This is a genomic window from Sphaerisporangium sp. NPDC049457, assembly GCF_055586705.1.
Genome location: NZ_JBVJHR010000003.1, coordinates 333194 through 387172 on the forward strand (window position 1 = coordinate 333194; position 53979 = coordinate 387172).

50 protein-coding genes are annotated in these 53979 nt (G+C 72.4%); 12 read left to right on the plus strand and 38 right to left on the minus strand.

The genetic code is table 11. The features are described from left to right. Window positions 1–121 precede the first annotated feature (121 nt). From ACZ6QO_RS07450 to ACZ6QO_RS07460, 3 genes are read left to right on the plus strand one after another with little or no spacing between them, the layout of a single operon-like run. Entirely contained in the window at window positions 122–1102 is a 981-nt protein-coding gene (locus tag ACZ6QO_RS07450) for an ABC transporter permease (RefSeq protein ID WP_465848574.1), read from the plus strand. 37 nt (window positions 1103–1139) lie between these two features. Further along, window positions 1140–2198 carry an ABC transporter ATP-binding protein gene (locus tag ACZ6QO_RS07455; RefSeq protein WP_465848575.1) on the plus strand — a complete coding sequence of 353 codons (1059 nt, stop codon included), beginning with the start codon at window positions 1140–1142 and terminating at the stop codon, window positions 2196–2198. Window positions 2199–2245: 47 nt separating this feature from the next. Then, entirely contained in the window at window positions 2246–3235 is a 990-nt protein-coding gene (locus ACZ6QO_RS07460; RefSeq protein ID WP_465848674.1) for an ABC transporter ATP-binding protein, read from the plus strand. A 28-nt stretch (window positions 3236–3263) separates the two neighbouring features. On the opposite strand, the gene rpe is transcribed toward ACZ6QO_RS07460, so the two are convergent. The 24 genes from rpe to ACZ6QO_RS07580 form a co-directional block, all read right to left on the minus strand. Beyond that, window positions 3264–3929: a ribulose-phosphate 3-epimerase gene (gene rpe / locus ACZ6QO_RS07465; protein ID WP_465848577.1), complete on the minus strand. Its 666-nt coding sequence runs from the start codon at window positions 3927–3929 to the stop codon at window positions 3264–3266. An 11-nt stretch (window positions 3930–3940) separates the two neighbouring features. After that, complete coding sequence (locus tag ACZ6QO_RS07470; protein ID WP_465848579.1) at window positions 3941–6088, minus strand: NACHT domain-containing protein; 2148 nt, start codon at window positions 6086–6088, stop codon at window positions 3941–3943. A 376-nt stretch (window positions 6089–6464) separates the two neighbouring features. Beyond that, window positions 6465–6611, minus strand: a complete 147-nt coding sequence (locus tag ACZ6QO_RS07475; protein ID WP_465848581.1) for a hypothetical protein — start codon at window positions 6609–6611, stop codon at window positions 6465–6467. A gap of 52 nt (window positions 6612–6663) precedes the next feature. Further along, window positions 6664–6870, minus strand: a complete 207-nt coding sequence (locus ACZ6QO_RS07480; RefSeq protein ID WP_465848582.1) for a VapC50 family PIN domain-containing toxin — start codon at window positions 6868–6870, stop codon at window positions 6664–6666. A 2-nt stretch (window positions 6871–6872) separates the two neighbouring features. Beyond that, window positions 6873–7034, minus strand: a complete 162-nt coding sequence (locus tag ACZ6QO_RS07485; protein ID WP_465848584.1) for a hypothetical protein — start codon at window positions 7032–7034, stop codon at window positions 6873–6875. A 28-nt stretch (window positions 7035–7062) separates the two neighbouring features. Further along, window positions 7063–7686 carry a response regulator gene (locus tag ACZ6QO_RS07490; RefSeq protein ID WP_465848586.1) on the minus strand — a complete coding sequence of 208 codons (624 nt, stop codon included), beginning with the start codon at window positions 7684–7686 and terminating at the stop codon, window positions 7063–7065. Next, complete coding sequence (locus ACZ6QO_RS07495) at window positions 7683–8810, minus strand: sensor histidine kinase (RefSeq protein ID WP_465848587.1); 1128 nt, start codon at window positions 8808–8810, stop codon at window positions 7683–7685. The genes ACZ6QO_RS07490 and ACZ6QO_RS07495 overlap by 4 nt, the downstream gene beginning before the upstream one ends. Before the next feature lie 69 nt (window positions 8811–8879). Then, window positions 8880–9518, minus strand: coding sequence for a response regulator (locus tag ACZ6QO_RS07500; RefSeq protein WP_465848589.1), 639 nt, complete (start codon window positions 9516–9518; stop codon window positions 8880–8882). Continuing rightward, on the minus strand, window positions 9515–10777 hold the full coding sequence (locus ACZ6QO_RS07505) for a sensor histidine kinase (protein WP_465848590.1): 1263 nt from the start codon (window positions 10775–10777) through the stop codon (window positions 9515–9517). Before ACZ6QO_RS07505 ends, ACZ6QO_RS07500 begins: the two co-directional genes overlap by 4 nt. Further along, entirely contained in the window at window positions 10756–11559 is an 804-nt protein-coding gene (locus tag ACZ6QO_RS07510; protein WP_465848592.1) for an ABC transporter permease, read from the minus strand. Before ACZ6QO_RS07510 ends, ACZ6QO_RS07505 begins: the two co-directional genes overlap by 22 nt. After that, window positions 11556–12470, minus strand: coding sequence for an ABC transporter ATP-binding protein (locus ACZ6QO_RS07515; RefSeq protein ID WP_465848594.1), 915 nt, complete (start codon window positions 12468–12470; stop codon window positions 11556–11558). Before ACZ6QO_RS07515 ends, ACZ6QO_RS07510 begins: the two co-directional genes overlap by 4 nt. Then, a complete protein-coding gene (locus tag ACZ6QO_RS07520; protein ID WP_465848596.1) occupies window positions 12467–12784 on the minus strand; it encodes a hypothetical protein in 318 nt (105 codons plus the stop codon). The genes ACZ6QO_RS07515 and ACZ6QO_RS07520 overlap by 4 nt, the downstream gene beginning before the upstream one ends. 106 nt (window positions 12785–12890) lie before the next feature. Next, complete coding sequence (locus ACZ6QO_RS07525) at window positions 12891–14273, minus strand: SagB/ThcOx family dehydrogenase (RefSeq protein WP_465848597.1); 1383 nt, start codon at window positions 14271–14273, stop codon at window positions 12891–12893. Then, window positions 14270–16522, minus strand: coding sequence for a TOMM precursor leader peptide-binding protein (locus tag ACZ6QO_RS07530; RefSeq protein ID WP_465848599.1), 2253 nt, complete (start codon window positions 16520–16522; stop codon window positions 14270–14272). Before ACZ6QO_RS07530 ends, ACZ6QO_RS07525 begins: the two co-directional genes overlap by 4 nt. 15 nt (window positions 16523–16537) lie before the next feature. Continuing rightward, window positions 16538–19720 carry a type 2 lanthipeptide synthetase LanM gene (gene lanM / locus ACZ6QO_RS07535; RefSeq protein ID WP_465848600.1) on the minus strand — a complete coding sequence of 1061 codons (3183 nt, stop codon included), beginning with the start codon at window positions 19718–19720 and terminating at the stop codon, window positions 16538–16540. 1 nt (window position 19721) lies between these two features. Further along, window positions 19722–22397 (minus strand): ATP-binding cassette domain-containing protein, encoded by a 2676-nt coding sequence (locus ACZ6QO_RS07540; protein ID WP_465848601.1) that lies wholly within the window; start codon window positions 22395–22397, stop codon window positions 19722–19724. Beyond that, window positions 22394–24565 (minus strand): cysteine peptidase family C39 domain-containing protein, encoded by a 2172-nt coding sequence (locus tag ACZ6QO_RS07545; protein WP_465848602.1) that lies wholly within the window; start codon window positions 24563–24565, stop codon window positions 22394–22396. The genes ACZ6QO_RS07540 and ACZ6QO_RS07545 overlap by 4 nt, the downstream gene beginning before the upstream one ends. Further along, window positions 24558–25277 (minus strand): hypothetical protein, encoded by a 720-nt coding sequence (locus tag ACZ6QO_RS07550; RefSeq protein WP_465848604.1) that lies wholly within the window; start codon window positions 25275–25277, stop codon window positions 24558–24560. Before ACZ6QO_RS07550 ends, ACZ6QO_RS07545 begins: the two co-directional genes overlap by 8 nt. Next, entirely contained in the window at window positions 25274–25570 is a 297-nt protein-coding gene (locus ACZ6QO_RS07555) for a hypothetical protein (protein WP_465848606.1), read from the minus strand. The genes ACZ6QO_RS07550 and ACZ6QO_RS07555 overlap by 4 nt, the downstream gene beginning before the upstream one ends. Before the next feature lie 95 nt (window positions 25571–25665). Then, a complete protein-coding gene (locus ACZ6QO_RS07560) occupies window positions 25666–25953 on the minus strand; it encodes a hypothetical protein (RefSeq protein ID WP_465848607.1) in 288 nt (95 codons plus the stop codon). Window positions 25954–26131: 178 nt separating this feature from the next. Then, complete coding sequence (locus ACZ6QO_RS07565; RefSeq protein WP_465848608.1) at window positions 26132–26881, minus strand: sensor histidine kinase; 750 nt, start codon at window positions 26879–26881, stop codon at window positions 26132–26134. Window positions 26882–27160: 279 nt separating this feature from the next. Beyond that, the gene (locus tag ACZ6QO_RS07570; protein WP_465848609.1) at window positions 27161–27496 is read right to left on the minus strand and encodes a hypothetical protein; all 336 of its coding nucleotides are present in this window, start codon (window positions 27494–27496) and stop codon (window positions 27161–27163) included. Between the two features lie 180 nt (window positions 27497–27676). Continuing rightward, on the minus strand, window positions 27677–28234 hold the full coding sequence (locus ACZ6QO_RS07575; protein WP_465848610.1) for a DUF397 domain-containing protein: 558 nt from the start codon (window positions 28232–28234) through the stop codon (window positions 27677–27679). Further along, entirely contained in the window at window positions 28125–28973 is an 849-nt protein-coding gene (locus ACZ6QO_RS07580) for a helix-turn-helix domain-containing protein (RefSeq protein ID WP_465848612.1), read from the minus strand. Before ACZ6QO_RS07580 ends, ACZ6QO_RS07575 begins: the two co-directional genes overlap by 110 nt. 450 nt (window positions 28974–29423) lie before the next feature. Between ACZ6QO_RS07580 and ACZ6QO_RS07585 the strand changes: the two genes are divergently transcribed. Next, a complete protein-coding gene (locus tag ACZ6QO_RS07585; protein WP_465848613.1) occupies window positions 29424–29816 on the plus strand; it encodes an ATP-binding protein in 393 nt (130 codons plus the stop codon). Between the two features lie 157 nt (window positions 29817–29973). After that, the gene (locus tag ACZ6QO_RS07590; RefSeq protein ID WP_465848615.1) at window positions 29974–31041 is read left to right on the plus strand and encodes a helix-turn-helix transcriptional regulator; all 1068 of its coding nucleotides are present in this window, start codon (window positions 29974–29976) and stop codon (window positions 31039–31041) included. 42 nt (window positions 31042–31083) lie between these two features. Here ACZ6QO_RS07590 and ACZ6QO_RS07595 read toward each other — a convergent pair whose 3' ends face one another. After that, window positions 31084–31809 carry an SDR family oxidoreductase gene (locus tag ACZ6QO_RS07595; RefSeq protein ID WP_465848617.1) on the minus strand — a complete coding sequence of 242 codons (726 nt, stop codon included), beginning with the start codon at window positions 31807–31809 and terminating at the stop codon, window positions 31084–31086. 95 nt (window positions 31810–31904) lie between these two features. Here ACZ6QO_RS07595 and ACZ6QO_RS07600 point away from each other — a divergent pair, with 95 nt between their 5' ends. Beyond that, window positions 31905–32510, plus strand: coding sequence for a TetR family transcriptional regulator (locus tag ACZ6QO_RS07600; protein ID WP_465848619.1), 606 nt, complete (start codon window positions 31905–31907; stop codon window positions 32508–32510). Window positions 32511–32777: 267 nt separating this feature from the next. On the opposite strand, the gene ACZ6QO_RS07605 is transcribed toward ACZ6QO_RS07600, so the two are convergent. Together ACZ6QO_RS07605 and ACZ6QO_RS07610 are read right to left on the minus strand one after the other, a co-directional pair. Then, window positions 32778–34064, minus strand: a complete 1287-nt coding sequence (locus ACZ6QO_RS07605; RefSeq protein WP_465848621.1) for a cation:proton antiporter — start codon at window positions 34062–34064, stop codon at window positions 32778–32780. A 133-nt stretch (window positions 34065–34197) separates the two neighbouring features. Continuing rightward, on the minus strand, window positions 34198–34473 hold the full coding sequence (locus tag ACZ6QO_RS07610) for a hypothetical protein (RefSeq protein WP_465848623.1): 276 nt from the start codon (window positions 34471–34473) through the stop codon (window positions 34198–34200). Between the two features lie 284 nt (window positions 34474–34757). On the opposite strand from ACZ6QO_RS07610, the gene ACZ6QO_RS07615 reads away from it, so the two are divergent. Beyond that, on the plus strand, window positions 34758–35705 hold the full coding sequence (locus tag ACZ6QO_RS07615) for a HAMP domain-containing sensor histidine kinase (protein ID WP_465848624.1): 948 nt from the start codon (window positions 34758–34760) through the stop codon (window positions 35703–35705). Between the two features lie 2 nt (window positions 35706–35707). Continuing rightward, window positions 35708–36367 carry a response regulator gene (locus tag ACZ6QO_RS07620; protein ID WP_465848626.1) on the plus strand — a complete coding sequence of 220 codons (660 nt, stop codon included), beginning with the start codon at window positions 35708–35710 and terminating at the stop codon, window positions 36365–36367. A 53-nt stretch (window positions 36368–36420) separates the two neighbouring features. Here the strand turns inward: ACZ6QO_RS07620 and cpt are convergent, their stop codons facing one another. Beyond that, window positions 36421–36969 (minus strand): chloramphenicol phosphotransferase CPT, encoded by a 549-nt coding sequence (gene cpt, locus ACZ6QO_RS07625; protein WP_465848627.1) that lies wholly within the window; start codon window positions 36967–36969, stop codon window positions 36421–36423. A gap of 85 nt (window positions 36970–37054) precedes the next feature. Further along, entirely contained in the window at window positions 37055–37675 is a 621-nt protein-coding gene (locus tag ACZ6QO_RS07630) for a TIGR03086 family metal-binding protein (protein ID WP_465848629.1), read from the minus strand. 98 nt (window positions 37676–37773) lie between these two features. Here ACZ6QO_RS07630 and ACZ6QO_RS07635 point away from each other — a divergent pair, with 98 nt between their 5' ends. Together ACZ6QO_RS07635 and ACZ6QO_RS07640 are read left to right on the plus strand one after the other, a co-directional pair. Beyond that, window positions 37774–38793, plus strand: a complete 1020-nt coding sequence (locus ACZ6QO_RS07635) for a helix-turn-helix transcriptional regulator (protein WP_465848631.1) — start codon at window positions 37774–37776, stop codon at window positions 38791–38793. Between the two features lie 111 nt (window positions 38794–38904). Then, window positions 38905–39726, plus strand: coding sequence for an MOSC domain-containing protein (locus tag ACZ6QO_RS07640; RefSeq protein ID WP_465848633.1), 822 nt, complete (start codon window positions 38905–38907; stop codon window positions 39724–39726). 18 nt (window positions 39727–39744) lie between these two features. Here ACZ6QO_RS07640 and ACZ6QO_RS07645 read toward each other — a convergent pair whose 3' ends face one another. Continuing rightward, window positions 39745–40719 carry a helix-turn-helix transcriptional regulator gene (locus ACZ6QO_RS07645; protein ID WP_465848634.1) on the minus strand — a complete coding sequence of 325 codons (975 nt, stop codon included), beginning with the start codon at window positions 40717–40719 and terminating at the stop codon, window positions 39745–39747. 63 nt (window positions 40720–40782) lie between these two features. Between ACZ6QO_RS07645 and ACZ6QO_RS07650 the strand changes: the two genes are divergently transcribed. Further along, a complete protein-coding gene (locus ACZ6QO_RS07650; protein WP_465848635.1) occupies window positions 40783–41898 on the plus strand; it encodes an epoxide hydrolase family protein in 1116 nt (371 codons plus the stop codon). A 61-nt stretch (window positions 41899–41959) separates the two neighbouring features. On the opposite strand, the gene ACZ6QO_RS07655 is transcribed toward ACZ6QO_RS07650, so the two are convergent. Then, window positions 41960–42601 carry a TetR/AcrR family transcriptional regulator gene (locus tag ACZ6QO_RS07655; RefSeq protein ID WP_465848636.1) on the minus strand — a complete coding sequence of 214 codons (642 nt, stop codon included), beginning with the start codon at window positions 42599–42601 and terminating at the stop codon, window positions 41960–41962. A gap of 113 nt (window positions 42602–42714) precedes the next feature. Here ACZ6QO_RS07655 and ACZ6QO_RS07660 point away from each other — a divergent pair, with 113 nt between their 5' ends. Beyond that, window positions 42715–43737: a hypothetical protein gene (locus ACZ6QO_RS07660; protein WP_465848638.1), complete on the plus strand. Its 1023-nt coding sequence runs from the start codon at window positions 42715–42717 to the stop codon at window positions 43735–43737. A gap of 25 nt (window positions 43738–43762) precedes the next feature. Here ACZ6QO_RS07660 and ACZ6QO_RS07665 read toward each other — a convergent pair whose 3' ends face one another. The 7 genes from ACZ6QO_RS07665 to metK all read right to left on the minus strand — a co-directional run. Then, the gene (locus tag ACZ6QO_RS07665; RefSeq protein WP_465848640.1) at window positions 43763–45187 is read right to left on the minus strand and encodes an RsmB/NOP family class I SAM-dependent RNA methyltransferase; all 1425 of its coding nucleotides are present in this window, start codon (window positions 45185–45187) and stop codon (window positions 43763–43765) included. Further along, the gene (gene fmt / locus ACZ6QO_RS07670; RefSeq protein WP_465848641.1) at window positions 45187–46137 is read right to left on the minus strand and encodes a methionyl-tRNA formyltransferase; all 951 of its coding nucleotides are present in this window, start codon (window positions 46135–46137) and stop codon (window positions 45187–45189) included. Before fmt ends, ACZ6QO_RS07665 begins: the two co-directional genes overlap by 1 nt. Before the next feature lie 4 nt (window positions 46138–46141). Next, window positions 46142–46690: a peptide deformylase gene (gene def / locus ACZ6QO_RS07675; RefSeq protein ID WP_465848642.1), complete on the minus strand. Its 549-nt coding sequence runs from the start codon at window positions 46688–46690 to the stop codon at window positions 46142–46144. Between the two features lie 170 nt (window positions 46691–46860). Next, window positions 46861–48222 carry a hypothetical protein gene (locus tag ACZ6QO_RS07680; protein WP_465848644.1) on the minus strand — a complete coding sequence of 454 codons (1362 nt, stop codon included), beginning with the start codon at window positions 48220–48222 and terminating at the stop codon, window positions 46861–46863. A gap of 63 nt (window positions 48223–48285) precedes the next feature. After that, window positions 48286–50010: a hypothetical protein gene (locus ACZ6QO_RS07685; protein WP_465848645.1), complete on the minus strand. Its 1725-nt coding sequence runs from the start codon at window positions 50008–50010 to the stop codon at window positions 48286–48288. Window positions 50011–50060: 50 nt separating this feature from the next. Beyond that, entirely contained in the window at window positions 50061–52754 is a 2694-nt protein-coding gene (locus tag ACZ6QO_RS07690; protein ID WP_465848676.1) for a primosomal protein N', read from the minus strand. 416 nt (window positions 52755–53170) lie between these two features. Continuing rightward, a partial coding sequence (gene metK, locus ACZ6QO_RS07695) for a methionine adenosyltransferase (RefSeq protein WP_465848647.1) occupies window positions 53171–53979 on the minus strand: 809 nt, incomplete at its 5' end.

Genomic DNA, 53979 nt, shown 5'->3' on the forward strand with positions numbered 1-53979 from the left:
CCAGGTCCGTGGGTTTTGCTCGCCAAACACCGTTTTTGGGAGTCCCTCGGACCCCCCCCCCCCCCCCCCCTCGGGCCCCCCCCCCCCCCCCCCGGAGCGCCTCTCCTGAGATCGACAGGCCATGCTCAGATTCCTGACCCGCCGGACCCTCGGCGCGGCGGTCATCCTCGTGATCATCGCCGCCGTGACGTTCTTCCTGTTCTTCGCCGTTCCCACCGACCCGGCGCGACTCGCCTGCGGCAAGGTGTGCCCGCCCGAGACGCTCGCGCAGGCGCGGCACAATCTGGGCTTCGACCAGCCGATCTTCGTCCAGTTCATCACCTGGCTGGCCGGTGTCTTCGTGGGCCGGGACTACGAGGGGCTCGGGCACTGCCCCGCGCCGTGCCTCGGCTACTCCTTCGTCAACCACGCCCCGGTCTTCGAGACCATCATCGACCGGATGCCGGTGACGGTCTCGCTGACGCTGGGCTCCGCCGTCATCTTCCTGATCTTCGGCGTGGGCGCCGGCATCATCGCCGCGCTCAACCAGGGCCGCCCGCTGGACAAGATCGCCAGTGTCTCGTCGCTGATCGGCGCCTCGGTGCAGATCTACTTCGTGGGCACGCTGGCCATGTACTTCCTGGTCTACCAGTGGCACATCATCGAACGCCCGCGGTACGTGCCCATCACCGACAACCCGCTGCAGTGGGCCTACGGGCTGCTGCTGCCGTGGGTGGTGCTCGCGATCATCTTCACCGCCAACTACACCCGCATGGCCCGCTCCACGATGGTCGAGCAGCTGTCGGAGGACTACGTCCGCACCGCCCGCGCGAAGGGCATGTCGGGCCGCACGGTGATCTTCCGCTTCGCGCTCAGGGGCACCCTCACCCCCATCGCCACGATCTTCGGCATCGACGTCGCCACGCTCATCGGCGGCGCGATCATCACCGAGACGACGTTCAGCCTGCAGGGCATCGGCCGGCTGTCCATCCAGGCCGTCCTCAACTCCGACCTGCCGATGCTGATGGCGACGGTCCTGCTCGCCGCCGCCGCGATCGTCGTCTTCAACGTCATCGTGGACGCGATGTACGCGGTCATCGACCCGCGCGTCCGTCTCAGCTAGGTGTCACCCGCTCGACCGCTCAGCTAGGAGCAACCGCTTGACCGCCGTCACACTCTCCGACGCAGGCCCCGGCCGCCGGGGCGACTCCTTCCTGTCCGTACAGGACCTCAGCGTCTCCTTCAGCACGGAGGACGGCGTGGTGCGGGCCGTCAACGGGCTTTCCTTCGAGGTGGAGAAGGGCACGACGCTCGGCATCGTGGGCGAGTCGGGCTCGGGCAAGTCGGTGACCAACCTGGCCATCCTCGGACTGCACGACACCGCCCGCACCGAGATGCGCGGCGAGATCTGGTTCGAGGACCAGGAGCTGATCGGCGCCGGCCGCGCGACCATGGAGCGCCTGCGCGGCAACCGCATCGCCATGATCTTCCAGGACCCGCTGACGTCGCTGTCGCCGTACCACACCGTGGGCCGCCAGATCGGCGAGGTGTACCGCAAGCACAAGGGGGCGAGCAAGAAGGAGTCCCGCGACCGGGCGATCGAGATGCTGGAACGGGTCGGCATCCCGCACGCCAGGACCCGCGTGGACGACTACCCCCACCACTTCTCCGGCGGCATGCGGCAGCGCGTCATGATCGCCATGGCGCTGGTCTGCGACCCCGACCTGCTGATCGCCGACGAGCCGACCACCGCGCTGGACGTCACCGTCCAGGCCCAGGTGCTCGACCTGCTCAAGGACCTGCAGCAGCAGATGGGCACCGCGATCATCCTGATCACCCACGACCTCGGCGTCATCGCCAGGACCGCGCACCAGGTGCTGGTCATGTACGCGGGCCGCGCCGCCGAACGCGGCACCGTCCGCGAGGTGCTCACCGAGCCCCGCCACCCGTACACCTGGGGCCTGCTGTCGTCCATCCCCCGGCTCGGCGGGCCGGTCGACCTGCCGCTCACACCGATCAGGGGCACTCCGCCGAGCATGCTCGCCCCGCCGCCCGGCTGCCCGTTCCACCCGCGGTGCGACTACGTCAGGTTCGCGGGCCCGGAGCTGTGCACCGGCGAGCGGCCCGACCTGTCGCCGGCGACCGGGCACGGCGACGCGTGCTACCTCACCTCGGCACAGAAGCAGGAATTCCGCGCACAGATCAAGGGACGACCGTGACGACGCCGCTGCTGGAACTCGAAGGGCTGACCAAGTACTTCCCGGTCATGGGCGGCTTCATCCTGAAGCACCAGGTCGGCAAGGTGCACGCCGTGGACGGCGTCGACCTCGCCGTGGGCTCCGGCGAGACGGTGGGGCTGGTCGGGGAGTCCGGGTGCGGCAAGTCCACCCTGGGCAGGCTGGTCGCCCGGCTGCACGAGCCGACCGACGGCAAGGTCCTCTACCAGGGGAACGACATCGCGCACAGCTCGCGCCGCGAGCTCAAGCCGATCCGCCGCGACATCCAGATGATCTTCCAGGACCCCTACAGCTCGCTCAACCCGCGCCAGACCGTGGGCGCGATCGTCGGCGGCCCCATGGAGATCAACGGCATCCGCCCCGAAGGCGGGGTGCAGAAGCGCGTCCAGGAACTGCTGGAGATCGTCGGCCTCAACCCCGAGCACTACAACAGGTTCCCGCACGAGTTCTCCGGCGGCCAGCGGCAGCGCATCGGCATCGCCCGCGCGCTCGCCCTGTCCCCCAAGCTGATCGTCGCCGACGAGCCGGTGTCCGCGCTGGACGTGTCCATCCAGGCCCAGGTGGTCAACCTGCTGCAGCAGTTGCAGCGGGACCTCGGCATCGCGTTCCTGTTCATCGCCCACGACCTCGCGGTGGTGCGCCACGTCTCCCAGCGGGTGGCCGTGATGTACCTCGGCAAGATCGTCGAGGTGGGCGACCGGGAGTCGATCTACCAGCGGCCGCGCCACCCGTACACCCACGCGCTGCTGTCGGCCGTCCCCGAGGTGGAGCTGCCCGAGGAGGGCGCGGAGCCGGCCGAGCGGATCAGGCTGGCCGGCGACGTCCCCTCCCCCATCGACCCGCCGTCCGGCTGCCGGTTCCGCACCCGCTGCTGGAAGGCCAAGGACAAGTGCGCCGCCGAGGCGCCCCCGCTGCTGCAGATCAGCGGCAACCGCGAAGGCCACCTCACCGCCTGCCACTTCCCCGAGGACCCCACCACCCACGGCCAGGACGTCGTCCTCGACCCCGCCCTCGCCTGACCGATCGCGGCCGCCAGGCCGTTCGTCGTCAGGATGCGGCGCGTTCGGCCTGGGCGCGCAGGTCGCGGACGGTCTGGGCCGGGTCGCCGGAGCTGAAGACCGCGTTGCCGGCGACGAAGACGTCGGCTCCGGCCTCGGCGCAGCGCTCGATGGTCTTGGCGGAGACCCCGCCGTCGACCTGGAGCCAGACTTCGCCGCCGTGCTTGCGGATCATCTCGCGGGCCTTACGGATCTTGGGCAGCATGATGTCCAGGAACGACTGCCCGCCGAAGCCGGGCTCCACGGTCATCACGAGCAGCATGTCGATCTCGCCGAGCAGGTCTTCGTAGTCCTGCACGGTGGTGGCCGGGTTGAGCGCGAACCCCGCGCGGGCCCCGGCCTTGCGGATCTCGCGCAGGGTGCGCACCGGCGCCTTGGCGGCCTCGGCGTGGATGGTGACGCTGCCCGCCCCGGCCTCGGCGTAGCCGGGCGCCCAGCGGTCGGGGTTCTCGATCATCAGGTGGCAGTCGAGCGGCAGGTCGGTCGCCTTGACCAGGGACTCCACCACCGGCAGCCCGATGGTGAGGTTCGGCACGAAGTGGTTGTCCATGACGTCGACGTGCAGCCAGTCGGCGGCGCCGGCGACCGTCGCGGCCACGTCCGCCAGCCGCGCGAAGTCGGCGGTCAGAATGCTGGGTGAGATCTGTACGGCCATGATGCCGCAGTCTAGAACCCCGGTGCCCCGACCCCCCAGTCCGGCACACCCCCGGCGGCGCGACCGGGAACGGCCGCCCGGGTGATGATGGCGTCAAGGTGGTCAGGGTGGACGCGGCCGTCCCGGTCGGTGAGCGAGGCGAAGAACTCCATCAGGGACCGGTGGACGAAGATGTACCCCTCTCCGACCGAACGCAGGAACAGGCACTGCACGGCGTGGTCGAGGAACGGCCTGCTCGGCAGAGGGAACAGGCCCTTCTTGCGGAGTGTCCGGCGGACCGCGGCCTGTTCGAGCGCGGCCCAGCCGCCGAGCAGGCCGAGCCCGTACAGCGTGACGCCGAAGACGACCAGCCCCGCGAACGCCACACCGCGACCGGCGCCCGCCGTCATCGCCACGACCAGCCCCGCGAACGCCCCGCAGGCGGCGCCGAGGGCGAGGGCTGCCCGTGAGCCGGCCGCCAGAGCCGCCCACACCTGCGGGCTCGGCACCTCGCTCCATCGCGCCCGGGGCTCGACGCGCCGCACCGGATCGGTGAACTGCCGCACCGCGGCCACGGTCACCACCATGACGACGGCGGTGGCCGCCGCGTATCCCGCCATCGCCGCCCGGCCCTCCCCCCAGCCGAACAGCGGGCCGATCATCGCTCCCACCCCGAAGATGACGAGATGTCGCCGGCCCCGCCGGTGGTCGCGCCCATAGATGCCGGTCCGGAACTCCTTCTCTATCCCGATGTACCACCCGAAATCATGCCTGAGCTCCGTGAAGGCATGCTTCCAAGCTGAACGGACGGTCAAGCGTGGTGACCGGTCGGGCCGCCGCGCCATGTCCTGTTCGACGGAGAGACCGAGCAGGTCCAGCGGGCGCGTATCGACCATGCGCCGGCGGCCCGTCCGGCCGAACAGCGCTCCGAGGAAGGCGGCGGCGAGCACACCGGGCCAGCCGGACACGCCGTAGGCCGGGATCACCAGGACCACGCTCCCGGCGAGGCCGAGGATCCTCTGTCTCATGGAGCGGATTGCCCCGGCCGCGTTCCACAGAGCGGCGACCCGGTCGGGGGTGAAGAGCACCTGCGCGTCGATGTTCATCCAGTGCGCCAAGTACGCCAGCCAGGTGACCGTCTGCGCGAGGCTGAAACGGGTGCTGCGCCGATGACGCAGCATGGTGACCGTGTAGGCCGAGAAGAGTGTGGCCAGACGCCGCGTCGCGTCGAGAGGGCCGGCGGCCGTCTCGGGCGCGCCGTCTCGGTAGGCCAGCGCCATGACGCTCAGCAGCAGCGGCGAGTCCAGCAGCCGCCACAGCGTGGGGTCGGCGTCCAGCGCCGCCCGCATCCCGGCCAGCCCTACCCCCGCGCGGACCAGGAAGTCCTCCACCGCGGCACGTTCCAAAGGCAGGAGCGTGAGCGTGCCGTACACCTGCAGGGTCGCGTTGAGCTTCCCGTGGTCGGCGGTGCGGCAGCACACGACGAGCGGCGTGAACCCGTGCTCGCGCCGGAACCCGTTGATCTCCCGGACGCACTCGTCGCGGTGCTCGGCCGCCACCTCGTCCAGGCCGTCCAGCAGCACCGCCAGCCGGTCTTCGGCGACCCACGCCTCGGCGTAGCGGGGCGGGATGTCGTAGCGAGAGCTGATCTCCCTGGCCACCCACGCGGCGAAGGGCTCGCGCGTCACGGCCCAGCCGGGCAGCTGCAGGACCACCGGCGTCGGCTCACGGTCGTCCGCGGCGGCCCGGCCGAGCAGCTCGCGCAGCAGCTCCAGGAGCAGGGTGGTCTTGCCGGCTCCGGGCTCGCCGAGGATCAGCATGACCTTCCCGAGTTCGTCGTACACCTTCGGGACGGAATCGGCCGGCCACGGCCGGCGATCCCGCCCGGAGCGGAAGGCGGTCGTCCGCCAAGGATGCGGCAGGTCGACGGACACGTTCAGCCCCAGCTCGACCCGCGCCTCCTGGTAGAGGGAGTGGTCGAGCACGCCGTCGATCCAGCTGCGGCGCACGCGCTCCAGCAACGCGGCCCTGCCCTGCGTGTGGTCGCCGGCGTGCCCGGTCGCGGGCGCCCCGGTGAGGCCGAGGACGATGAGGCCGGCCAGCAGCAGGAACCACGCGGGCCACACCACCCATCCGGACAGGCCGAGGGAGTCCAGCAGGCTCGACGCGAGGTTCGTCACCAGACCGAAGATCCCGCTGACCAGAAGGGCCGCGACGGCCAGCAGGACCGCTCTGGAACCCGTCCGCGTCCGGACGCGGCGCCGGATCACTTCGGATAATCGGGGCCGGACCACCGGGGCAGCCTCCAGGGACGAAAACGCGCCGACACGTGAACCGCCCGATGCTACCGCGCGCCCATCTCACGGACCCCCCGAACAATGACGCCCGTATCACCGCCGGCCCCCTGTACCGCGAGATCAGATCTCCGCGCGTCCCTCTTCCACACGATGTCCTATCCCCGATGTTCTCTGTGATCAGCAGATATACTTCACCGAGACGAACATTGTTCGTGAGGGGCGGCGGGTATGACGTATTGGTGTCGCCGTTCTCCCGATATCAGTTGGCACCCGAATACGAATAGCCGTTGAAATCGGCTTCGTGCTGCCAGATGTATCCGTCGGGCCCGGTCACGGCGACGAACACGTGCCCATTCTGGCCGTCCGAGCGAAGCGAGGGTCGTTTTCTGACCACGGCGACGCCCACCCGTACCATCCCCGCACGCCCGGCGCCGGGATGAATGCCGGGCAGAGGTGGATCAACCCGCTCTGAGGGCGGCGACCGATTCGACGAGGCCCGCTCTCTCCAGAGCGTCGAGCACATCGTCCACGGTCTCCGGTGGATCGATGCGTGAGTCGGCGATTTGCTGAACACAAGCCCAGACGACTATGGCGAGGCGGATCAGCAGGTCACGAAGCGTGTTGCCATAGAGGACGTTCGCGTCATAGATGACCACGAAGCTCATGCTCAGGCGCCCAACTCCTGGCCCAGCGCCGCGAGTTGATCGGCGGCCGTCCGCCTCATGGCGTCATCGCGGCGTTTGTACTCCTTAAGATCTTCACAGGTCACACGCCGATGCTTGCCGATCAGGCGATAGGAGATCCCCCCTGCTTCCAGGAGTATGCGCAACAGACGAAATAATCGCAAGCTGTGGCGGTCAGCCGTGGCGGGGGCCTTCTATCCAGCCGGATTCGACGGCGATGCGGACCGCGTCGGTTCTGTTCCTGGCGCCGGTCTTGGTGATGACGCTGGAGATGTAGTTGCGGACCGTCGCCGCCGACAGGTGCAGTTCGGCGGCGATCTCGCCGGTCGTGGCGCCCGACCCGACCAGATCGAGCACGGCGGCCTCCCTGTCGGTGAGCGGGGTGGCCGTGGCGCTCATCGCGGCCAGGGCCATGGAGGCGTCGATCACGCGTTCGCCCTGGTCGATCCTGCGGATGCTCTCGGCCAGCCGCTCGGTGGGGGCGTCCTTGAGCAGGAAGCCGCTGGCGCCCGCCTCCATCGCCCGCTTGAGCAGTCCCGAGTGGGCGAGCCCCGTGAGGATGAGCACGCGGCAGGACGGCATGGCCCGCTTCAGGCGGCAGGTCGCCTCGATGCCGTCGATGCCCGGCATCTCGATGTCGATGACGGCCACGTCGGGGGCGGCGACCAGGGCGTGCGGGACGACCTTGTCACCTCTGTCGATCTCGGCCACGACCTCGATGTCGCCCGTCAGGTTCAGCAGGGCCGTCAGGGCGCCTCTGACGACGCCGTGGTCCTCGGCCAGCAGGACGCGAATCAACGGTGACCCTCCCGATCGTGTACGGCGGGCAGCCACACCCGCAGTTCGAACCCGCCCTCCCCCGTGGGGCCGGCCTCCAGTGACCCGCCCATTCTGTCCACCCGCTGGCGCAGCCCGGCAAGGCCCGATCCGCGTCGCGGGCCGGTCTCCCGGCGGGCGCCGTCGTTGCGCATCAGCAGGTGGATGCGCCCGTCCACCTCGTCGAGCTCGATCCGGCAGTTGCGGGCGTCGCTGTGCTTGACGATGTTGGTGGCCGCCTCGCGGACCATCCAGCCGAGCGCGTCGCCCGTCTCCTCGTCGATCTCCTTGATCCCCAGGCGCAGGTCGCAGCTCGCGCCGGTCAGCTCGATCAGCGCGACGGCCGCCGACAGCTCGGCGCCGACGTCGAGCGAACGCCTGGCCGCCACGACGTCCCCGACCTCCTCGCGCGCCTCGGTGGCGATGGCGATGGTGGCCTCGACCTCGCCGGCGGCCCGTTTCCTGTCCACGTCGACCAGGGCCAGGGCCAGCTCCGTCTTGAGGGTGATCGACGCCAGCGTCTGGCCGAGCAGGTCGTGCAGCTCCCCGGCCATGCGGATCCGGTCCTGGTCCACGGCCATCTCGGCCAGGGCGACCCGCAGCTCGCGCAGCTCGCGCACGAACCTGGCGTAGTGCACGATCCCGGCGGCGACCACCGCGGCGACGAGCACTCCGGCGCTCCTCTGCAGGGCGGGGACGGGCACCGGTTCCCATTCGGCCATCGTCAGCGGGTACTCGGCGGCGGCCACGGCGAGCAGCACGCCGACGCCGTACCGGAACCGCAGCAGGAGCAGCCCCGCGGTGGCGACGATGAGCGGCGTGTAGATCCACACCGATCCCAGGAACGGGATCGCGCCGTAGACGACGACCGCGAACAGCAGGAAGATCCTCGCCCGGTGCGGCCCTTGGCTCGTTCCCGCGATGTGGCGGGCGACGATCCGCGCGTAGACCACCAGCAGCCCGCCGAGGAGCGCGACCGCCAGCAGTGCCCGGCCCGGGTCGCCGACGAGCAGGAAGGCGAGCGGGGTGAGCGCCCACAGCGCTCCCGTGGCCGCGACGACGCCCGTGGTCAGCCACCTGACCTGCGCTTCACTCTCCTGAGCCACAGGCGGTTCTCCAAATGTCCGAAAAGCATCGTGAATGCTACTGATCGTGACGCCTTTCGGGGCCGTGAATCAACCGCCGGGCGTCATCGTTCTGTCCTCCAGCCACCCGTTGGCCCGCGCGACGCGCACCGCCTCCTCGTCGGTGCGGGCTCCGGTCTTCAGGCGCGCCGCGGCGAGGTAGTTCCTGATCGTGTGGACCGACAGCCCCAGGGTGCTCCGCAGGTCGCTGCCCCGCTCCCCGGCGGCGACCGCCGCCAGCACGGCCACCTCCCGGGCGGTCAGGGGGTTGGTGTCGACCTCCTGGCCGCCGCCGTCGGCGGCCACGTCGAGGTCGATGTAACGTTCCCCTCTGGCGACCACGCGGATGGCGTCGGTGAGCCGGTGGGCGGGCGCGTCCTTGACCAGGAAGCCGCGCACCCCCGCCGCCATGGCCCGCTCGAAGTTGCCCGGCGATCCGACACTGGTGAGGATGAGCACCGGCGGCGGCTGCTCCAACTGCTTGATGAGACCCGCCGCCTCCAGGCCGTCGATGCCCGGCAGCCCGATGTCGAGCAGGGCCACGTCCGGCCGGCAGCCGACGACGGCGGGCACGATCTCGTCACCCCTGGACACCTCCTCCACGACGCGGATGTCGCGCTCCTCGGACAGCAGGGCGATCAGCGCTCCCCGGATGAGGTCGTGGTCCTCCGCGATCAGAACTTTGATCATTTCCCGTCTCCCGTGGCAGAGGTCAGTGCGGCCGCCATGGGGCGGCCGGGAACGTCCAGCGACAGCGTGAACCAGCCGTCTTCTGTGTGCCGCCCGCTGCTCCCGCCGACCTGCGCGAGCCGCTCGTCCAGGCCCGCCAGGCCGCTGCCGCCCACGGCCCGCTCCGCCGAGGCGAGGCCGGACGCGACAGAGCCGGACGCGACAGAGCCGGACGCGACAGGGCCGGCCGAGCCGGACGAGGCGGTCTCGAAGGCGGTGAAGCCGTCGCCGGGACGCACGCCGTCGTTGGCGACGGTGACCGTGACCCGGTCACCGTGGTCCTCGACGCCGAGCAGGCAGACGGTGGCGTCGCTGTGCCGCAGCAGGTTGGTCGCCGCCTCGCGCACCGCCCAGGCCAGCGCCACGCGGACCTCCGGCGGCAGCGACGGCGGCAGTTCGGCGAAGTCGCACCGGACGCCGGCGGTCTCCAGCACCCGCCGCACCCCGGTCAGCTCCCTCTCCAGCGACATCTCGCGGTAGCCCTTGACCACCGCCCGCACGTCGTGCAGCGAGCGCCTGGCGATGTCGTGGATCTCCGTCAGCTCGCGGCGCAGCCGCGCGATCTCCTCGGCGGGGATCCGCGTGGACAGCTCGGTGCGCATCGCGATGACCGACAGGTTGTGGCCGAGCACGTCGTGCAGTTCCCGGGCGAACCTGAGCCGCTCTTCGGTGATGGCCAGCTTGGCGGCCTCCTCGCGGGTGCGCTGAAGCTCGCCGAGCAGCGTCGCGAAGATGGTCAGCCCCGCGAGCGCGCCGGCCGTGAGCAGGTTCTGCAGCGTCCCGAAGAGCACCCAGCTCAACCGCGGGGAGGACGGCAGGGCGACGCCCGCGGCGAGCGCGGCGAAGAACCCCGCCGCCGCCCACCGGCCGCGCAGCGTGACCGCGAACGCGAGCGGCAGCATGAAGCCCACGCTCAGCCAGGTGGGACCGGCGGCGAACGGCACGGCCACCGCCAGCGCCGACATCGCGCCCAGCACCGCGAGGTCCCGCCTTCCGCCCCGGTCGAGCACGGCCCGCACGGCGAGCCACAGGTAGCAGCCGGTGAGGCCGGCGAGGAGGACCACCGCGGTCGCCGCCCTGACGGCGGAGTACGCGCCGAGCGCCTCCGCCACGGGCACGGCGGCGAAGGCGGCCATGCCGGCGAGGAAGGTCCCGGCCCCCGCGCGCGCCAGCCGTACCGTGCCGGGCCCGACGCCTCTCAGCCTCTGCGAGGCTGCCACCGAAACCACCTCTTCGCGGCCGACAGGGACAGGACGAGCCAGGCCGCCAGCACGAGCCACGCCGGCCACATGACCAGGAAGCCGGACAGGACGCCGACCTCGGGCGGCACCGCGGACCCCACGTGCCCCACGTAGTCCCGCCCGAGATAGGCGGTGCTGACGCCTTCGGCCACCCGGCCGAACGGCAGGAAGGAGGACACGGTGCGCAGCCAGCCGGGGAACGCCGAGACCGGGTAGGCGAACCCGGACAGGCCGATGGCGAGCAGCAGGAACGGCAGGCTGACCACGACCGTGTTGCCCTGCGCGGGGATCTGGCCGCTCACCGCGATGGCCATCGCGGCGAACACCGCGAGGCCCGACAGCACCGTGACGACCAGCAGCGCGGGATTGGCCGGCAGGCCGACGCCGTGCACGGCCCTGGCCAGGCCGACGATCAGCGCGAGCTGGAGCAGCCCCACCGACATCACGGTGAGGATCTCCCCGCCGAAGATCGCCAGGTCGGGCAGCTCCGTCCCGCGCAGCCGCTTGAGCACCAGCAGCTGCCGCCGCATGACGAAGGACTCCACCAGCGTCATGAACCCCAAGGTGGACATGCCCATCACGATGACGCCGGTCATGATGGCGACGTCGACCGGCGCTCCCCCTCTGAGCCCGCCGGGCACCATCAGCGGCATCAGCCCGCCGAACAGGACGGGGAAGCACAGGGCGACGCCGACCGACACCGGCGTGCGCCAGAAGAGCGTCTGGGTCAGCCTGAAGTGCGAGAGCGTGTAGGCGGTCACGTCCCGGCCTCCCCGCGCGCGCCGGCGATGTCGAGGAAGACCTCTTCGAGCGTGGCCTGGCGCACGTCCAGGCCGCTCAGCCGCACCCCCCGGTCGTGCGCCCATCCGAGGACGGAGTGGGCGACCGTCTCGGGTTCGGCGGTGACGATCACGCACCGCCGTCCGGTGACGGTCAGCGCGTCCCGTTCGCCCACCGGCAGCCCTTCGGGCGTCGCGCCGTCGGGCAGCTCGAAGGCGACGCGGCCCGAGCCCCGGCCGAGCACCTCCGACATCGTGCCCTGGGTGACGATCTCGCCCTTGTCCATGATGGCCACCCGGCCGGCCAGCTCCTGGGCCTCCTCCAGGTAGTGGGTGGTGAGCAGCACCGTCATCCCCTGGCCCGCCAGGCCGGCGACCAGGTCGCGGACCCTGCGCCTGGCCTCGGCGTCCAGGCCGGTCGTCGGCTCGTCGAGGAACAGCAGCTCCGGGCGGCCGAGCGTGGCGAGCGCGATGTCGAGCTTGCGCCGTTCGCCGCCGGACATCCGCTTGACCCGGGTTCCGGCCTGTCCGGACAGCCCGACCAGTTCCAGCGCCTCGGCCACCGGCCTGGCGCCGGAGGTGAACCTGCGCCAGGCGGTCACCGTCTCGGCCGCCGACAGGTCGCCGAACAGGCCGGACTCCTGCAGCACCAGGCCGATCTTGGACCGCGGGGCGCCGCGGCCGGCCGGGTCCCGGCCGAAGACCCGCGCCGTGCCCTCCGACGGCCGCAGGTACCCCTCCAGGATCTCGATGGTGGTGGTCTTGCCCGCCCCGTTGGTGCCGAGAAGGGCGAACACCTCGCCTTCGCCGACCTCGAAACTGACGCCGTCCACGGCGGTGAACCCGCCGTAGCGCTTGCGCAGCCCGTCGACCTCGATCACCGCCCCGCTCACGTCGTCGCCTCCCCGCCGGCGCCGCAGGCGACCGGGTAGGTGACCTGGCAGGAGACGCTGCTGACCGTGCCGGCCGAGCCCGCCGCCTGACCGGCCGCGGACTCGAGGTCGGTGATGTCGAACTCGCCCTCGGGCTTGGGCGGCAGCGGCGGTGTGGGCACGCCGTCGGGATAGACGATGCCGTACTGGTGCAGAACGGTCCTGGGCTCGGTCTCGTAGCGCTCTCTGAGCCCGGCGTCGCTCCACGCCGCGGCGATCAGCCTGGCGAACTTCTTGCGGTCCTGATCTCCGAGGATGTAGATGCTCTCCGCCATCAGGCGCTCCTTACCTCTCCCGTCGGCTGGGCGTCCCGCCTGCCACGATCCCGAACGCGGGCGGGCACCGGCAGATGCAGACGACATCCGCCGCCCGTGACGGACATCACGAACCGGACGCCGCGTCGCGCGGGGCGCCGCCGATGATGAAGTCCCCCACCGACGACTCGGCGGCCCAGTCGAGGCCGAAGGTACGGGCGGCCAGGTCGGCGTCGCCGCTGCCGAGGCCGCAGGGCGACAACCCCATCACGGTGGCCACCAGGTAGAGGGTCTGGTAGAGCGCGCCGACGTTCTTCAGCGTGGCGGCGTAGGCGAGCCCGGAGTACTTCCACGACATCCGCCGGAAGCGCGAGGTGAAGGTGATGAGCACGTCAGGGTCGGCGGTCCCGCCGGTCGCCAGCCGCGCCACGCCCAGCATCGCCCGCGCGTCCTCGGCCCTGGCGGGCAGCGCGTGCAGCCGGTGGCCGAGCGGGTCGTAGTGGTAGACGCCGGCGGCGAGGCCCTCGCACCTGGCGACGGTGAGGTACAGCTCCAGCTCGTAGGCGGCGCCACCGCCGGGGTAGGGCCTGCTGCTGGCCACGTACGGCATGCCGGGCTGCGGCCCGAAGACGTCCTTGACCCTGGCCGCCCGGTAGAGCAGCTCGCCGAGCTGGCGGACGGTGGGCGGCGCGTCGCCGTACTCGCGCACCGACCTGCGCGACTCCAGCACGGTGGTGAACGGCGGGTCGGCGGCGGCGACCTCGTGCAGGGAGGGCGCGAACAGGTCCACCGAGGGCCCGCCGGGCGTCGGCTTGATCACCGGCTCGGGCGGCAGCGCGTCCAGGAAGCGGAAGGTCGCGCCGAACGGCTCGTCGTGCCGCCCCATCCTGCTCCTTGCGTGGAAGAGCAGGTCGTGGAAGTCCCACCCGCGCAGCGCGGGGTCGCGTTCCTCGGCGTCGCCCGCGAACGCCATGCCCGCGGCGACCAGATGGCCGATCGCCTCGGGCGCCTCCTTCACCATGACCTGGCGGCCGAGCGCCGCGAGCAGCGGCATGGCCTCCTCGCCGAGGACGACCCGGTGCTTCGACAGCGGGGACTCAAGGACCATTCCGTGTTCCGACGCGCGGACGAAGGCGTACCTCGACAGGCGCACGGTGTCGTCGGGGGCCAGCGCCGGCGGGCGGAAGTCGGCGTCGCGGGCGATGGGGACGGCCCGCAGCAGCGGCTCGGCCGCGTGGACCAGGACCGGCCCAAGCCGCGACAGCGTCAGGTACAGCACCGCGGCCTCCTGGCTGGTCCCGCCGGCCGAAAGGAGCCGTTCGGCCAGCTCGTCCTCCCCGGCGAGCGTGCCGGGCAGCTCGCGCAGGACGGCCTCGACGGCGGGCGGCAGGCCGCGCAGGGTGTGCGCGCCGAACGGCTGGGTGATGGTCAGCACGCCGTCCGCCGAGGACACGACGGCGTCCTCGCGCAGCCCGACGGTGAGCGCGGGGTGGGCCGCCGGGACGCTCACAGGAACATCGTGATGGGGTTCATCTGCTCCTCCGGGGTCGGCTCGGCGAGCCAGCCGAGCTGGACGGGCACGTCGTACAGGCGGCCGGGGGCGAGCCGCCGCCAGAAGTGGCGCAGGCCCGGCACGATGACCTTGACGACCGGCAGGCCGATGTCGGGCCTGGTCTGGTCCAGCACGAGCATCTCCATGCCGCGCTCCTCGACCAGCGCGCGGGCCGCGGCGACGTCGTCGAGCAGGTCGGTGGTGGCCGGCCGGTCGTACGCCGACGCCGGGACGGGCGTGCCCGCGGGCGCCAGGTACGGATGCGCCGCCATGCGGGCGTTCTGCCACCAGTCGAGCTGGTCGCTTTCCTGGAAGCGGTAGCGCGTGGCGCCGTCCGCGCCGACGTCGATGACCGCGGGGATGAACTGGTTCAGCTCCGCCAGGGCCCGCTGGACGGCGATGCGCGCGTCGAAGTGGGCGCCGAAGGCCATGAGGATGTCCTCCGTGGGGCCCTCGACGCGGCGGCTGACGGCGGCGGCCACCGGGACGCCGAGGTCGGTGGTGAGGTCGAGCACGTGCAGCTCGCGGCCGAGCCCGGCGTACACCTGCTGGAACTCCGCCATCCACGGGTCGGCGAAGCTTGCGAGGTCGAAGGCGGGGCGGCGCAGGCGGTTGTACCACCACAGGGCCACCGCGTCCCGTTCGACGAGCTCCATGAAGCCCTGCACCACGGCGTCCTCCGGGGAGGAGCCGGCGGCGTTGCCGTTGGAGTCGGCCCAGGCGTAGATCGGTCCCGAGCGGTGCGGGTCGTTGTAGTAGTAGTACAGGTAGCCGGTGGGCAGGTACTTGTGCCGTCCCTCTGTCAGCGACCACACCGGCGTCCACTCGATCGGGGTGTCGTCCTCCAGCGGGTCGTTGACGTAGGAGTAGCTGGAGGTCTCCCCCAGGTCCCGCCTGGTGCGATATTGCGCCTCGCTGTAGAGCGAGCAGGCGTTCGGGTGGACGGCGTCCGCGCCGAGCTGCCGGAAGGTGGCCGTGCGCCTGGCCTCGTCGCCCTGGAAGATGCCCGAGTAGCGTTCCATCGCCTCGCACATGGCGCTGACCTTGGCCTGCAGGTCGGTCATGCCCTTGCCGGCGCTCTGGCTGCGCAGGCCCTTGCGCAGTGAGCTCAGGTCGCGCGTCTGGCGGGCGAAGTTGTGGCCCGCCATGTAGGTCTTGACGAAGGGCGTCCCCGTCTCCAGCCTGGTCAGCTCCCTGACGACGCCGGTGACCGGGCTGACGAGGTGGGCGTACCGTTCGGCGGTCTCCTCGGGGTGCCGCGAGCGGTGGCCGCCGTCGGCGGTGAAGGTCTTGGGCCGCGGGCCGAGCTCGACGGGCGACTCGGCGATCGCGGTCATCATGCCCGCGTCGCCGCATTCGGGGCACTGCGGCCTGCGGCGCAGCTCGTGGCGGGTGGCGCCCAGGTACATGGTGTCGAAGGTGATCACGTCGCGCTGCTGGGGGGTCCTGGCCCCGGCCAGCCACTTCACCGCCTCGGCCGCGACCATTCGCACGCCCGCGCCGCGGGTCAGCGGCAGGTCGGCGGCGGGCAGGGCCAGCGGCTTGCTGCGCAGCCTGTCCTCCAGGTAGGCCAGCGCCTGCCGGTGCCCTTCCAGCCGTTGTGACAGGCACCGCCAGCAGCCGCCGTCCTGGCCTGGCTGGAATACCGGGCCGATCCACAGCACGGGGCCCACCGTGCGGGCCAGCAGCCACGGCCGGCCTTCCGCCAGGTGCGTCCTGTTGATCTCGGCCAGCTCGCCGCGCAGGTAGTCGTCGGTCAGCACGACGGTCAGCGCCGCCCTCTCCCCCGGGCCGGTGAGCCGCACCCCCTCCTCGGCCAGCAGCCGGCGCAGCTCCTCGTCCGGCACGTCGCCCGCGGTCAGCACCTCGGCGCGCGCTCCCCGCACCCCTGCCACGGCCTCCTCGCCGGTGCGCCCGGCCATCTCCCAGTAGGCGGCCGTCCCCCGGTCCAGATCCTCGGTGACGTCGACCAGCAGGTCGCGCCCCCTCAGGGTGTGCAGCACGTAGTAGACGTTCTCCGGGGCGATGTCCGGCTCCACCGCGACCAGGATGTCCTGGACGGTGTGCTTGCCGTCGAGCAGGGCCGCCACCGCCTCGATCGACCGGCCGGTGAGGACCTGCGTGTCGCGCTCGGAGATCAGGTAGACCCCTTCCCCCTCGATGACCTCCACCCTGAAGTGGCGGCGAAATGCTGGTCGGGCGTCCATGGCGTTCCTTTCGGATCAGTGCGCGAGGCGGAGGGAGGCGACCTGGTCGTCGGCCAGCCGCAGCAGGGTGAGGCCCGCCGCGGCGAGCCCGTTGACGGCGGACAGGGTGAGACGGTCGGCGCGGCGCCGGTCGGCGAACCAGCGGCCGGTCTGCTCGCGGCGGCGCAGCAGCTCGGCGGCCAGCTCCCGGGCGGACCGCTCCAGCGCCTCGTCGCCGGTGAGGCGGGCGGTGTGCAGCGCCACCTCGGCGTCCACCACGAGCCGCGCGCAGGAGCGCGCCGTGCCGGGCGCGCAGTACCTGGTCACCCGCTCGCGCAGCGCGCCGGGGACCTCGCCGGTGAGCAGGTGGTTCGTGGCGACGGCGGCGAGCAGCGAGCCGGGCGTGTCCAGGCGGAACCGGTGCGCCAGCAGCGGGGCGGCGTCCCGGCCGGTGCGCCCGAGCGCGCCGGCGCCGGCGGCCAGCGCCCACACCAGCCCGTCCTCGCCGGTGGGCAGCCCGTCGAGCGCGGGCACCCCCGGCGGGTACGGCGACCGCGCCGCGCCGCCCGAGGCCAGCTCCGCCAGCAGTTCCTCCTGCAGCCGCTCGGCGAGCGCGTCGGCCGCGGGGACCGCGACCGGGGACGCCTCGCGCAGCTTGCGCACGGCGAGCAGCAGTCCCGCCCTGCCGAGCACCGGCTCGGCCGACGTCGGGTGGAACAGCTCGGCCTCGGCGAGCGGCAGCAGCCCGGCCGCCCGCTCCGCGAGCCTGGTGTCGGACAGCGTGATGCCGCAGCGGCTCAGCGCGTAGATGGCGGAGCCGATGCCCACGAACGCCCCGACGGGCGCCAGCGTCCCCGACATCCTGCGGTAGACGGCCGACCGGGTGGACAGCGCCGCGAACTCCGTCGAGGCGTCCAGCGCGTCCTGCGCCGCCGTCCAGTGGCCGGGGGCGCCGGTGTTGGCGTACAGCTCCGCGAGGAAGATCGCCAGGCCGGCGGTGCCGGTCAGCAGGTCGCCGTGCAGGGGTTCCACCTGGTCCAGCCCGTGCGCGGGGTAGGTCACCACGCCGATCCAGCCCGACCGCTCGCCGACCGGCCCGCCCGCGGGCGCCCCGAGCGTGACGGCGGTGGCGAGCACCTGGTCGGCCAGCTCGCCCGCGCGGGCGAGCAGCACCTCGGGCTGCGGCTCCTCGCGCCGGCCCGACAGGTCGTAGACGTGCATGCCGATCTCGCGCACCGTGCGCGGGCGGGGCCCGGCGCCGGGGAAGGACGCGGGCAGGTCGCCCGCGCCGGTGAAGTCCAGGCAGGTCTCCAGTACGGCCAGGTGCTCCTCCAGCGGGAACCCCGCCAGGTCGGCGACGCGGTCCTGCAGCCGCTGCCAGGCCGTGCCGGAGAAGTGCCCGGGGATCTCGACGCCGTCGGGGGTGAACACCGAGTCCGAGCCGGGCCGGGAGACGAACAGCGGGACGTCCATCCGCCGGAACGCGTCGATCTCCTGCTCGACGATCTCCAGGATGTCCTCGCGTCCCGGGTCCTGCCGCAGCGTCTCCCTGGCGCTGCGGAACAGGTGGGCCAGGCAGACCTCCCTGGCCATCCCGTCGATCAGCGCCCCGGGGTTGAGGCTCATGCCGAGCAGCTCGACGCAGTCCCAGGTGCTGCGCCAGATGTAGCGGACCGGCGCGTCCTTCAGCAGGGCCAGCGGGCCGCGCGCGTCGGCCAGCAGCTCGCGGTTGCGCGCCAGGCACGCCTGCATCAGCCGGTAGCCCTCGGCGACCTCGTCGGCGTACCGGCTCGGGTCGGCCAGCTCGCCCGCGCCCCACGTGGGCCGGTACGGCGGCGCCTCCCAGCCGGGCGGGAACCCCTTGGAGTTGAGCGCGATCTGCTCCTGCAGCCCGGCCATGCAGCCGATGTCCTGCGCCTGGACGCCGCCGCCGATCACCCTGGGGAAGCTGATGACGGCGGTCTTGGCCACCGTCTCCTCGACCCGCCCCCACAGCGACTGGATGCGGTCGCCTGTCACGGACGGCTTGCTGATGCGGGCCTGCAGGACGTTCTCCAGGTCGATGAAGACCGGCGTGTCGCCCTTGGCCACCAGGTTGTCCGCCCACAGGTCGCGGCACTCCAGGAACTGGGCGAGCCTGGCCAGCATGCCGAGGCGCGTGTAGTAGCGGCGGACGCTGTCCTCGTCGGCGCCGGGCTCGGCGGTGACGTACTCCTCCCAGCCGTAGCCGTCGCGCAGGACGACCTTGCGGGTGTGCAGGGGGAGCGGCAGCCCGTGGCTGTTCAGCAGGGCGCACACGTCCATCAGCCCGACCACCGACCGCAGGTCCTTGGGCTTGTAGACGACCCGCTCGCCCGAGGCGAAGGTGAGCAGCGTGACCACCCGGCCGTGGTTGTGCGGGTCGCCCGAGTCGCCGGAGTACCCGGTGACCGCGCCGGGAGCGGTCCACCCCCACAGCGTCCTGCGCAGCTCGGGCAGGTCGGCGTTCAGCCGGTCGAACAGCTCGTGCACCACGCGCTTCCACTGCAGGCAGGCCATGCCCATGACGTACGCCAGCCCCGGCAGCGTCTCCAGCCGGTCCAGCCAGCCCGCCTGGCTGACGTCCAGGCCGGGGCTCTGCAGCCAGGCGAACACGTCGTTGGCGGTGCCGGCGAGCTGCGCCTCGAACGCGAAGCCGGAGAAGCACACCTGCGTCAGGCGTTCGACGAGCTGTCCGGCGATGTCCTCGCACGCCTCGGGGGTGACGGGCACGCCGCGCACCGCCCCGTCCTCGAAGTCCACCAGCCGGTTCACCGCGCGCCTGAACGCCACGAACGGGGAGCCCGGCCGCCCGGACGCGGGGTCGGCGGCGGCGGTGGGCGGCTGGGCGAGCAGGAAGTCCACCAGCGCGTACCCCCAGTCGGGCAGCCGGCGCGGGTCGGCCAGCCGCACGTCGACGAGCCCGGCGCCGAGGTCGCGTCCCGAGCGCCTGCGGTGGTGCAGCAGCGCCCGCTTGGCGTCCTCGTCGTCGCCGACGGCGGCCTTGAGCCAGCGTTTGGTGCGCTCGGACGCCTGGCGCGGGCCGCGCCCCGCGACGGGGACGAAGAACTCGCCCGACACGCGTTCGGGGAAGGGCGCGGCCGCGGCCAGCACGGCGATCAGCCGCTCGTCCCCGCCCGGCACGGCGAGCAGCCCTTCGCCCCGCGCCTCGGCGTACCCGGGGTGGACCGGGACCGTCATCTCAGACCTCCTGTCGGCGGACCATGCGGGCGAAGAGCGGGTTTTGGTCCATCAGCTGCTCGAAGGGGCCGTCGGCGACGACCCTGCCCTGGTCGAGTACGTAGATCCGATCCGCCGACTTGATGGTGCTCAGCCGGTGCGCGATCACGATCCGGGTGATGTCCAGCTCGGCGATCCTCCGGCTGACCAGCGCCTGCGTGTGGTTGTCCAGGGCGCTGGTCGCCTCGTCGAGGATGAGGACGCGCGGGCGCTTGACCAGCGCCCTGGCGATGAGCAGCCGCTGGAGCTGGCCTCCGGAGAAGGACGCGTTGTCCTCCCCCACGATCGTGTGCATGCCCATGGGCATCGCGGCGATGTCGCCGTCCAGGTCGGCCAGGCGGGCGGCCCGCCAGGCGTCCTCCTCCGCCGCGCCGGGCACGTCGCCGACGATGTTCTCCAGGATCGAGCCCCGCAGCACCCTGGCCTGCTGCATGACGACGCCGACCTGGGTGCGCACCCGGCGCGGGTCGAGATCGCGCAGGTCTCCGCCGTCGTAGAGCACCTGGCCGGTGCGGGGCGGCTCGAAGCCGAGCAGCAGCCGCACCAGCGTGGACTTGCCGGCGCCGGACGGGCCGGCGACCGCGACGAACTCTCCCGGCGTGAACACCATCGAGACGTCGTCGAGGATCCGCGTCGCGGTGCCCGGGTAGGCGAAGGAGACGCCGCTGAGCCGTACCAGGCCGGTCAGCTCGCCCGGGTCCCTGGCGCCCGGCGGCGTCTCGGCCGCCCGTTCCAGCACCGGACGCAGCCGCTCGAACCTGGGCAACAGGGCGAAGCCCGCCTCGACGGCCCTGTTCATCTGGCCGAGCGCGAGGACGAACTGGCCGAGCGCCACCGCGGCGATCACGAAGGACGCGGCGGGCACGCCCAGGGCCAGCCCCGTGACGGCGAGCAGGAGCAGCAGCGCCGGCTGCGCCGAGGCGCCGATCGCCGCCGACACCGCCCGCTCGCGCTGCGCCGCCGCGGCCGCGCGCTGCTGGGCGGCGAACAGCCGCGACCACAGCCCGAACACCTGGGCCTCCCGGCCCGCGACGTGGATCTTGTCGATCGCGCCGAGGCAGGCGTACAGCAGCGAGTAGACCTTGCCGTACTGCTCGTGCATGACCAGCTCGTGCCGCTGCTGGCGGACGGCGCGCGCGGCCAGCACGGCGAGCAGCGCGACCACCCCGCCCAGCGCCACCAGGGCCAGCCGCCAGTCCACGGCGAGGAGCACCAGCAGGCCGAGCAGCGAGAACATGCCGCCGAGCAGCGAGTTCACCGCGGCCTCGCCGAGCGACTTTCGCATGTCGGACACGGCGTTGGCCCGCTGCACCAGCTCACCTGTGGAGTAGCGGTTGAAGAACGGCAGGTCCAGCGAGATGAGGTGGCTCCAGACGGCGGGTTCCAGCCGTTCCTGCAGGCGGCCGTGCACGCGCACGAGCAGCGAGTTGCGCAGGGCGAGCAGCAGGGCGCCCGCGACCACCACGCCGGCGATCATGACGGCGATCCAGGCCATCGCCGGACGGTCGGCCGGGTCGGCCGCCGACCGCAGCAGGCTGAAGGTGAACAGGGGAACGCCGAGCGCGAGCAGCGCGGCGCCGCCGCCGGCCGCGACGAGCCAGGCCAGCTCCCGCCCCGCGCCGCGCAGGCCGAACCTGAGCAGCGCGAGCGGCGAGGTGAGGCCCTCGCCGAGCGGCGGGTACACCTGCCAGGCGTCCGGGGCGAACCCCTCGGCCACGGCCTCGGTCACCCGGCGCGGCTCCGCGGCCGGGTCCGCGGCCCGGTAGCCGCCCCGGTGCGGCAGGAGCGCCACGGGCCGGCCGTCCTCGCGGGTGAAGCCGATCATGGGGACGGTGGCCGTGCGCCACCACCGTCCTTCCAGCCGCACCCGCCGATGCCTGACCCTGGCGGCATCAAGCGCGGCCCCCAGCGGATCACCGGCGGCGCGTCCGGCGCCGGGGCCGGGGCCGGGGCCGACGGAGGCTCGTCCGGCATCGGAGGTGGTGGAGCCGCGGCCGGCTGAGGGAGCGGCGGCGAGGAGGTCGCCGGAGTCGGGGCCGATGTCCCGCGCGGCGAAGCCGCAGTGGTCGCCGAGCGCCTTGACGACCTTCACGGCGTGCTCGGCCGGGGTCCGCGGCCGGTCGGCAGAGGGCGGCGCGCCGGCGGCGACGCCGACGTCGGCGAACGACCGCCGGAGCGTCTCGCTCGTCGCCGCCGCCCTGGCCGCGCGCCAGTTGTCCCTGTCGGCCTCCTCGGCCTCGGCCAGCAGCAGCACCCGCGCCAGCGCCCCGCGATGCAGCGCGCGCAGCTCACGATGCCCGAGCGCCTCCCCCGCGACGCCTGAGCGGCTCAGGCGGCCGGTCCAGGACGACAGCGCGCCGGCGTCCCTGCGGACGCGGCGCACCGACGTCCCCTCGGCCGGGGAGGCCATGACGGTGTAGCCGCGCGGCAGGTCGGTGGCGGCGAACCCGTGCATGACCTGCCCGGTCTCCACCCGCACGACGCGGCGGCGGGGACCCTGGCCGTCCACGGGCGACAGCAGCACGTCGACCGAGCCGCTGACCACGCGCCAGCAGGCGTAGGGATCGATCAGCTCGATCTCGCTGACGGGATACCCCTGCCCGTTCGTGCCGTTCTTACTGCGGGGGTGTCCGTTCATGCGGCTTCCTCGACGAGCGTGCGATAGGGACCCGGCTCGGCGATGAGCTCGGCGTGCGTGCCGCGCTGGACGACCCTGCCGCGGTCGAGCACCAGGATCAGATCGCTGTCGCGCACGGTGCTGAGCCGGTGCGCGATCACCACGCACGTGCAGCCCCTGGCCTTGAGGTTGGCGTCGACCATGGCCTCGGTCTCCGCGTCCAGCGCGCTGGTGGCCTCGTCCAGCACCAGCACCGAGGGCGACAGCGCGAGCGCCCTGGCGATCTCCAGGCGCTGCCGCTCGCCGCCCGACAGGTTCCGGCCCCGCTCCTCCACCAGGCCGCCCGACAGCCCGCCCCTGCGGTGGACCACCTCGGCCAGGCAGGCGTCGCCGACCGCCCTGCGGAGCCGGTACGCCGGGACCGTCGGATCCCACAGCGTGAGGTTGTCGGCCACCGTGCCCTCGAACACCTGCAGGTTCTGCTCGACGTAGCCGATCGAGGTGGTGAGGGTCTCTCTGGGCGTCTCGTCCCTCGGCACGCCGTCGAACCTGATCTGCCCCGACCACGGGGTGACCGCCCCGGTGAGCAGGCGGGCGACCGTGGACTTGCCGCTGCCCGTACGGCCCACGATGGCGACCCGCTGGCCGGGCTCCGCGCGCCACGACAGGCCCTGGATCACCGGCCCGTGCTGGCGGTCGTAGCCGAAGGTGACCTCGTCGAACTCCACCACGCCGCGCAGCCCCCCGGACCCCTCGGGGGCGCGGGGCGGCTCGGCGTGCCGGGGGTCGGGCTCGGCGCAGAGCGCGTCGTCGAGCATGCTGGTCTGCGCGGCCACGACCTGCGCCTCGGCGCCGACCCCGACCAGCGAGGACATCGGCACCAGGAAGGCGCCGACGAGGAGCTGCGCCGCGATGACGGTCTCCATGGTGACCTCGCCGCGGGCCATCAGCACCGCCCCGGTGATCACCATGGTGGCCCCGGCGAGCGAGCCGAGCGCGGCGGGCACCACCATCAGTCCCTGCGTGACCCGCATCAGCTCCTGGGTCGCCGCCATGGTGCGCGCCGACAGCCCCGCCCACTTGGCGAAGAACCAGCCTTCGGCGCCGTCGGCCTTCAGCGATTCGGCCATGGAGACGCCGTTGAAGGCCATGCCGTCCCTGCGGTGCTCGTCGAAGATGAGCCGCTGCTGGTGCGGGGCGGTGCGGCGGCTGACCGCGCGCATCGCCACCAGGTCGACCGCCGCCAGCAGCGCGGCGACCGCGGCGAAGGCGGGGTGGAAGGCGTACAGGATCGAGCAGTGCACGACCATGGTGAGCAGTGCCGCGATGGCGGCGGCGACCCGGTCCGACAGCAGCAGGGCGAGTCCCGCGCCGAAGGACGTCCTGGTCACCAGGCCGCCGGTCGTGCGGCGGTGGAAGTGGTCGCCGGGCAGCCTGAGCATGCGCCACACGTACCGGCCCGACAGGTCGGCCGCCATCGCCATCTGCACGGCGCCGAGCAGCCGCTGCTGCGCCCAGGTGCCGGCCAGGGTGAACCCGACGCAGCCGAGCAGCCCGAGCAGGACGGGCGCGGACCAGGCGGCGTCGCCGGCGATCAGCACCTTGCCCAGCAGGAGCCGGGTGAGCAGCGCGGTGACCGCCGCGGGCAGGGCCAGCATGAACGACATGACGGCGACGGCGAGCAGCGCGGACAGATAGGGCCGCACCTTCGCCAGCGCCGAGCGTGCCATGGGGAAGCGCGCCCCTCCCGGAGTGAAGCCCTCGCCCGGGCGCGGCACCAGCGCGATTCCGCTGAACCGCCGCCGGAACTCTTCCCTGCTCAGCCGGATCCTGCCCACGGCGGGGTCGTTGAGGTAGGCCCACCGCTTGCGCATGCCCTCCAGCACCACGTAGTGCCGCTGGTCGACGAAGATCATCGACGGGACGGGGAAGGTCTCCAGTTCGTCGGCCTCCACCCGCCAGCCGCCGATGGTGAAGCCGTACTCCTCGGCCGCCGCCTTCAGCCCGGCCCCGGTGAGCCCGTCCCTGCCCACGCCGCACCGCTCCCTGATCTCGTGCAGGGGGACGCGCAGTCCGTGGTGGGCGAAGATCGTGCTGAGGCAGGCGGGCCCGCAGTCGGCGTCCTCCATCTGCGGCCGGCGCTCGGTGCGCACCGGCCTCGGCCTGGTCTTCGCCGCGCCCTCACCCACGGCGGCCTCCGTTGAACAGGGCGTCCACCGGCCGGACGACGGCGACGGTGATCTCGGCGGACACCGGGGTGAGCGTGGCGCCCGGCCAGGCCGGGCGGTCGAGGTCGACGGTCACCAGGTACCGTCCGTCCGTACGCGCCGCCTCGCCGAACAGCGGGCGCAGCAGCTCGGCGGAGGCCGGGTACGGGTCGACGGCGCCGACCCTGCCGTGCAGGGTGTCCGCGCCGGCGAAGGTGACCGGCTGGCCGGGGGCGAGCGCCCCGAGCCTTTCCCTGCCGACCAGCAGCAGCGCCCGCAACGGCCCGGCGGCCGGGTCGACGGCCGCGACGGCGGCGCCCGCCGCCAGGACGGTGCCGGGGGCGGCCGGGCGCAGCACCCGGCCGCTCGCCGTGCCGGTGACGACGTGTCTGCGTCCTCGCCCATCGGCCAGCACGGCGAGCGGAGTCGTGGGGGTCACCTCCTGGCCCGCGCGGACCAGGACCTCGGCCAGGCTGCCGGAAACGGGTGCGGCCACCGGCACGGGCCCGCCCCCCACGACGAGCACGCCCGTGCCGGAGACCACGTCCCGCACCTGCCCCAGCCAGGCCCAGCCCGCCGCGCAGGCCGCAACCAGCGTGAGCGCGACCGCGGCGAGCCACGCCTTGGTCCGCACCGTGGAGACGAGCAGGTCGATGCGCTCGCCTCCGGGCGCCTCCACCGCGGTCGCGCTCATCGCGAGCTTCTCCCGGGGGAGTACTGCAGGCAGAAGCAGAGGCTGAGCAGGCACGGAGGCGGCGGCGGGGCCTCGGCCCCGTCGAGGATCTCGATGACCAGCTCGTCGCCGGGCTTCGGTGGCAGCACCGGCGCGACGGATCCCTCGGCCAGCCGGATGTCGAACTCGGCCAGCACCACGAGGGGTTCGCGCTCGTAACGTCGCCGCAGTTCGGCGTCGAGCCAGGTCCTCGCCGTCAGCTCGCCGAACGCTCTGCGCTGGGCGGTGTCCCAGCCGGTCGTGTCCACAGTCATCAAAGTCCTCCCGCCGCGGTTTGTGAGATGCTTCTTGGAACGGGGTGGTGGGCATCTGGACTGCCCACCGCCCCCACCCAGGTCATGCGAGGTCGTCAGGTCTGCGCGCCGGAGAAGCATCCGGTCGGGCAGCTCACGGTGCCGATCGTGCCGAGGGCGCCGCCCGCGGACGATTCCAGGCTCTCCAGGTCGATGGCTTGGCCGGGCTGGGCGGGCAGATCGGGCGGGGGCAGCTCCCCCGGCCAGTCGACGCCCGCGTCCGCCAGCGCGGCGCGCGGGTCCCGCTCGAACTCCCGCCTGATCGACTCATCCGACCAGGCGCGTGCGACGAATCGGGCGAGCTGGGTCCGCAGCTCGGGGGTCAGAATGGCATCTTCCGGCATCGGTCACCTCGTTGGTGAGCCCCGGAGGTCACGGACACGCTGGTCCGTGCTTCCGGGCGGGTCGGGCGCTCGGCGCTTCCGGGGTTTGTCGGCGGGGCTGCCGCCTACGGAGACCACATTTCGCCATCAGCGGCAAATCCCGCCAGAAACAACTAACACCGACATATCGTGATGTTCATCACTTGCGGTAATTCGGCTTTCCTGATGGGATCCGCTGCTCCCGATGCGCGAACCCTCGCATCTCTCTTTGCGCCTCGCGGGCCATGTCGAGCATGCGGCCCAGCTCCCCCTTGACGGCGTCGGACTCGCTGTCCACCCCGGCGAGGACCCTGCGGCCCTGCCCGGCGATGGCGTCCAGCCGGCTGCCGAGGATGCCCTCCAGCTCGCGCACCGCACGCGCCCGCTGCGCGGCCACCTCCACCGCCACGAGTTCGGCCCTGGTCGCGTAGAGGAGTCGCGCCGTCTCGGCGAAGTGCGTCAGCCCGGCGAGCGGGATGGCCGCCACCGAAACCGAAAGCGTCCATGACAGGCCTCCGGCCAGGTCGTCTCCCAGCGACATCGATTTGAACGTCTCGGCTGTCGCCACCAGCAGGAACACCGGCAGGTTGTAGAACCTCGGGAGCAGTCCCAGCGCCATCGCGGCGAGGAAGACGGCCGAGGCGGCCCACCACTCCCCCAGCAACGGCAAGGGCAGATAGACCAGGAGCGCCATCACCGCGACCGACCACCGGTGCCAGGGCCCGCGCGGGCCGGTACAGCCGGCCGCGATGTAGAGGGCCACGACCGCCGTCGCCAGGACGACACCGGGGACCTGCCAGGAGCGCGCGTCCTCGATGTAGTGCACGAACGTGGGGCTCATCAGGTAGAGGGCGAACGCCACGATCGCGGCGCGGCCGAGCCGCACCTCCAGCGGCGCGCGAACGGCCACCCTTGATCCGGAAAACCCTGTCTGGGTCACAAACGGATCATGGCAACCCATTCCGGCGAAGGCAACGCATCACCGGACGCTTTTCCCTTAACGCTTTCGCATGACCACAAAAGCGCCCCCTCCGGCGCCAGGCACGCTGTGACGCCCGAAGGCGCCAAACCACCGTGACACCCCGAAGGCGTCAGGGCATGGCCATGACACCCGAAGGCGTCAGGCCCGCCGTGACATCCGGCGGCGGCGGGCCGGCCGGATGCCACGGCGGAGGATGTGGGAAACCGCTCAGGCCTGGGCTTCCATGCCGCAGCCGTAAGTGGAGGCGGTGCCGAGGCAGCCGCCGACGCTGCTGATCGAGCTGACCGAGCCGAAGCAGCCCTCGGCCGGGGCCTCCGAGCCGGCGGCGACCTCCAGTTCCTCGATGCTGAACTCGCCGGCGGGCTTGGGAGGCAGCGGGGGGGTGGCCACGCCGTCGGGGTAGGCGATGCCGTACTCGGCCAGCATCAGCCGGGGCTCGCGGCCGTAACGGCTCTTGACCTCGTTCTCCGACCACGCGGCGGCGATCAGCCGGGCGAACTTCTTGCGGTCCTCGTCACCGAGAATGTAAAGGCTTTCGGCCATCGGGCCACTCTCCTTCCATCCCGGCCGTGCGGCCGGGATCCGACGGGAGTGGCAGCGGGCATCTGGACTGCTCGCTGCCCCTTCGTTGCAGCTCCAGACTCGCCCGCGACGCCGTTCGGCGGTAGAAACAACTAACACGAACCGCCCGTGACAACTATCACCAACACCCCACGCGGGGCCTCAGAGCCGCCCCGCGCCCGTCCCCCGTGATTCACCGAGCCAGGCGAGCGTGAACTCCCCGTCGTGACGTGCGCCGTCCACGAAGGCCCGCCACTCGTCCGGGGTGAACCTCACCTGCGGCCCTCCGGCGTCGTCCCGGACGACCACCCGCCCTCCGTCGAAGGAGACGAGCACCCCGTCCCTGCCCTGTACGGGTTCGCCGAGCCGGTCGAGGTCGACGTCGCCGCCCCGAACCCGGCTGAGGAACGCGAGCCACCGCTCCCCCACGACCCCGACCACCGGCCGATCCACCGACAGGTCATTGGAGTTCCGCACCCACACCGTCATCCCGTCGAAGCGAGCCTCCACACAGTTGCTCTGCGCACCGCTGCGAGAGCTCTTACGCCAGACGCCGTCCAACCGTCGACCCTCCCGGCATTCTGTGCACCTTCGGCGTGAAGTGCACCACTTAGAGAGTATCCGCCAGTTCTGCAAGGAAGGAGACCGTCTCCTCGGGGCTGAGGGCGAGTTCGCACAGAAGCTCGTAGGCGCGTAGATACTGCATGACATCGTGCTCATCCTCGATGTACATATCGGTGTTCATCGCCTCGATATGCGCGACGTCGAGCTGCGGCAGATTCAGGACGGTGAATGCGCCGGACATGCCGGGATGCGGGCGGTCCATGAACGGGAGAACCTGCACGGTGACGCTGGGCCAGGCCGCGCATTCACACAGATGCTCGAGTTGCTCCCTGAACGTTTCCGCACCTCCGATGGGATGCCGGAGAGCCGCCTCGCTGATCAGTGCCCGCAGCACGACCGGCTCGTGCCGGGTGAGCACCGCTTTTCGCGTCATGCGGACCGCGACGAACTCCTCAAGCTCGGTCTCACCGCTCAGCCCTCGCATGGCCGCCACGAAGACACGGGCATATGCCTCGGTCTGCAGCAGCCCGGGAATCAGGTACGTCTCATAGGTACGGATCTCGGTGGCCGTGGCCTCAAGGCGGATCAGGTCCACATACGAGGGCGCCAGCGCGTCGCTGTGCTCCACCCACCAGCCACGCCGCTCCTGCTGGATCTCGGCCGCCACGACCATCAGCTTCTCCCGGACGGCGGGATCGGTGACCGCATACGCGTCCAGAATGGGCGGTATATCACGTGGCGGAATCCCGACGAGGCCGTTCTCTATGCGGCTGAGGGAACCGGTCGAACGCTTGCACTTGTCCGCAGCCACAGCGAGAGACGGAATCCCGGCCTGCAACCGAAGTTCCGCGAGCTTTCCTCCCAGCCAGCGTTGCCGAAGTGACGGCACATCCATCCTTCATGTCCCCCTTTTTCACCAATTGATCGCATCGACCAGTCCAGCGAGCGTTTCTTGAGTGGAAGATTTTCACTGAAGCAACTTGCGAAGCAGAAGCCGCAGGCTCACTATAGAGTCACCAGGCGATCACGGACAGCGATTGACCGAAAGCATGCCGCAACAATGGCCCTAATGGGCCGTTACCGCGGCAACTCCTGGCGATCGCCCGGCGGGCTCAAAGAGAACGTCGTGGGGTGAGACCGCGAATCCTCCGCCATTTACCGCGACATCCACACCAAATGGGACACAGCACCGAAGGGACATATCGTGATCGCAACACGTCCGCGGCGAATTGCGTCGATGGTCGGCCAACTCGCCAGGCGCCTCCAACCGAACGCGGAGCGGTTCGGAGGGCGGGACAGTAGCGGAGTTCTGGCGGCTACCTGGCCGGTGTCTCCGCTGGACTCTGTGGACTCTCCCACGTTCAGCCAGCCGTTCTCGGCCGTGCCCTCCGAGGTGAAGGCCGCCCGCGCCTTCGTCACCGCGCTGCTCGGGCCGGAGCATCCCTGCCACGACGACGCGATCCTGCTCACCAGCGAACTGGCCGGCAACGTCATCCGGCACGCCCTGCACGGCGAGTTCGCCGTCTCCGTCGCCCTGGTACCGGGCGGAGTGCGGATCACCGTGGGCGACCGGGGTTCGGCCACGATCCCGCGCCCGCGCACCCCCGGAGACGACGACATGTCAGGACGGGGACTGGCCATGGTCGACGCGCTCGCCACCCGCTGGGGCTTCCAGCGCACCACCGGCAACACCAGCGTCTGGTTCCATCTCGCCGACCCCACCCGCGCCGACGCCTGATCGCGGGCCGGCCCCCGCTCGGCCAAAGGTCGTCCTGCCGTCCTGCTGGATCGAGGTCGAGACCGACGCATCGAGCGAGAACTCCCGCACCCGTCTCCCTCGATAGCCGTCCGCGCCTATTGTCTTACCCAGAGTGAACGCGGGGAGGGCGGGCGTCATGGGCATCGTGGCACTTGACGAGGAGCGGCTGGCCCGTGATCTTTACGCCGCGGCGAGCCGGGGCACCAGCCCCGCCGAGGTCGGCGCCGAGATCTCCCGGGTGATAGCGCCCGTCGTGGCGCACGACGCGCTGAGCCTGGTGGGCGCCGACCCGACGGCCGAGGCCGGCCGCGGCTGCTTCAGCTTCTGGCATCAGTACGAGCCCGGCCTCGTCGGTGCGCTCGTCATGCACCACTACCTGGGCGGCGCCCCGTCCCGGCCGGCGACCTGCGCCGGGTCGCGACACCTGGCCGAGGTCGCGGGAACGGTCGGTGACGGGCCACCCGACCGGTGCACGCGGGAACTGCTCGCCGCGCACGGAGCGAGTTCCGAGCTCCGTCTGGCGCTGCGTGACAGGCGTGGCGCCTGGGGGTCTCTGGCGCTGTTGCGCTCCGAGGGCGCCGCGCCGTTCGACCGCGACGACGCTCAGCGAGTGGCCCGGCTCGGGACGGCACTGATCGCCACTCTGCGCCGCTACGTGACGACAGGGCCGCTCTGCCCGGTGTCTCCGGCACTCGCGGCCGGTGTCATCATCGTCGGCCCCGACCACGAGATCAAGACGGTCAGTCCGCAGGCCCGTGCCTGGCTTGAGCAGATGTCCGCGCACGACCGATTCGCCATGCCGTCCTGGGTCCCGAGCACGTTCGTCGTCGCGCTTTCCCTCGCCACCCGCGCGCATGCGCGCCGCCACCAGGCCCTGACGTCCCTGGTGTGCGTGCCGCCGGTTGTGGGCGGCCGCTGGGTCGCCTTCCAAGGCCAGTCACTGGACGCGGAGGGCACCGGCGACGTGGCCCTCGTCATCCAGGCGGCCGCGGGTGATCTCGTCCTGCCCTCCTTCTGCGAGTGGCACGGCATCACCATGCGCGAACGCCACGTCATCGAGCAGCTTCGCGGCGGGGCCACCTCCAAACAGATCGCCCGCCGTCTCGGACTGTCCGTCCACACGGTGAACGACCACCTCAAGGCGGCGTGCCGCAAGGCGGGGGCCGACGGGCGCGATGAGCTGATCGCCGCGATATCGCACTGACGCCCGTCGCGGCCGATGCGTCGGGCTTCCCGACTCCCTCCGTCAGCTCGCGGCCAGGATGAAGCCTCCATCGACGGTGAGCGCGGTGCCTGTGACGAAACCGTTCTCCATCAGGTACAGGTTCGTCGCGGCGATCTGATGCGCTTCGCCGACCGCCTTGGTCAGCGTTCGTTCCGTCAACGCGGAGACCATCGCGTCAAGTTGCGGCTGTGGAACGCCGTCCCACATCGGCGTGCGGATCGCGCCGGGCCGAACCGTGTTGACGCGGATCGGAGCCAGATCGACGGCCAGGCCACGGGCCAGGCCCTCGATCGCGGCGACAGAGCCGGCCGCGAGCGCCGCGCCGGGCCTCGGGCGAACGCCGATGATCCCGGAGGTCAGCACGATCGAACCGCCCGGCCTGATGCGAGGCGCCGCGTGCTTGACCGCGGCGATCACGCCCCAGAAGCGGACGTCGAACAGGCGCCGGGCCTCATCGAGCGGCAGGTCCGCCAACGGCCGCTGATCCGGCGCGTCACCCGCGGTGTACACGAGGTGGTCCAGCGTGCCGACACGTTCGAACAGGGCGGCGACGTCCGCCTCGTCGCGCGCGTCGGTGACGAACCCGTCGCAGGTGGCCGGCAGTTCGGCCAGGGCCGCTTCCAGGCGCTCCCTGTTGCTGGACGCGATCGTGACGGACGCGCCCGCGGCCGCCGCCGCTTGGGCTGTCGCCAGCCCCATGCCCGAACTGCCGCCGATGATGACGATGCGCTGGCCGGCCAGAGACATGATCCATCCTTCGGTAATGGAGCCGTTGTGATGACTCAGTGAGTCATCACCGTATCAGTGATAGCTCACTGAGTCATCACTGATACGATCACGACATGCCGCGGTGGGACCCGAGAGCCAAGGACCGGCTTCGCGCTGCCGCACTGGAGCTGTTCGTCGAACACGGATACGAGAACGTCACCGTCACGCAGATCACCGAGCGGGCCGGGCTGACCCGCCGCACGTTCTCCCGCTACTTCACCGACAAGCGCGACGTGCTGTTCGCCGGATCGGAGCAGCTCCCCGGCGCCGTGTCCGACGCCGTCCGGCGCGCCGACGCCACGCTCCCGCCTTTCCAGGCACTGCTCACCGCCCTGGCCGACACCGGCGAACTGTTCACCGACCTGGTTCCGCACGCCGCGCAACGACGCACGGTCATCGCGTCCAGCGCCGAACTACGGGAACGCGAGCGAACCAAGCTGGCGACCGTCACCGAAGCTTTGACAGAAGCACTGCGGGAACGAGGTGTCGCCGCCTCGAGCGCGAAGCTGCTCGCGCAGGTCGGCATCGCCGTCTTCCAGACCGCGTTCGAGCGGTGGGCCGACCAGCCCGAACACGCGGACTTCGCAGCGCGCGTCCGCGAGGCCGCGACCGAGCTCGCCGCCGGCCTGGACCGTGCCGCCGAACCCGCCGCGATGCCCGCGATGCCGGACAGCCCCTAGCCTCCCGCACATCCGCAAGGCGCTCGTCGCACCGGACGACCCCAATTCCGCATATGGGGGGAAGGAGCCGAAAGTCCATTCCATCCGCGGCGGAGGGGAGACCGGAGTATGGAGATCCGAACCCAGCGACCTCGGCACGGGGACCGAAGTGCGGTTCGGCGTGACGCCCGCCGGCTACGTCGGCCGCCATCGCCGTCCTCCTTGGCGGTGAGCCGCACGAGCACCTCGGCGAGGTGGTGTCCGTGCAGTGAGCGTGTCGCGGCCGCGTCAAGTGGCGGTGCGCGTGGCATCAGCGCGATCCGCCTCGGGTGCGGCGGCGACCTCCCGCGCCCGGTTCCCGCTCGCCGGCCCGTCCCCGTCCGCGCCGGCGCCTGACCGCGACAGGACGGTCTGCGCGGCCTGGATGGCGCGGGCCAGCAGGTACGCGCGCCCGGCGACGACGGGGCCGAGAACGGCGAGGACCAGGACATAACCGGCGACGAACGGGGCCAGGCGGCCGTCGAGTCCCGCGCCGGAGGCCATGGCGGCCAAGATCAGCGCGAACTCCCCCCTCGCCAGGAGCGTGGTGGCGATGTCCGCGGCAGGTTCGGAGCCGTACCGGTACACGCGGGCGACGAGCAGTCCCGCGGCCACGTTCATCACGATGGTCAGCCCCGCCGCGGCGGCGACCGGCGCGGCGACGGACGCGATGTCGCCGGGGTCGATGGCCAGCCCGAAGGCGAAGAAGAAGATCGCCGCGAAGGCGTCGCGCAGCGGATGCACCAGCTCGCGGATCCGCGGACCGGAGGGGGTGCCCGCCAGGATCAGGCCGGCCATGAAGGCGCCGATGGCGTCGGCGACCCCGAGGACCTCCGACACGCCCGCGACCAGGACTGAGACGCCGAGGAAGCTGATCACCAGCAGTTCGTTGTCGCGAACCGCGATAAGGCGCCCGACCAGCCGGGTGCCGTAGCGGGCCGCGGCGGCGAGCACGAGCAGGAAGGCGAACGCCTTGCCCGCCTGCAGGAGCGTCTCCTGGATGCCCTCGGCGGCGCTGATGACGGGCTGCAGGGCGGCGAGATACAGCGCGAGGAAGATGTCCTCGACCACGATGACGCCGAGGATCAGGCGTGTCTCCGGGCGGGCGATGCGGCCCAGGTCGATGAGGATCTTGGTGACGATCGCGGAGGAGGAGATGCCCAGGACACCGGCGAGCACCAGGGCCTCCCGCACGCCCCAGCCCAGGGCGAACCCGAACCCCAGGCCCGCGCCGACATTCAGCAGCAGATAGATGCCGCCCGCGGCCAGCAGGCGGCTGCCGCCGCTCTTGAGGTCGTCGAGGTGGAACTCCAGGCCCAGGTAGAACAGCAGCAGCACCAGGCCGAGCGCCGCAAGCATCTCGAAGTCGTGTGCGTCCTCGACCAGGACCAGGCCCGGAGTGTGCGGGCCGAGCAGAATGCCGGCGAGCATGAACAGCGGAATGGTCGGCAGGCCGATCCGCCTGCCGAGGCGGGCGAGGAAGGCGGCGGCCAGGAAGGCGCCGCCCATGGCGAGCAGGGTGTCAGCATGTCCCACGGGTCACCACCTTCAGCGGCACGCAAGTGCCAGATCGCTGTGTCTTACGAGGGTGGATACGTCCTCCTCTTTCGGCGATGGTCTGTCCGACTGTCCATGGCCCCGTCCGATGCGGCGATGGCGGCGGGCGATGTCAGTGCCGGTGAGGGCGGCGCCCGGACGAGGACGCGAGCAGGTGCGCCGCCCCCCCTGCCGCGACCAGGCCTGCCGCGAGGAGCAGACCGTCCGGGAGTAACAGGCTCAGCACCAGCAAGGTCGATGAGACCGCCAGCAGCCCCAAAGCGGGTCCGCGCCGACGCACCCGCGCCCGGCACGGCCCCGCCGCCCCCGGACCGCCGGAGACACCCGAAAGGCTCTCGGCCACCCGCTCTTCGAGGTCGTGCGGTCTTCTCTCCTTCAGGTGCGCCATGGATCCTCCTCCCCCGAGCCGGCGGTCACGGCGTCCCTGACAGGGTCACATGCCGCGTAGGGGTCCCACCATCGGGGCCGGCACCCATTTCCGCAGGTGGGCGACCCCCATCTTGTCGGCCGACCTGTGGGTGCCGCCCCGATGCGCCCGAAGGCACGTCGCCGTCGAGATGACCGTCACAGCCGTCGGATCCCTCGGCGGCGGTCAAGGGGTATGGGCGTAGAGGCTGCGGTGGAGGCGGTAGTCATAGTGGAGGAGAAGGCCACGGGGGGAGGTGGCGGGGGATGTCGTTGTTCTGGCGGATCTTCCTGCTCAATGCCGTGGTGCTGATCGCGGCCACGGCGCTGCTGCTCGGGCCGGTGACCGTCTCCACCCCTGTCCTGCTCACCGAGGCCGCCGTCGTGACCGCGGGGCTGGCGGCCATGCTCGTCGCCAACGGCATGCTGCTGCGCGTCGGTCTCGCTCCGCTGCAACGGGTCACGCGCGCCATGACCACCACCGACCTGCTGCGCCCCGGGCAGCGGCCGACCGTGGGCGGGCGCGGCGAGGTCGCCGAGCTGATCACGACGTTCAACGCCATGCTCGACCGCCTGGAGGCCGAACGCGCCTCCAGCGCCGCCCGCGCCCTGTCCGCGCAGGAGGCCGAGCGCCACCGCATCGGCCAGGAACTCCACGACGAGATCGGCCAGACCCTCACCGCCGTCCTGCTGGAGCTCAAACGGGTCGCCGGCCACGCGCCGCCCGCCGTGCGCGGCGAACTGCTCCAGGTCCAGGAGACCACTCGCGCCAGCCTGGAGGAGATCCGCCGCATCGCCCGCCGCCTGCGCCCCGGCGTCCTTGCGGAACTCGGGCTGACGAGCGCGCTCAAAGCCCTCACCGGCGAGTTCACCGGCCCCGCGATGTCCGTCCGCCACCGCATCGGCGCCGACCTGCCGCCGCTGGACCACGACACCGAACTCGTCCTCTATCGCGTCGCCCAGGAGGGCCTGACCAACGCGGCCCGTCACTCCGGCGCCCGGCACGTCGACCTCGCCCTTCAGCGGGTTCCCGGCGGCGTGGAACTGCGGGTGCGCGACGACGGCCGCGGCGTCGGCGGGGCGCCCGAAGGCGCGGGCATCCGGGGCATGCGCGAACGCGCCCTGCTCATCGGCGCCGACCTGGCCGTCGGCCCCGCGCCCGGCGGCGGCACCGACGTACGCCTGACCGTCCCCTCCGGCCACCGGAGCGTCTGACCATGTCCGAGGCGACGCCCACCCGCATCCTGCTCGCGGACGACCACCAGCTGGTCCGCCGCGGAGTGCGGCTCATCCTGGACGCCGAGCCCGACCTGACCGTGGTCGCCGAGGCGGGCGACGGCGCCGAGGCCCTCGAAGCCGCCCGCACCCACCATCCGGACCTGGCCATCCTAGACATCGCCATGCCGCGCATGACCGGCTTGCAGGCCGCTCGTGAGCTCTCGCGCACCCAGCCGGGGGTGCGCATCCTGATGCTGACGATGTACGACAACGAGCAGTACTTCTTCAAGGCGCTCGCGGCGGGCGCCTCCGGGTACGTCCTGAAGTCCGTCGCCGACCGCGACCTGATCGAGGCCTGCCGCGCCACCATGCGCGGCGAGCCCTTCCTCTACCCCGGCGCCGTCAACGCTCTCATCCGCGACCATCTCAACCGCGCCCGGGACGGCGAGGACATCCCCGAGCGGGCCATCACCAACCGTGAGGAGGAGATCCTCAAACTCGTCGCCGAGGGACACAGCTCACAACAGATCGCCGACATGCTCGTCATCAGCGTGAAGACGGTCGAGCGCCACCGCGCCAACCTGCTGCAGAAGCTCGGCCTGAAGGACCGGCTGGAACTGACCCGCTACGCGATCCGCGTAGGACTGATCGAACCCTAGCCGCCTCCATCCCACCCCGTCCGAACAGAGCGCGGTCTTCTCACCGTGACGCGTCACCGGAGGTTCCGCGCCTGTACATGATCGACGATGGTCTTCGCGCACACCAGGGACTCGGTCCGCGTGGTGTCCACTTCCAGGTCGTAGACCACGCCTTGGTGGACGATCTCCGCCTGGATCGCGGCCATTCCCCGGACGCGGTCCGGCCGCGCCCTCTCGCGCTCCGCGGCGATCGCGCTGTCGCACCTGACGCCGACCCACAGGACGTCCAGCCCGTCGAGGACCCGCCGCCACCGCTGCTGGGACCCCGCTCCGCCGAGGAAGACATCGTCGATGACGACCCCGGCGCCCGCGCGGACCATCGCGGCGACCCCTTCCATCCACGCCGCCTGCAACATCATGAACTCCGGCCCGACGCTCACCCCGCCGTCCGCGGCGAACTCGATTCCCGCGTCCGACGCCCGCATGGACCGGGGCATCGCGTCGATGAGCGAGTCGACCCCCAGGGTGAGCCATGGCCGTGGCAGGAGGGCCTGCAACTGCCGGGCGATCTCGGACTTACCCGCACTGGATCCGCCGTTAAGCACGATCACCTGAGTTGTCACGGCGTCCACGGTAATGCCCGCGGTCCCGCCGATGTGATCGCCCGCTGACGCGGCCTCGTGGACGCGGCCTCGTGGACGTGGATCGTCAGCGCGGGGTGCGACCGAGGTAGCGGAGGAGGTCGTCGGCGACGGGGGTGGCGGAGGGACCGCCGGCGGCCTCGACCACCGGAGCGTAGGCGCCCCACTGGCGCAGCGGTTCGACGATCTCCCGCGCGGCGGTGAGAAGGTGGCCGGCGAGCCGGTCGTCGAGCGGGGACGGCTGACCCGTGGCGACCGCGATGTCCCACGCGTGCACGGCGGCGTCGAGCGCGCACATCACCGCGGCGACCGGGGTGGGCAGATCACCGTGCGGCAGCGGCGTCGCGACGGTCTCGGTGTCCTCGGCCACCGTCGCCCACGCCGCGGCGGTCTGCTCGACGGCGTCCTTCACCAGCCCCGCCGCGGTGCCGTCGACGGCTCCGGACGGCGAGAAGGGGTCATAAGCCGGACCGGTGCCGATGCCGAGCATCTTGGCGTAGGCGAGTTGGTCGCCCGCCGCGTGCTGGATCACCTGAGTGACCGTCCACTCCGAGCACGGGGTGGCGTTGTCCCACTGACCGTCCCGCACACCCGCGACGCTGTTCTCCAGCGCCCGGTAGGAGGCGGCCAGCACCTCACGCCAGACCGGCCGCAGGGAGGTGACGGTGGCGGTGGTGATCGTGTTCATGGAGTCGCCTTTCGATCTCTTCGTTGCCTGTGAGATCAATCTATGGGCCTATTAGGCTACTTTCCTGCCTAATAACCGCTCGGGATGAGAAGAGATCGATGGCTCCGACGACGACTCGAGTGCTGCGCCTGCTGTCCCTGCTCCAAGACCGGTCCTACACCGGCCGCGAACTCGCCGAGCGCCTCGGCGTCACCGAACGCACGCTGCGGCAGGACATCCAGCGCCTGCGCGAACTCGGCTATCCGGTGCACGCCGCGCGCGGCGCGGTGGGCGGATACCGGCTCGGACAGGGCGCGAACATGCCCCCGCTGCTGCTCGACGACGACGAGGCGGTGGCCGTGGCGCTGGCCGTCGGCCTGGCCGAGGACGGCTCCACCGGGATCAGGGACATCGACGCCAGCCTCGCCCGGGCGCTCGCCAAGCTTCAGCGGATCCTTCCCAGACGCCTGCAGCGCAAGGTGACCGCCCTGCGGTCGGCCACCGCGGTCGGGCCCGCCACGGTCGGCTCCCGCGAGCCGGACGCCCCGGTGCCCGCCGCGACCCTCACCGTCGTCGCGGGCGCGATCCGCGACGGCGCGACCCTGCTGGCGGCGCGGGACGGAACCGAGACCGAGGTGGAGCCCTACCGCCTGATCAGCTGGCGTCGCCGCTGGTTCCTGGTCGCCTACGACCTCGGCGCGCACGCCTGGCGGGCACTGCCCGTCGCCGACCTGACGAGCGTCCGGCCGGCGTCGCGCCGATTCGCGCCCCGTTCCCTGCCCGACGACGACCTGGTCGCCTTCGTGCTGCGCGAAGTCGCGCAGACCGGCTGGAAGGTGCACGCCCGCGTCACCGTCCTCGCCCCCGCCGAGACCGTGATCGCCCGCATCAATCCCGCCGTCGGCATCGTCGAGGCCGTCGACTCCCACACCAGTGTCCTGGTCACCGGCGCCGACGCCCTGGAGACCATCGCCATCTACCTCAGCATGCTGATGATGGACTTCCGCGTCGACGGCCCGCCCGAACTGGTCGCCCACATCCGCACCCTCGCCCGCCGCTACACCGAAGCCCTCGGCGGACAGACCCGGCCGGCCCGCCCGCCGATCCTCCGGTCAGGGCCCATGCCGCCATCATCGTGATCGTGGCGAACACCGCCATGGCCGGCGGGCGGTTCCGGCGGGGTGGCGCCGGGCGAATGCCGGTTTCACCGGTGAGAACGCTCTCTCGACCCTGGTCCGTAAAGTGGCGGCATGGAGCTGGCCGAGATCTGGAAATATCCTGTTAAGGAAGTTCCAGGGCAGGCGGTTGATTCGACGCTCGTGGAACCGTGGGGGCTGGCCGGGGACCGCCGCTGGGCCGTCGTGGACGAGCGCGGGGAAGTCCACTGGCTCGGCGACAACCCCCGGCTGCTGTCCGTCGTCGCCAGTGTCACCGACGATGATGGGCTGCTGCTCGACGCGCCGGGACTGCCCCGGCTGAAGGTCCCTCCGGCCACCGGAGCGAGAGTTCCGGTGACCTTCATCGAAGTGGACGCCGTCGTGCTCGCCGACCCCGGCGCGCACGACTGGTTCACCCGGCTGCTCGGCAAACCCGCCCGCCTCGTCTGGCTGGACGATCCCAGCCGCTGCGCCCTCTCGGCGTCCCACGGCGGCCTGCCCGGGGAGGTCGTCGGTTTCGCCAGGGACGCTCCCGTCCTGCTCACCTCCCGCTCCTCACTGCGCCGCCTGGACGACTGGATCGCGGAGAGGGCCCTGGAGGAGCTGGACGAGCCGCCCGTCCCGCTGAACATGGCCAGATTCCGCCCCAACCTCGTGATCGACGGCGCGCCCCCGTACGCCGAGGACGACTGGCGCGAGATCCGTATCGGCCCGCTCGCCTTCCGCGTCTCGGAACACTGCGACCGCTGCGCCACCACCACCTACGACCCGGTCACTCACCAGAAGGGCAAGGAACCCATGCGCACCCTCGCCCGCCACCGCCGCTGGGCCGGCAAGACGTGGTTCGGCATCCGCCTGGTCCCCCGGGAGCGAGGCGAACTACGACTCGGCGACGCGGTCACCGTCCTGGCCTGAACCGGCCGCGCGTGTCGGTCATCGCGCGGGAGGGTGCGGGGTGGAGCGGGCGTAGCGGGCCGTCAGGGCGCGCAGGTGTTCCACCAGTTCGGGGGGTTCGGTGACCTGGAAGTCCAGGTCGAGCATGCCGAGGTGGACGGCCAGGGTGTTCAGGGTGTCCGCCCCGGTGTGCAGGACGCAGGTGTGCTCGTCCACCGCCTCCACGACGCCGACCGCCGGATTGATCCGCTCGGACACGACCTCGGCCGGGCCCCGCACCACCACCCGGGCCCGGTGGCGCCACGCCGCCGCCGAGGCCCCGCGCGCGACGTAGGCGGCCGCGCCGCCCTCTGGCGGGTCGCGCGGAGGGAAGCGCGGCCCGGTGGGGGTGCGCGGCTCGACGCGGTCGACCCGGAACGTGCGCCAGTCCTCGCGCTCGACGTCCCAGGCGACGAGATACCAGCGGCGGCCCCACGAGACGAGCCGATGCGGTTCGACGATCCGGACGCCGGACGAGCCGTCGTGCGCGCGGTAGTCGAACCGCAGCCGTTCGCGGTCCCGGCAGGCCGACGCCAGCGTGGTCAGCACGCTCGCGTCGACCGTCGGCCCCGGCCGGTCGGCCGGCACCGGCTCGACGTAGGTCTGCAGCGCGGTCACCCGGTGTCTCAGCCGGGACGGCAGCACCTGTTCCAGCTTGGCGAGCGCGCGCACCGAGGTCTCCTCTATGCCCGCGACCGCGCCGCGGGCGGAGGTGCGCAGGCCGATCGCCACGGCCACCGCCTCCTCGTCGTCCAGCAGCAACGGCGGCATCGCGGTGCCGGCGGCGAGGCGGTAGCCGCCGTCCGTCCCCCGGGTCGCGTTCACCGGGTAGCCGAGCTCGCGCAGCCGGTCGACGTCCCGGCGCACGGTCCGCTCGCTCACCCCCAGCCGCTCCGCCAGGTCAGCACCCGCCCAGTCGCGCTTGGCCTGCAACAGCGACAGCAGTCGCAGCAGTCGTGCCGAGGTTTCCAACATGCCGCCAAGCCTGCCATCCCTTTAGGACAGGAGTTGACCGGAAGGGTCCGTATCGTTCCTGTCATGAGCGAGAACACCGAGATCAAGCCCTTCCGCATCGACGTCCCCCAGGCCCGGCTGGACGACCTGAACGACCGGCTCGACCGCACGCTGTGGCCGGACGAGATCCCGGGCACCGGGTGGGACTACGGCGTTCCGGTCGAGTACGTGAAGAGGCTCGCCGAGTACTGGCGCCACGGATACGACTGGCGCGCGTGGGAGGCGAAGCTCAATCGGTACCCGCAGTTCACCACCGAGATCGATGGCCAGAACATCCACTTCCTGCACGTCCGCTCCCGGCACGAGAACGCGCTGCCGCTGATCCTCACGCACGGCTGGCCCGGCTCCGTCGTCGAGTACCTGAAGATCATCGACCTGCTCACCGACCCGGACGACCCGGCGCGGGCGTTCCACGTGGTGATCCCCTCGCTGCCCGGCTTCGGCTTCTCGGGGCCGACCAAGGAGCGGGGCTGGAACCGCTACCGCACCGCCAGGGCGTGGGCGGAGCTGATGCGGCGGCTCGGCTACGACCGCTACGGCGCGGCGGGCAACGACGGGGGCTCGATGGTCAGCCCCGAACTCGGCCGGGTGGCGCCCGAGCACGTCGTCGGCGTGCACGTCACGCAGATCTTCTCCTTCCCCTCCGGCGACCCGGCCGAGTTCGAGAAGGTCACCGCCGAGGAGCACAAGGCGCTGGAAGTGCTGAAGTGGTTCTACGACAACAAGATGGCGTTCAACACGCTGCTCTCCCAGCAGCCGCAGACGCTGTCGTACGCGATCTACGACTCGCCGGTGGGGCTGCTGGGCTGGAACTCCCAGCTCTTCGGCGACGCCGCCGACATCGACGCCGACTTCGTGCTGACCAACACGATGCTCTACTGGCTGACCGGCACCGCGACGTCCGCCACCCGGTTCTACTACGAGGACGCCCGCGCCGAGCAGCCCAAGGAGCCCACCACCGTTCCCCTCGGCCTGGCGATGTTCGACGGCGACTTCATCTCCATGCGCACGTTCGCCGGCCGCGATCACACCAACATCGTCCACTGGAAGTCCTACGACCGGGGCGGCCACTACGCCGCCCACGTGGTCCCCGAGGTCCTGGCCGAAGACCTCCGCACCTTCTTCACCCTCGTCCGCTGACCACGACCGTCCCGGCCCTCCACACCCCGGCGGAGGGCCGGGACGGTCATGGGATGCGTCGTCAGAGGCGGGCGCGTGCCGCGGCCGCGTCGAGTGCGGGGGCGAGTGGCGCCAGCGCGGTCCGCATCAGGTCCGGCAGCGAGCCCGACGGCACCACGAGGCCGCTCGCCGACGCGGGCGCGGCCGTCGATCGCAGCCACCGCCGGAGCGCGATCTTGGCGGCCGCGCCGACGCCGGCGGAGAGCACCTGAGCGGTCAGCGGGTCCATGCCCGGGCAGCGTCCGGCGATGGCCTCGGCGAGCGGTCCTTCGATCGCGGCGGCCGTGTCCGCGTAGCAGGCGCGCAGGGCGGGACTGCTGGTGATCATCAGCAGGGCGTCGCGCGCGTCGTCGCCCGGATCGGTGTACTGGCCGACGACGGCGTCGATGACGGCGTCGGCGAGGCCGGCATCGGCGGGACGGGCGGCGACGGCCGCCGCGACCCGTGACGCGCGCTCCTCGGTCACCGCGGCGACGATCGCCTGCTCGCGGCTTGCGAAGTAGTTGTTGTACGTCCTCGGCGACACGCCCGCGGCCTCGGCGATGTCGTCGACGCGGACGTTGCCGGGCCCGCGTTCCAGCGCGAGGCGCAGCGCCGCGGCCCGCAGAGCCTGTCTGGTGGCCTCCTTCTTCCGTTCGCGCAGGCCGGGCCGGTTCGTCGTCACGCCGCCACCATAGCGCCTTTGCATGCGCGCACGCAAAAGTGCGTACACGCAAAATTCTGCTAGTGTCGCCGCCAACCCGTTCGACAGGAATGGACCGGAGAGGACCGACACACATGCGCGCCAAAGGCATGACCTACGACACCGGCTTCGTCCGCGATGGCGTCAACTCGCTGGAACACTTCGACCCCGAGCTGGTCAGGCGAGAGCTGACCATCATCCGCGACGATCTGCACTGCAACGCCGTGCAGATCGTCGGCGGCGACCCGCGGCGCATGGAGCTCGCCGCCCGCTCCGCCGCCGAGCTGGGCCTGGAGGTCTGGTTCTCGCCGTACCCGCTGGACCTGACGGCCGACGAGATCCTCACGCTGTTCCGCGACTCCGCCGACCGGGCCGAGCGGCTGCGCGCGGCGGGAGCCGAGGTCGTGTTCGTCACCGGCGTCGAGCTGAGCATCATGAACCGAGGATTCGTCGACGGCGACCGCCTCGAGGAACGACTCGCACGCCTGCTGGCCGACCCGGACGGCCGGGCCGAGCGGCTCGCCGAAGTCAGAACCCGTATCGACCGCTTCCTCCGCACAGCCGCGGCGGCGGTCCGCGAGCGCTTCCGAGGAAAGGTCACCTACGCCGCCATACCGTTCGAGGGCGTCGACTGGGACCTGTTCGACTTCGTGACCTTCGAGCTCATCCGATCAGCGGAGGTCGCCGGCCAGTTCCGGGACGGCGTGCGCGACCTCGTCGCACAACCCAAACCGGTCGCCATCACCGGCTTCGGCACCGCGACCTGGCGCGGCGCGGGGGACGTCGCACCACGCAGCATGGAGATCCTCAAGATCGACGAGGCCACCGGCGCGATGCGGCTGGACGGGCACTACCAGCGTGACGAGGCCGGCCAGGCGGCCTACCTCGGCGAACTGCTCGACATCTTCGACAGCGAGGGCGTCGACAGCGCCTTCGTCCACCTCTTCGCGCTGCGCAACCTGCCCCACCGTCCAGACGGCGATCCCCGCGACGACCTCGACCTCGCCAGCCTCGGTATCGTCAAGGTCCTCGACGGCCGCAACGGCGACACCTACCCCGACATGCCCTGGGAACCCAAAGCCGCCTTCACCACGATCGCCGAACACTACTCCGCCTGACCTCCCGAACCGGCGGCGACCGGGGTCAGGTGCGGCGGAGGAGGGCGAGGAACATGGCGTCGGTGCCGTGGTGGTGGGGCCAGAACTGTGCGTGCGGGCCGTCGCCGAGGTGGTCGACCTCGCGGAGGTAGGCGGGGGCGTCGAGGACCTGCACGTCGCCTCTGCGCTTGACGACGTCGCCGACCACGGTGCGCGTCTCGGCCAGGTGGGGCGAGCAGGTCACGTACGCCACCACCCCGCCGGGGCGGGCGGCGTCCAGGGCGGAGCCGAGCAGCCGCCGCTGCAGGGCGCCGAGCTCGGGGACGCTGTCGGGGGATCGCCGCCAGCGGGCCTCGGGCCGCCTGCGCAGGGCGCCGAGGCCGGTGCAGGGGGCGTCGACGAGCACCCGGTCGAACACGCCGGGACGCCACGCCGGCTCGGTGCCGTCCGCGGTGATCACCCCGGCCCTGCGGGTGGCCCGCCACACCAGCCTGGCCCGGTGGAACCGCTGGTCGGCCGCGAGCAGGTGGCGGTCGTTCTGGACGGCGAGCGCGTCCAGCAGCCCGGCCTTGCCGCCCGGGCCCGCGCACATGTCGAGCCAGAGCCGGTCGGAACCCTCCACCGGCACCCGGGTGAGGGCCAGCGCGACGAGCTGGCTGGCCTCGTCCTGGACGGCCGCGCGCCCCTGCGCGACCGTCTCGATGGACGCCGGGTCGCCCTCGGGCAGGTAGGCCGCGTACGGCGAGTAGCGGGCCGCGACCGCGCCCGACTCGACGAGCTCGCCCACGGTGCTGCGTCCCGGCCAGGCGACCAGGGTCACCGCGGGACGCTCGTTGTCGGCGGCCAGCAACTCGGCCGCCTCGCCGAGGTCGCCGCCGACCGCGTCGCGCAGCGCCGAGACGATCCACCGCGGATGGCTGTAGGCCACGGCGAGATGGCCGACCGGGTCTTCCTTCACGTCCGGCGCGACGATGGGCAGCCATTCGCCGAAGTCGCGGGTGGCCACCTTGCGCAGGATCGCGTTGGCGAACTTCGAGGCGCCGGTGCCGACGCGCAGCCGCACCAGGTCGACCGTGGCGCTGACCGCGGCGTGCGGGGGCACCCGCGTCTTGAGCAACTGGTGCACGCCGAGGCGGATGGCGTCCAGCAGCGGGGGGTCGATGTCCTCCGGCGGCCGGTCGCTGCAGGCGGCGATGATCTCGTCGTAGGTGCCGAGGCCGCGCAGGGTGCCGTAGGCGAGCTCGGTCGCCAGGGCGGCGTCGCGGCCGGTCAGGCCTCGTTCGCGCAGCAGGGTGGGCATCAGCAGGTTGGCGTAGGCGTCGCGCTCGTCGACGGCTCGCAGCAGGTCGTAGGCGACGTTGCGGGCCTCGTCGCGCACGGGTTTGGGCCGCCTGCCGCCCGCGCCGGGCCTGCCGCCGCCGGCGTTCGGCCTCCTGCCGCCCGTGCGGCCGGCGCCGCTCGCAGAGCCCATCAGGCGAGCCGGTCGTCGGCGGACGGGCGCACGCCGCGCGCCCACTCGCCCGCGGTCATCACGCGCTTGCCCTGCGGCTGCACCTCGCCGAGCCGCACCGGGTGGGTGGCGGTGCCCACCAGGACGGTGTCCTTGGCGACGGCGATCTGGCCGGGCGCGAGCGCGCCGGCGCCGGGCGCCTGGGCCTGCGCGTCGGGGGCGAGCGTGACGGGGCCGAGCTTGAGCCGGGCGCCCCGGAACTCGCTCCAGGCCCCCGGGTTGGGGGTGCAGGCGCGGACCAGCCGGTCGACGCGCATCGCGGGCGCCGTCCAGTCGACCCTGGCGTCCGTCACCTCGATCTTGGGGGCGTAGCTGACGCCCTCGGCGGGCTGGGGGCGGGCCTCCAGGGCGCCGTCCTGCACGCCGTCCAGCGTCGCCAGCAGCAGGCCGGCGCCGGCCTCCGCGAGGCGGGCCAGCAGCTCACCGCTGGTGTCGGCGGGCCGGATCTCCTCGGTCACCACCCCGTACACCGGGCCGGCGTCGAGCTCCTTGACGATCTGGAAGGTCGCCGCTCCGGTGATCGGGTCGCCGTGGAGCACGGCGTGCTGCACCGGGGCGGCGCCCCGCCAGGCCGGCAGCAGCGAGAAGTGCAGGTTGATCCAGCCGTGGCGCGGGATGTCGAGCGCCGACTGCGGCAGCAGCGCGCCGTAGGCGACGACCGGGCAGCAGTCGGGGTCGATGGCCTTGAGCCGGGCGAGGAACTCGGGGTCGCCCGCCTTCGCCGGCCGGAGCACCTCGATGCCGGCGGACTCGGCCAGCTCGGCGACGGGGCTCGGATGGACTTTGCGGCCCCGCCCGGACTGGGCGTCCGGCCGGGTCACCACGGCCACCACCTCGTGCCGGGGAGAGTCGAGCAGCGCCCGGAGCGGCGGCAGGGCGGTCTGCGGGGTTCCGGCGAAGACGAGGCGCACGGTGCTAGAGAGCCTTCCCTTGAGTGGCGTGCGGCGAGAACTTGACGGCGGGCGCGGCCAGGCCGCTCCACTCGGCCTCGCGGATCGCCTTCATCGCGAGCTTGCGCTGCTTGGGGTCCATGCGGTCGATGAACAGCACGCCGTCGAGGTGGTCGGTCTCGTGCTGCACGCACCGGGCCATCAGGTCGGTGCCCTCGATGGTGATCGGCTCGCCGTGCATGTCGAAGCCCTTGGCCACGGCGCGGATCGCGCGCGGCGTCGGGAAGGTGAGGCCGGGGAAGGACAGGCAGCCCTCCTCGCCCTCCTCGTCCTTGTCCTCCGACAGGTCGAGCGTCGGGTTGATCAGGTGGCCCAGGGTGTCGTCCACGTAGTAGGTGAACACCCGCAGGCCGACGCCGATCTGCGGCGCGGCGAGCCCCGCCCCGGGCGCGTCCATCATGGTGTCGGTGAGGTCTTTGACGAGCTTGCGGAGCTCCTTGTCGAAATCCTTGACCGGCTCCGCGGGGGTGCGCAGCACCGGATCGCCGAACAGGCGGATCGACTGTATGGCCACGGAAGACTCCGTTCGCGTCACGGATTGAAGGTTCCTCTAGTTTATGGCTCGCCGCGCACCCGCCGTCTGCGCGCACGCGATCGTGCCCCGCGCCCGCCGCGAGGGCCCGTCCGGCGGCGGACGGGCCGTGTGCGGGACGGAGCCGGCCGGGCGGCGCCCCGGGACGCGGCTCAGCGGGAGCGGGCCTTCATGGCGGCTTTGCGGGCCGCCTTGGCGACGGTGGCGTCGGGGTGGTGGGCGCCGAGCAGCTCCAGCACGGCGATGGCGTCCGGGTGGCCGCTGCGGCTGATGTCGTCGACCAGGCGGAGCAGCTCGTCCCCCGCCTCCAGCGCCTCGAACTCGCCCATGGCCTCCTGGGCGTCGGGGATGTGCAGCAGCGTGGCGAGGGTGTCGACGGCGAGCCAGGTGCCGTCGTCCTCGTTGAGCACCGGCGCCGCGAGGTCGCGCACCCCCAGCCAGACCGCGGCGTGGCGCCACATCGCGGGCTCGGCCAGCGCCTCGCGCACGGCGGGCTCGGCCTCCGGGCCCATCTCCTCAAGGACGGTGCCGATCACGCCGCGCTGCCCGGGGGTGCCGGACGCCGCCACCTTGATCAGCTCGCGGGCGGCCTCCTCGGGCCGGCGGCGCTCCACCCACAGCGTCGGGGCGCTGGAGGGCGCCTCGCCCGACAGCATCGCCTCGACCAGCTCGGCGGCGCTCAGCTCGGCGAAGGAGGCGACCTCCGACATCAGCGGCGCGTCGTGCCCCTCGCGCAGAAGGTCCTGCCGGACGGCCCACACGCCGAGCGGGGTGAGCCGGACGCTGTCGGCCGTGCGCTCGAACAGCCCGCAGTAGGCAAGCAGGTCGAGGGCGGCGTCCAGCTCGGCCGGCAGCCTCTCGCGCAGCCGCCGCATCTCGGGGGCGCTCGCCTCGCAGCCGATCTCGTGGGCCTGCAGCATGCCCTCCACCAGGGCGGTGTAGGTGATGCCGTCGCTGGTGGCGTAGATCGTGGCGAGCATCTCGGTGAGGTGCTCGTCGGCCACGGCCGAACCCGTCAGCCCTTCGTCGGTGCGGTCGAGAACGTCCATGACGACCCCGTCCCAGAAGTCCATCAGGTCGGCCGGCAGCCCCGGCCCGGGGGACGCGCCGGCCTGGGTGATGCGGAGCAGACCGGCGTTCACCGCGACGATCCACACCAGGCGCAGCCGGTCGTCGCCCAGCCCGAGCAGCCCGGCCGCCTCGCGCGCGTCATCCGGCGGCAGGAAGCCCTCGGCGGTGACCTGCCGGGCGCCCGTCCAGTCGGTCAGCCGGCGGGCGTCCCGCACCAGCGGGACGGCCAGCACCGCGTCGGCGAGCTCGGCCGTCGGCGCGAGCTCGACGGGCGGGAAGCTCAGCACCTCGCCCTCGCACTCACCGCAGTCGCATTCCTCGTTGCCCCCCGCCATCTCGGCGAGCAGCGCCTCCCGCTCCTCGCCGGACACGCTTCCCAGCTCGTCGATGAGGTTTCGCAGCTCTCCGAGATCGAAGACGCCGCCGTTCCCGCTGTTGGCCATTCAGGCAACTTACTCCACACCAGCCACACGCGATGACCGACTGCGGACGTTGATCTCGACTGCTCAGTGAATGCCGCGCGAACGCGCCTTGAAGGCGGCCTTGCGTGCCGCCTTGGCGATCTCGCGGTCGGGCAGGTGGCGTCCGAGCAGGTCGAGCACCTCGGCGACGTCGGGGTGGTCCACCTGCCACATCTCTTCGATGACGTGGGCGGGCGGCGCGGCCGACGCCAGGTGCTCGGTGAACCTGTCGTGGTCGTCCTCGGTGGCCGGCACGGCCAGTGCCAGCATGTCGACGCTACCCCACAGCGTCTCCTCGGGCGTCAGCGCGGGTGCCGGAAGGTCGCGGGCGGTCAGCCAGTGGACGGCGTGCGGGCGCAGCTCGGCGTCGTCCAGGAACGGCCGCACCGCGGCGGCGGCCTCGGGGCCGAGCCGGTCGATGACCGTGACGGCCACGCCGCGCCGCGCCGCGGACTCCCCTCGCACGGCGCCGAGCAGCTCGGCCGCCGCCTCCTCCGGGGAGCGGCGGGACAGCCACGAGGCGATGTCGCGTTCGGCCTGCGCGGCGGGCACCCCGCCCAGCAGCCCGTCGATCAGGCCCGAGGCGTCCCCCTCGGCGGGGTCGGGGGCGACCGGCGCCGGCATGCCCATGCGGGTGAACGTCTCGCGCAGCCCCCACAGGCCGTGCGGGGTGAGCCGGAGGGCGTCCTCCACGCGTTCGACCGTGCCGCAGTGGGCGAGGACCTCCAGCGCGGCGTCCAGCTCGCCGGGGTCGTCGTCGCCCGGCCGGCCGCCCGCCCAGGCCTCGTCCAGGTGCTCGCGGAGCGCCGCGACGGCCATCGGGGCCTGCAGGCGGTACAGCATGTCGTGGACGGCGTACAGTTCATGGTCGAACTCGGCCGAGCCGGTGATGTCGGCCGGGCCGTCGGTGACGAACGCCACCGTGCGGGCCCACAGGTCGAGCACGTCCTGGTCGTCGCGGGCGTGCAGCGGCCGGAAGCCGGGCGTCACCGTCATGGCGGCCCTTGCGACCTCGACCATGCCGAGGGCCACCGCCAGGTGCCACGCCGTCGCGGGGGCGGCGATGCCGAGCTCCTTGGTGACGCGCGCGGCGTCCCTGGCGCGCAGCGCGCCCCGGACGGTGGGGGTGCGGTCGCCGTCGCGCATCCAGGCGACGACGCTGTGGGCGTCGCGCAGCAGGCCCACCTCGCGGACGGCGCGCGCGACCTCCTCGGGCGGGGCGAGCCGTACGGCGGGCAGCGGAGAGCAGCCGGGGCACTCGCACCCGTCGTCGGCGGTGACGCCGCGCAACCGGTGGACCGGCACGCCGAGCGCGTCGTCGCCCGAGCCCGGCGGGCCCACGGCGTCCAGCGCGGTGGGGTCGCCCTCGTCGGCCCCCATCGCGCCGAAGATGCTCTTGGCCATGCCGAACTTGGAGGTGTCGGCGAGGGCGGCCGGCATCTCCGGCGCGATCTCGTCGATCTTGGCCCGCATGCGGGCCGCCATCTTGGTGCCGATCTCCCCGCTGTCCAGCAGGAAGTCGACCAGCGTGCGCGCGGCGGCCACCGTCTCTGCCGCGCTCTCGGGCGGCGCGATGACCTTGCGGGGATAGATGTCGAGCAGCAGCTGCTCGAACGTGACAGGCGTGAAGTCCGCGAGCTCGCCGACGTCCAGGTAGTCGCTGGCGTAGTCGCACAGAAGGCGGACCTCGTCGGCGTCCACCACGACGTTCTTCGAGCGCCCCCACGCCCGGATCTCCTCGATGGCCCCGTTCACCCATTCGATCGACACAGGGAGAAACTAACGGCTTACTTTCGGCCCCGCGAATCGGCGACCTCCGGTCAGATGAGATCGATCGGATCCATACACACCCGCACCAGGTCGGGAGCCTTACGGGCGGACCTGACGCCCGCCGCCCCCTTGAGCGCGCGGGCGAGAGCCGCCCCCGCCCCGCGCGGCACCCGGACCATCAACCGCTCCTGCGGCTCCTCCGGCGCCGAGCGGGAGGTCTCCATGGGGACGGGGCCGAGCACCTGCGCCCCCTCGGGCAGCCGCAGGTCGCCCGCGATCTCCCGCAGTCCGGCGGCCGACCCGGTCAGCGTGGCCATGCGCACGGCGGGAGGGAACCCGAGGACGCCGCGTTCCGCCAGTTCGCGCTCGGCGTGCGTCACCGGGTCCCAGCGCAGGAGCGCCTGCACGGCGGGGACCGAGGAGTCGGCGAGCACCACCAGGTCGGCGGCCGGGCGCAGCAGCGCGGCGGCGTTCATCCAGCGCCGCAGCGTCTCTTCGGCGGCGCGCAGGTCGGGACGGCCGAGCAGGGCCCAGCCGTCCAGCAGGACGGCCGCCGCGTACCCGCCCTCGGCGACCGGCTCGGCGCCCGGGGTGGCGACGACGAGCGCGGGAGCGGCGCCGACGGTCGCCAGCACGCCGTCACGTCCCGAGGTCTTGACGGGGACGGACGGGAACGCGCGCCCGAGTTCCTCGGCCGTGCGCCGGGCGCCGACCACGATGGCGCGCATCCGGTTGCTCCCGCACGTGGGGCAGCGCCACATCCCGGCGATGCGGCCGCACCAGCGGCAGTACGGCGCGGCGTGACCGCTCCGCAACGCCAGCGGCCCCCCGCACAACGCCGGCCCCACCCCACCGGCGCTCTCCACCCCAAGACCCCCGGCCCCGCCCGCAGCGCTCCCGCGAACACCGCCGGTGCCGGCAGGCACATCTCCGGAATCGCCCGGACCAGGCACATCCGCGAAACCGCCAGGACCGGCCACACCTCCGGAACCGGCCGGACCGCCCGGACCGGACACACCCACCGAACCGACCGAGCCGAACAGACCCGCCGAACCAGTGGGACCGGCGGGCCCTCCGGCAGCAGCGGGACCGGAGACACCCGCCACACCAGGACGACCGGACACACCGGCCGAGCCGGCCGAGGTGAACAGAGCCGCCGGACCGGCCGTGGCCGCGGAGGTCCCGTCGATCCCCGGGATCCGCGACTCGGCGGCGGGGTGCCGTCCCCTGGACACCGGCTTCGGAGCGCCGGGTGATGCGTGTACGGACGTCACGGGCTGCTGGCAGCGGGCCGGCGCGCGGCAGTTCTGGCATGCCAGCGCCGGCAGGTAGCCGCGACGGGGCACCTGGACCAGGACCGGGCCGCTCGCAAGGCCCTGCTTGAGCGCCGCCCAGGCCGAGCTCGGCAGCCGGGCCGCCCGCGCGGCCTCGTCCCTGGCCAGCTCGGTGTCATCACCGGCGGGCCGGACCCGGGGGGCGTGCCGCCGCAGCGCCTGGCGCGGCGCGGCGATCGGCCGCGCCCAGCCCGCCGCGATCAGTTGCGTCGCCTCGGCGGTGCGGGTGTAGCCGGCGATCAGCATCGCGGCCCCGGTCTGGTGGGCGCGCAGGGCCAGCACCTCACGCGCGTGGGGGTAGGGGGCGAGCCGCTCGGCGTGCAGATCGTCCCCGTCGTCCCAGATCACCACCAGGCCGAGGTCGCGGACCGGGGCGAAGGCCGCCGCCCGTGTGCCCACCGCCACCCGCACCTGGCCGCGGAGCACCCTCAGCCATCGGCGGTACCGCTCGGCGGGGCCGAGGTCGGCGGTCAGCGCGACGTGCGCGCCGTCCCCGAGGACGCGTCCCAGCGCGGCGTCGAGAACGGCCACATCCTTGCCGTCGGGCACCACGACCACGGCACCCCTGCCGCCTCGGGAGGCGGCCAGCACGGCTTGGGCGATGCCTTCGGCCCACCTGGGCCCGCGCTCGGCGCCGGGCAGGACACTCCACACCGCCCGCGGCGACCGGCCCTCGCCCAACGCGGCCAGGAACGACTCGCCCAGGGGATACTCGTCCCACTCCCCCCGCCCGGCCGCCGCCGAACCAGGAACCCCGAGCCTCCCGGACGACCCCGAACCGGAGACTCCGGGCTGTCGGCCGGATCGGCCGTGGTCGTCCACGGAGTCAGCTCGCCGGGCCGCCGTGGAAAGTTTCCCCGGAGCCCCGGACGCCTCCCCCGGAGTGTCGCGCTCCTCCCCGGTAGCGCCGGGGAGCTCCGCACCCAGGGGAGCCTCGTCGGCCGCCGAGGTCCGGTCTCGCGCCGTCTGGTCCTGGGCCGTCCGGTTTCGCTTGGCCTCCTCGGCCTCTACCCGGGCGTGTCGCGGGGGTACGGCGAGGCGCAGGACGTCGGACATGGTGCCGGCGTATCGGTCGGCCACAGCGCGGCACAGGGCCGCGATCTGGGGCGTGAGAACCTGCTCGGAGGAGACCACCCGCTCCAGGGCGGCCAGTTTGCCCTCGTGCTCGGTGGCGTCGACGCGTTCGAGCAGGAACCCGTCGACGAGCTTGCCCGCGAAGCGCACCCTGACCCGGCAGCCGGGCGCCGCGTTCGCGGCCATCGCCTCGGGCACCACGTAGTCGAAAGGCCGGTCCAGGTGGGGCAGCGGCATGTCCACGAGCACCCGCGCGATGGGAAGGTCGGCGGCGGGCACCACCGCCCCCTTGGCCGCGCCGGTCCCCTTGCCGGACGCCGCCGCCTCGCCCCACAGGCTCCCGGGCTCGGCGCCCCCCACCGCTCCGCTCGTGTGCTCACCCGTCCCAGCGCCGGCGTCCACACCCCGGGACTCGGCCCCCTGAGCCGCCTTCGTCCCCTCGTCAGGCGTCGCGCCGCCCTGCGGCGTGCCCGGACGCCGGGGGTCGCCGGCGGCGTCGAGCGGCTCCGGCGCTTCGACGGCCTGCTGGGCGGGGCTGGCTGCGGTCACGCTTAGGTCCTACCAGACGACGCCCGCCGAGCCAGAATCAACCCGCGACGTGCGGACCGCTCAGCCGAAGCCCTCCGGACACGCGGCACCGAGCCAGCTGCCCGGCGCAGGCCCGGCGAACATGCGAATGCCACCGCGGCCCGGGGTGTCCGGGCCGCGGTGGGAGGCCGCCGCGCGGGCGTGGAGCCCGGCGGCGGTCAGGGTCAGAGGCCGACGGCCTGGCGGAGTTGGTCGGCGCGGTCGGTGCGCTCCCAGGAGAAGTTGGGCTCCTCGCGGCCGAAGTGCCCGTAGGCGGCGGTCTGCGAGTAGATCGGGCGCAACAGGTCCAGATCACGGATGATCGCCGCAGGACGCAGGTCGAACACCGTCAAGATCGCATCCTGGATCCTGGCCACGTCGATCTTCTCGGTGCCGAAGGTCTCCACGAACACCCCCACCGGCTTGGCCTTGCCGATCGCATAGGCCACCTGCACCTCGGCCCGATCGGCCAGCCCCGCGGCCACCACGTTCTTGGCCACCCACCGCATCGCGTACGCCGCCGACCGGTCCACCTTGGACGGATCCTTACCCGAGAACGCACCGCCGCCATGCCGCGCCATGCCACCGTAGGTGTCCACAATGATCTTGCGGCCGGTCAGCCCCGCGTCACCCATCGGACCGCCGATCTCGAACCGCCCGGTCGGGTTGACCAGCAGGCGGTAGCCCTCGGTCTCGATGCCGAGGTCGGCGAGCACCGGCTCGACGACGTGCTCCTTGATGTCGGGCGCCAGCATCTCCTTCAGGTCGATCTCGGGAGCGTGCTGGGTGGAGACGACGACGGTGTCCAGGCGGACGGGCCGGTCGCCGTCGTACTCGATGGTGACCTGGGTCTTGCCGTCGGGACGCAGATAGGGAACCGTGCCGTTCTTGCGCACCTCCGACAACCGCCGCGCCATACGGTGCGCCAGCGTGATCGGCAACGGCATCAGCTCAGGGGTCTCACGCGTGGCGTACCCGAACATCAGACCCTGGT

Bases quoted from the DNA above. Each gene is read 5' to 3' on its own strand.
- ACZ6QO_RS07450 (WP_465848574.1), top strand. From the start codon at position 122: ATGCTCAGATTCCTGACCCGCCGGACCCTCGGCGCGGCGGTCATCCTC.
- ACZ6QO_RS07460 (WP_465848674.1), top strand. From the start codon at position 2,246: ATGGGCGGCTTCATCCTGAAGCACCAGGTCGGCAAGGTGCACGCCGTG.
- rpe (WP_465848577.1), bottom strand. From the start codon at position 3,929: ATGGCCGTACAGATCTCACCCAGCATTCTGACCGCCGACTTCGCGCGG.
- ACZ6QO_RS07480 (WP_465848582.1), bottom strand. From the start codon at position 6,870: ATGAGCTTCGTGGTCATCTATGACGCGAACGTCCTCTATGGCAACACG.
- ACZ6QO_RS07500 (WP_465848589.1), bottom strand. From the start codon at position 9,518: ATGATCAAAGTTCTGATCGCGGAGGACCACGACCTCATCCGGGGAGCG.
- ACZ6QO_RS07520 (WP_465848596.1), bottom strand. From the start codon at position 12,784: ATGGCGGAGAGCATCTACATCCTCGGAGATCAGGACCGCAAGAAGTTC.
- ACZ6QO_RS07530 (WP_465848599.1), bottom strand. From the start codon at position 16,522: ATGGACGCCCGACCAGCATTTCGCCGCCACTTCAGGGTGGAGGTCATC.
- lanM (WP_465848600.1), bottom strand. From the start codon at position 19,720: ATGACGGTCCCGGTCCACCCCGGGTACGCCGAGGCGCGGGGCGAAGGG.
- ACZ6QO_RS07540 (WP_465848601.1), bottom strand. From the start codon at position 22,397: ATGAACGGACACCCCCGCAGTAAGAACGGCACGAACGGGCAGGGGTAT.
- ACZ6QO_RS07550 (WP_465848604.1), bottom strand. From the start codon at position 25,277: ATGAGCGCGACCGCGGTGGAGGCGCCCGGAGGCGAGCGCATCGACCTG.
- ACZ6QO_RS07555 (WP_465848606.1), bottom strand. From the start codon at position 25,570: ATGACTGTGGACACGACCGGCTGGGACACCGCCCAGCGCAGAGCGTTC.
- ACZ6QO_RS07560 (WP_465848607.1), bottom strand. From the start codon at position 25,953: ATGCCGGAAGATGCCATTCTGACCCCCGAGCTGCGGACCCAGCTCGCC.
- ACZ6QO_RS07570 (WP_465848609.1), bottom strand. From the start codon at position 27,496: ATGGCCGAAAGCCTTTACATTCTCGGTGACGAGGACCGCAAGAAGTTC.
- ACZ6QO_RS07575 (WP_465848610.1), bottom strand. From the start codon at position 28,234: ATGAGCACGATGTCATGCAGTATCTACGCGCCTACGAGCTTCTGTGCG.
- ACZ6QO_RS07580 (WP_465848612.1), bottom strand. From the start codon at position 28,973: ATGGATGTGCCGTCACTTCGGCAACGCTGGCTGGGAGGAAAGCTCGCG.
- ACZ6QO_RS07590 (WP_465848615.1), top strand. From the start codon at position 29,974: ATGGGCATCGTGGCACTTGACGAGGAGCGGCTGGCCCGTGATCTTTAC.
- ACZ6QO_RS07595 (WP_465848617.1), bottom strand. From the start codon at position 31,809: ATGTCTCTGGCCGGCCAGCGCATCGTCATCATCGGCGGCAGTTCGGGC.
- ACZ6QO_RS07600 (WP_465848619.1), top strand. From the start codon at position 31,905: ATGCCGCGGTGGGACCCGAGAGCCAAGGACCGGCTTCGCGCTGCCGCA.
- ACZ6QO_RS07610 (WP_465848623.1), bottom strand. From the start codon at position 34,473: ATGGCGCACCTGAAGGAGAGAAGACCGCACGACCTCGAAGAGCGGGTG.
- ACZ6QO_RS07615 (WP_465848624.1), top strand. From the start codon at position 34,758: ATGTCGTTGTTCTGGCGGATCTTCCTGCTCAATGCCGTGGTGCTGATC.
- ACZ6QO_RS07620 (WP_465848626.1), top strand. From the start codon at position 35,708: ATGTCCGAGGCGACGCCCACCCGCATCCTGCTCGCGGACGACCACCAG.
- ACZ6QO_RS07630 (WP_465848629.1), bottom strand. From the start codon at position 37,675: ATGAACACGATCACCACCGCCACCGTCACCTCCCTGCGGCCGGTCTGG.
- ACZ6QO_RS07635 (WP_465848631.1), top strand. From the start codon at position 37,774: ATGGCTCCGACGACGACTCGAGTGCTGCGCCTGCTGTCCCTGCTCCAA.
- ACZ6QO_RS07640 (WP_465848633.1), top strand. From the start codon at position 38,905: ATGGAGCTGGCCGAGATCTGGAAATATCCTGTTAAGGAAGTTCCAGGG.
- ACZ6QO_RS07645 (WP_465848634.1), bottom strand. From the start codon at position 40,719: ATGTTGGAAACCTCGGCACGACTGCTGCGACTGCTGTCGCTGTTGCAG.
- ACZ6QO_RS07650 (WP_465848635.1), top strand. From the start codon at position 40,783: ATGAGCGAGAACACCGAGATCAAGCCCTTCCGCATCGACGTCCCCCAG.
- ACZ6QO_RS07660 (WP_465848638.1), top strand. From the start codon at position 42,715: ATGCGCGCCAAAGGCATGACCTACGACACCGGCTTCGTCCGCGATGGC.
- ACZ6QO_RS07665 (WP_465848640.1), bottom strand. From the start codon at position 45,187: ATGGGCTCTGCGAGCGGCGCCGGCCGCACGGGCGGCAGGAGGCCGAAC.
- ACZ6QO_RS07680 (WP_465848644.1), bottom strand. From the start codon at position 48,222: ATGGCCAACAGCGGGAACGGCGGCGTCTTCGATCTCGGAGAGCTGCGA.